The 57,671-nt window shown below is 75.6% G+C and carries 8 protein-coding genes (1 of these 8 running past the window's edge); 6 read left to right on the forward strand and 2 right to left on the reverse strand.

Annotated features, from left to right (window positions below):
• The 4 genes from EV374_RS29695 to EV374_RS29710 form a co-directional block, all read left to right on the forward strand.
• Nucleotides 1-666 (forward strand): acyl carrier protein (locus tag EV374_RS29695; RefSeq protein WP_486486034.1); only part of this gene is annotated, 666 nt, incomplete at its 5' end.
• A gap of 245 nt (nucleotides 667-911) precedes the next feature.
• Entirely contained in the window at nucleotides 912-1,772 is an 861-nt protein-coding gene (locus EV374_RS29700; RefSeq protein WP_132240469.1) for a metallophosphoesterase family protein, read from the forward strand.
• 363 nt (nucleotides 1,773-2,135) lie between these two features.
• Nucleotides 2,136-24,701 (forward strand): type I polyketide synthase, encoded by a 22,566-nt coding sequence (locus EV374_RS29705; RefSeq protein ID WP_486486035.1) that lies wholly within the window; start codon nucleotides 2,136-2,138, stop codon nucleotides 24,699-24,701.
• Nucleotides 24,702-24,727: 26 nt separating this feature from the next.
• Entirely contained in the window at nucleotides 24,728-54,562 is a 29,835-nt protein-coding gene (locus tag EV374_RS29710; RefSeq protein WP_132240471.1) for a type I polyketide synthase, read from the forward strand.
• Nucleotides 54,563-54,719: 157 nt separating this feature from the next.
• Here the strand turns inward: EV374_RS29710 and EV374_RS29715 are convergent, their stop codons facing one another.
• Together EV374_RS29715 and EV374_RS33040 are read right to left on the reverse strand one after the other, a co-directional pair.
• Entirely contained in the window at nucleotides 54,720-55,121 is a 402-nt protein-coding gene (locus EV374_RS29715) for a hypothetical protein (RefSeq protein ID WP_132240472.1), read from the reverse strand.
• The gene (locus EV374_RS33040; RefSeq protein ID WP_207914656.1) at nucleotides 55,114-55,872 is read right to left on the reverse strand and encodes a hypothetical protein; all 759 of its coding nucleotides are present in this window, start codon (nucleotides 55,870-55,872) and stop codon (nucleotides 55,114-55,116) included. Before EV374_RS33040 ends, EV374_RS29715 begins: the two co-directional genes overlap by 8 nt.
• A 184-nt stretch (nucleotides 55,873-56,056) precedes the next feature.
• Here EV374_RS33040 and EV374_RS29725 point away from each other — a divergent pair, with 184 nt between their 5' ends.
• Entirely contained in the window at nucleotides 56,057-56,491 is a 435-nt protein-coding gene (locus EV374_RS29725; protein WP_132240473.1) for a hypothetical protein, read from the forward strand.
• Nucleotides 56,488-57,671: the 5' portion of a PrsW family intramembrane metalloprotease gene (locus EV374_RS29730; protein ID WP_132240474.1), read on the forward strand. 250 nt of this gene lie beyond the right edge of the window; 1,184 of the gene's 1,434 nt are visible here — the first part of the coding sequence; the start codon lies at nucleotides 56,488-56,490; its stop codon lies beyond the right edge, outside the window. The genes EV374_RS29725 and EV374_RS29730 overlap by 4 nt, the downstream gene beginning before the upstream one ends.

Raw genomic sequence — 57,671 nt, forward strand, 5'->3', positions numbered from 1 at the left:
GAGTCGCAGGTGGTGGTGGCGGATGTGCGGTGGGATCGGTTTGTGCCGTCGTTCACGGCGTTGCGTCCGTCGCGCCTGTTCACCGACATCCCCGAAGCGCAGCCCGCACAGGCCGAGGAGACGCCGAAGAGCGAGGACCGCGGCGCCGCGTCGGCGCTGCGCGAGCGCCTCGCCGCCGCTTCCGGGCCGGAGCGCGACCGTATCCTGCTCGACCTGGTCCGCAGCACCGCCGCGGCGGTGCTGGGACACGCCACGCCGAGCGGGATCAGGCCCGCCCGCGGCTTCCTCGAACTGGGCTTCGACTCGCTCACCGCCGTCGAGCTGCGCAACCGGCTGACCGCCGCAACGGGCATCGGACTGCCCGCCACCCTCGTCTTCGACCATCCCACGCCGAACGCGCTCGCCGGTCACCTGCGGGCCGAGTTGGCGCCCGAGCAGCCGGCGTTGCCGATCGTGGCCGAGATCGAACGCCTCGACAAGCTCCTCGGCGGGCTGCCGGGCGACCAGGTCGACGACGCGGTCGTCGGTCGGCTGGAGGACCTGGTGGCCAGGTGGCGGGGCCGACCCGCCGCCACCGCACCGGCGCCGGCCGCCACGCAGGAGTTGGAGTCGGCGAGCCGGGACGAGCTCTTCGACATCATCCAGCGGGAGTTCGGCAAGTCCTGAGCGGACACTGCCCGGCCCCGGGCAGGACGGGCCGGGGGAAGGGACACCCGACATCGCCGGACGCCTGACCGGCGATGTCGGGCAGGCGCGGCTGCCTAGGGGTGCACGGACCCCGTCTAGGGGTGTGCCGGTGCGGGCCGGGCTCCGTAGGGTCGGAGCCCGTCAGGCCGTCTCGCCCTGCCCACCGGCAGCCGAGCGGTACGGATGTGGGTGCGTGCGGTACCCCGGATGGACGGGAGGTCCGCATGGCCGGATCCGGCCTGCCTCAGTTGCTCGCCATCAGTGACCTGCACGTGGTCCACGCGGAGAACAAGGCCATCGTCGAGCGGCTGCGGCCGGAGCGCGACGGCGACTGGCTTATCGTCGCCGGCGACGTCGGGGAGTTCGTCGCCGACATCGAGTGGGCGCTGGGACTGCTCAGCAACCGGTTCGCCAAGGTGATCTGGGCCCCTGGCAACCACGAGCTCTGGACCCCCCGCGAGGACCCGATCCAGCTGCGGGGAGACGCGCGCTACCAGCACCTGGTGGAGCTGTGCCGCAGGCTCGGGGTGGTGACTCCGGAGGACCCGTACCCCGTCTGGGACCCGCAGGGCGACGACCCGGTCCTGATCGCGCCGCTGTTCCTGCTCTACGACTACAGCTTCCGGCCCGCCGGGACGTACACGAAGGAGCAGGCCCTGGCGCGGGCCCACGAGGTCGGCGTGGTCTGCACCGACGAGATCCTGCTGCATCCGGACCCGTACCCGACGCGCGACGCCTGGTGCCGGGCGCGGCTGGCCCTGACCGAGCGCCGGCTCACGGCGGAACGCAACGGGCTGCCCACCGTCCTGGTCAACCACTTCCCGCTCGTCCGCGAACCCACCCGGATCCTGCGGTACCCGGAGTTCGCGCAGTGGTGCGGCACCGAGGCCACCGCTGACTGGCACGTCCGGTTCGACGCCCGCGTCGCCGTCTACGGCCACCTGCACATCCCGCGCACCACCTGGTACGACGGGGTCCGCTTCGAAGAGGTCTCGGTGGGCTACCCACGGGAGTGGCGTCGCCGCTCGACGCCTCCGGGGCGGCTGCGCCGCATCCTGCCGGCGGTCGCCGGACAGCCCGTCTGAGCGCCGTCGCGATGCTGGTCACCGCTTTGTCCGGGACCCGCCGCGACGGCCCTCACGGGCCGGTCGATCAGGGGTTCTCTAGGGGTTGGGCGCGTGATGGGCGCTCAGTACCGTCCAGTCACGGTGGCGGGCATGTGTCGGCGGGACGGCCCGGCGTGGCGGGCGCCTGAGCAGGCACGACAACCGGAATCAGGAGCGGGTGTCGGGATCGTTGGCCGGACGGCCATGTCTCCACCCACCTGTGCACGAAGCCGGTCCGTCGGCGGTGGTGTGGTCAACGAATCGGCAGATTCCGATCGATAGCAAGCTCTGGGCGGGTGGGTCATGGCGGACGAAGACAAGCTCCTCGAACACCTGAAGTGGGTGACCTCCGAGCTCCGCCTGGCGCGCCGGCGCCTGACCGAGCTGGAGAACGAGGACGCCGAGCCGATCGCGATCGTCGGCATGGCCTGCCGGTTCCCCGGCGGGGTCGCCTCGCCGGAGGACCTCTGGGACCTCGTGGCGGGCGGCGTGGACGCCACCGGCACGTTCCCCGACGACCGGGGCTGGGACCTCGACGGGCTCTACGATCCCGACCCGGACCACCCCGGCACCACCTACAGCAACCGGGGCGGCTTCCTGCGCGACGCCGGCCTGTTCGATCCGACCCTGTTCGGCATCTCGCCACGCGAGGCGCTGGCCATGGACCCGCAGCAGCGGCTCCTGCTCGAGGTGACCTGGGAGGTCTTCGAGCGGGCCGGCATCGACGCCGCGTCGGTGCGGGGCAGCCGTACCGGGGTGTTCGTCGGCACCGCCGGGCAGGACTACACCTCGGTGCTGCGGCAACTGCCCGAGGGCACGGAGGGCTACGTCCTCACCGGCACGGCCGCCAGCGTCATGTCCGGCCGGCTGGCGTACTCCTTCGGGCTGGAGGGCCCGGCCGTCACGATCGACACCGCCTGCTCCTCGTCGCTGGTCGCCCTGCACCTCGCCGGTCAGGCCCTACGCGACGGCGAGTGCTCCCTCGCCGTGGCCGGCGGCGTCACCGTGCTCGCCACGCCCGGCGCCTTCGTCGAGTTCTCCCGCCAGCGTGGGCTCGCCTCCGACGGCCGGTGCAAGGCCTTCTCCGCCGACGCCGACGGGACCGGCTGGTCCGAGGGCGTCGCCATGCTGCTCGTCGAGAAGCTCTCCGACGCCCGGCGCAACGGTCACCCCGTCCTGGCGGTGATCCGGGGCAGCGCCGTGAACCAGGACGGCGCCAGCAGCGGCCTGACCGCCCCCAACGGCCCCTCGCAGCAGCGGGTCATCCGGCAGGCGCTGGAGAACGCCCGGCTCAGCCCGTCCGACGTGGACGTGGTCGAGGCGCACGGCACCGGCACCCGGCTCGGCGACCCGATCGAGGCGCAGGCGCTGCTCGCCACGTACGGGCAGGGACGCTCCGCCGACCGGCCGCTGTGGCTGGGGTCGCTGAAGTCGAACATCGGCCACCCGCAGGCCGCCGCCGGCGCCGGCGGCGTCATCAAGATGGTGATGGCGATGCGGCACGGCGTGCTGCCGCCCACCCTGCACGTGGACCGGCCGTCCCCGCACGTCGACTGGTCGACGGGGGCCGTGTCCCTGCTGGACGGGGCGCGCCCCTGGGCGGGCGGCGACCACGTCCGCCGGGCCGCCGTGTCGTCCTTCGGCATGAGCGGCACGAACGCCCACCTGATCCTGGAACAGGCCCCGGCCCCCGACCCGGCTGCCGACGAGGCCACGCCGTCGCGCCGTCCCGTCGTCGCGCCGGTGCTGCTCTCCGCCGCGCAGCCCGCCGCGCTGTCCGCCCAGGCCGACCGGCTGGCCCGCTGGCTGGGCGACGACGAGGAGCCGCGCCCGCTCGACGTGGCCTGGTCGTCGGTGGTGTCCCGCTCGACGCTCGACCGGCGTGCGGTGGTGCTCGCCGAGGACCGCGCGGGCCTGCTGGCGGGCCTGGAGTCCCTGGCGGCGGGAGCGCCGTCGGGCACGGTGGTCACGGGCCAGGCCGGGGACCGGGGTCCGCTGGCGGTGCTCTTCTCCGGCCAGGGCGCGCAGCGCGCCGGCATGGGCCGGGAGCTGTACGCCGAGTTCCCGGTCTTCGCCGCCGCGCTGGACGAGGCGTGCGGGCACCTGGACCGGGTGCTGCCGCGCCCGCTCAAGGAGGTGCTGTTCGCAGCCGAGGGTTCCGCCGAGGCGGAGCTGCTGGACCAGACCGCGTTCACCCAGGCCGGGCTCTTCGCCGTCGAGGTGGCGCTGTTCCGCCTGGTGGAGTCGTTCGGCGTGGTGCCGGACTTCGTGGGCGGGCACTCGATCGGCGAGATCGCCGCGGCGCACGTGGCCGGGGTGCTGTCCCTCCAGGACGCCTGCCTGCTGGTGGCGGCGCGGGGCCGGTTGATGCAGGCGCTGCCCGACGGCGGCGGCATGCTCGCCGTGGCCGCCGACGAGGCGGCGGTGGTCGAGTCGATCGCCGGGCTGACCGACCGGGTCGGCGTCGCGGCGGTGAACGGCCCGACCTCGGTCGTGGTCTCCGGCGCCGTCGACGCCCTCGACGAGCTGGAGCGGGCCTGGCGGGACCGGGGTGTGCGTACCCGCCGGCTGACCGTCAGCCACGCGTTCCACAGCCCGCTGATGGAGCCGGTACTGGAGCGCTTCCGCGGCATCGTCGAGCGGCTGGACTTCGCCGCCCCCGCGCTGCCGATCGTGTCGAACCTGACCGGGGCGCTCGCCGACGCCGACGAGATCCGCACCGCCGACTACTGGGTGCGGCACGTGCGGGAGGCGGTGCGCTACGCCGACGGGATCGTGGCCCTGCGGGACGCGGGGGTCGACACGTTTCTGGAGATCGGCCCGCAGAGCGTGCTGACCGCGATGACGGCGGACGCCCTGCCCGACGACGACGTGCTGACCGTCGCCGCCCAGCGCCGGGACCGGCCACAGGCGCAGGCGCTGCTGGCGGCGCTGGCCGAGCTGCACGTGCACGGTGTGCCGGTGACCTGGCAGGAGTGGTTCGCCGACACCGGGGCGCGGCGGGTGGAGCTGCCCACGTACGCCTTCCAGCGGGAGCGGTTCTGGCCCGAGGTGGTGCCGTGGCGCGTCGGCGACGTGTCGGGTGCCGGCCTGGGCGTGGCGGGGCACCCGCTGCTCGGCGCCGCGGTGCGTCTCGCCGGTGACGACGAGGTGGTGCTGACCGGCCGGCTGTCGGCGTCGACGCACCCGTGGCTGGCGGACCACGTGGTCGGCGGTTCCGTCGTGGTGCCGGGCACCGCGCTGGTCGAGCTGGCGGTGCGCGCCGGCGACGAGGTGGGCGCGTCGCGCGTACGGGAGCTGACCGTGGCGGCACCGCTGGTGCTGCCGGAGTCCGGTGCGGTACGCGTGCAGGTGCGCGTCGGCGCGGCCGACGACTCCGCCGTCCGGTCGGTGTCCGTGTACTCCCAGCCCGAGGACGACGACGACACCGAGTGGACGCGGCACGCCGACGGTGTGCTCGAACCGGTGTCGGCCGACGAGCCGGGCGTCGGCGCGTGGCCGCCGGCGGGCGCGACCGAGGTGGACCTGGCCGGCTGGTATCCGGCGCTGGCGGAGCACGGCCTGTCGTACGGGCCGGTGTTCCAGGGCGTGCGGCGGGCCTGGACGGCCGAGGGTGAGGCGTACGCCGAGGTGGCGCTGCCGGACGGCGCGGCCGGCGACGCGGGCGCGTTCGGGGTGCACCCGGCGCTGCTGGACGCCGCCCTGCACCCGGTGGCGCTGCTGCTGGCGGCGGAGCCGGCGGGCGGGCCCCGCGTGCCGTTCGCGTTCGAGGGCGTGCAGGTGCACGCCTCGGGCGCGAGGATGCTGCGGGTGCGGCTGACCCGGGACGGCTCCGGGGTGCGGCTGGTCGCCTGCGACGGCTCGGGCGCGCCGGTGGTGTCGGTGGACTCCCTGGTGCTGCGGGAGATGACCGCGACGGCGACCCGGGGCGGCGCCGCCCGGTCGCTGTACGAGGTGACCTGGCAGGCCGAGCAGATCGACGGCGTCGACGACCTTCCGGGGTGGGCGGCGCTGGGCCGGCCGGCATCGGACGCGCTGCCGCAGGTGCCGGTCTTCGCGGACGTGGCGGCCCTGGCGGCGGGCGGGGCCACGGCCCGGCAGGTGCTGCTGACGGTGCCCGCCGGCGAACCCGGCGTCGCCGTGCCGGAGGCCGTGCGGACGGTCACCAACGGTGTGCTGGACATGCTGCGGTCCTGGCTCGACGCCGAGCCGCTGGCCGACACGAAGCTCGTGGTGGTGACCCGGGGCGCGGTGGCCGCCGGGGACGACGACCAGGTCACCGACCTGGCCGCCGCCGCCGTCTGGGGCCTGCTGCGCTCGGCGCAGTCGGAGCACCCGGGGCGGATCGTCCTCGCCGACGTCGAGGGCGAGTTGACCCCCGCGACCCTCGCCGTGCTGGCCGGGGCTGCCGTCGACCCGTCGGTCACCGGCGGCCAGCTCGCGGTACGCGGCGAGCGCACCCTCGTGCCGAGGCTGGCGCGGCCGGTGGGCGACGAGCTGACCCCGCCGGCCGGGCCGTGGCACCTCGCCCCCGTCACTCCCGGCACCCTGGACGGGATCGGGCCGGTGCCGGCCACGCCCGGGGCGCTGGACGCGGGCCAGGTGCGCGTCGCGGTGCGCGCGGCCGGCGTGAACTTCCGCGACGTGCTGATCGGCCTGGGCATGTACCCGGATCCGGCGGCCGTGATGGGCAGCGAGGGTGCGGGTGTCGTGGTCGAGGTCGGCCCCGGCGTGACCGACCTGGCGCCCGGCGACCGGGTGATGGGCATGTTCGAACTCGGGTTCAGCCCGCAGGCGGTCGCCCACCGGGAGCGCATCGCCAAGATGCCCGCCGGCTGGTCCTTCACCCAGGCGGCGTCCGTCCCCCTGGTCTTCCTGACCGCGTACTACGCGCTGCGCGATCTGGCCGGGCTGCGGTCCGGCGAGTCGGTGCTGATCCACAACGGCGCCGGTGGCGTCGGGATGGCCGCCATCCAGCTCGCCCACCACCTCGGCGCCACCGTCCACGCGACGGCGAGCCCCGGCAAGTGGGGCGTGCTGCGGGGCCTGGGGGTGGCGGGGGAGCGGATCGCGTCGTCGCGGACCACGGAGTTCGAGCAGGTCTTCGGCGCGGCCACCGGCGGTGCCGGGGTGGACGTGGTGCTCGACGCGTTGGCCGGTGAGTTCGTCGACGCGTCGTTGCGGCTGCTGCCGCGCGGCGGCCGGTTCGTGGAGATGGGCAAGGCCGACGTGCGCGACCCGGAGGGGGTCGCCGCCGACCACCCGGGCGTGACGTACCGGGCGTTCGACCTGAACGAGGCGGGCAGCACCCGCATCGGCGAGATGCTCACCGAGATCCTCGACCTGTTCCAGCAGGGCGCGCTGCGTCCGCTGCCCGTACGGGCGTGGGACGTGCGCCAGGCCCGGCAGGCGCTGCGGCACGTCAGCCAGGCCCGCCACATCGGCAAGGTCGTCCTGCGGGTGCCCGCGCCCGCCGACCCCGACGGCACCGTGCTGCTCACCGGCGCGGCCGGGACCCTGGCCGGCGTACTCGCGCGGCACCTCGTCGCCACCGGCCAGGCCCGCCGCCTGCTGCTGGCCTCCCGCCGCGCACCCGGCCGGGACGACGCGTACGCCACCCTGGTCCGGGAACTGACCGACGCGGGCGCCGACGTCACCGCCGTGGCCGTCGACGTCAGCGACCCCGCGCAGGTCACCGAGCTGGTCGCCGGGATCGACCCGGCGTACCCGTTGACCGCGGTGGTGCACACCGCCGGCGTGATCGCCGATGCGACCATCGGTTCGTTGGGCGAGTCCGCCCTGCGTACGGTGCTGGCGCCGAAGGTGGACGCCGGCTGGGCGCTGCACGAGGCGACGGCGCACCTGGACCTGTCGGCGTTCGTGCTGTTCTCGTCGGTGGCGGCCACCCTCGGTTCCCCGGGGCAGGGCAACTACGCCGCCGCGAACGCGTTCCTCGACGCCCTCGCCCAGCACCGCCGCCAGCAGGGGCTGCCCGCCACCAGCCTCGCCTGGGGCATGTGGGCCACCGACAGCACGATGACCGCGCACCTCGACGGCGACGACCAGCAGCGGCTGCGGCGGGTCGGGATGAGCCGGCTCTCCCCGGCCGAGGGCGCCGAACTCTTCGACGCCGCCCTGCCGGCGGTGCAACCGGTCGTCGTCGCGGCCCGCCTCAACGTCACCGGCGAGGCGAGCGGCGTACCGCCGCTGATGCGGCACCTGCTGCGCGGCGGCGGCCGACGCCGCACCGCCACCGACCGGCCGAGCACCGGGGCGTCGTGGCGAGAGCGGCTCGACGGCCTGTCCGAGGCGGACGCCCGCCAGGCGCTCGTCGACCTCGTCTGCGGCCAGGCCGCCACGGTGCTGGGGCACGCCTCGGCGCAGGCGGTCCCCGCCGCCCGCGCCTTCAAGGACCTGGGCTTCGACTCGCTGACCTCGGTGGAGCTGCGCAACCGGCTGGGCGCCGCCACCGGGCTACGGCTGACCGCCACGCTGGCCTTCGACCACCCCACCCCGGCGCGGCTCGCCGAGCACCTGTACGCGCAGCTCGGCCGGGCCACCGGCGCCGGCACCACCGTCCGTACCGTCGTCACCGCCGACGCCGACGAGCCGATCGCCATCATCGGCATGGCCTGCCGCTACCCGGGCGGCGTCGCCACCCCCGAGCAGCTGTGGCAGCTCGTCACCTCCGGCTCCGACGCGATCGGCGGCTTCCCCACCGACCGCGGCTGGGACCTCGACCGGCTGTACGGCACCGACGGAGACCAGGCCGGCGGCACCGTCACCGACCAGGGCGGCTTCCTCTACGACGCGGCCGACTTCGACGCCGGCTTCTTCAACATCAGTCCCCGCGAGGCCCTCGCCATGGACCCGCAGCAGCGGCTGCTGCTGGAGACCGCCTGGGAGAGCTTCGAGTACGCCCGCATCGACCCCGCCACGCTCGGCGGCACCGCCACCGGTGTCTTCATCGGCGCCGCCTCCTCCGGCTACGCCACCAGCGGACGCGACGACCTGGACGGCCTCGAGGGACACCTGCTCACCGGGACGGCGGGCAGCGTCGCCTCCGGGCGGGTCGCCTACATGTTCGGCCTCGAAGGCCCGGCGGTCACCGTCGACACCGCCTGCTCCTCGTCGCTGGTGGCGCTGCACCTCGCCGCCCAGGCGCTGCGTGGCGGCGAGTGCGACATGGCCCTGGCCGGCGGGGTGGCGCTGATGGCGCAGCCCGGCATGTTCTCCGAGTTCTCCCGGCAGGGCGGGCTGGCCCCGGACGGGCGGTGCAAGGCGTTCGCCGCCGGGGCCGACGGCACCGGCTGGTCCGAGGGCGTGGGCATGCTGCTCGTGGAGCGCCTCTCCGACGCCCGGCGCAACGGGCACCGGGTGCTCGCCGTGCTGCGCGGCTCCGCGGTCAACCAGGACGGCGCGTCCAACGGGTTGACCGCCCCGAACGGCCCGTCGCAGCAGCGGGTGATCCGGCAGGCCCTGGAGAACGCGCGGCTGAACCCGGCCGACGTGGACGCCGTCGAGGCGCACGGCACCGGCACCGTCCTCGGCGACCCCATCGAGGCGCAGGCGGTGCTGGCCACCTACGGGCAGGACCGCGCCGACGCCGAGCCGCTCTGGCTCGGCTCGATCAAGTCGAACATCGGCCACTCCCAGGCCGCGGCCGGGGTGGCCGGTGTGATCAAGATGGTGCTGGCGATGCGGCACGGCATGCTGCCGCCGACCCTGCACGTGGACGAGCCGTCGCCCCACGTCGACTGGAGCGCCGGGGCGGTCGCCCTGCTCACCGAGGCCCGGCCGTGGCCGGCGGTGCAGCGCCCGCGCCGGGCCGCCGTGTCGTCGTTCGGCATCAGCGGCACCAACGCGCACACCATCATCGAACAGGCGCCCGACGAGCCGGCCCCGGCGACGACCTCGCCGGCGGGGGACCTCCCCGGCCTGGTCGGCCCCGCCGCCGTACCCCTGCTGGTCTCCGGCCGCAGCCCCCGCGCGCTCGGGGCGCAGGCCGCCCGGATCGGCGACCGGCTGGCCGGCGACGCCGACCTGGACCTGCGCGACCTCGGGTTCTCTCTGGCCGCCCAGCGGGCGCACCACCCGTACCGGGCGGTCGTCGTGGCCGCCGACCGGGACGACGCCGCCGCCCGACTGGCCGCCCTCGCCTCCGCCGACGGCACGCCGGCCGGCGCGGACACGGCGTCGAAGGTCGTCTTCGTCTTCCCCGGCCAGGGCTCCCAGTGGGCGGGGATGGCGCTGGACCTGCTGGAGACCTCGCCGGTCTTCCGGCAGCGGATGGGGGAGTGCGCCGAGGAGCTGTCCCGGCTGGTGGACTGGTCCCTCACCGACGTGCTCCGGGAGGCGCCCGGCGCGCCGCCCCTGGACCGGGTGGACGTGGTCCAGCCCGTGCTCTTCTCCGTCATGGTGTCCCTCGCCCAGCTCTGGCGCTCGTGCGGCGTCGTGCCGGCCGCCGTCGTCGGGCACTCCCAGGGTGAGATCGCCGCGGCCTGCGCGGCCGGCGCGCTGACCCTCGCCGACGCGGTACGGCTCGTCGTGGCGCGCAGCCGTGGCCTGCTGGCCATCTCGGGCCGGGGCGGCATGGTCTCCGTCCCGCTGCCGGCCGCCGACACCGAGCAGCTCATCGCGCAGTGGCGGGGCACCCTCTCCGTGGCCGCCCTCAACGGCGCCGCCGCGACCGTGGTCTCCGGTGACGCGGCGTCGGTCGCCGAACTGCTCGCGCACTGCGCCGAGCGGGACATCCGGGCCCGCGCGATCGCCGTCGACTACGCCTCACACTGCGACCACGTCGACGCCGTACGCGACGACCTGGTGGCCGCGCTCGGCACGGTCGACTCCCGCTCGACCGGGGTGGCCTTCCACTCGACGGTCACCGGCGAGCCGATCGACACCGCCGAGCTCGACGCGGGCTACTGGTACCGCAACCTGCGGGAACCGGTCCGGCTCGCGCCGGTGCTGGACCAGCTGATCGACCAGGGCTTCCGGGTCTTCGTCGAGGTCAGCCCGCACCCCGTGCTGAAGGTGGTGCTCCAGGACGCGCTGGAGAAGGCCACCGGCGCCGTCGACGCGGGCGTCGTGGTCGGTTCGCTGCGCCGCGACGAGAACGGGCCGCACCAACTCCTGACCGGGCTCGGCGACCTGCACGTCGCCGGGGTGCCCGTCGACTGGGCGGCGGTGTTCGCCGGCTCCGGCGCCACCGGCGTCGACCTGCCGACGTACGCCTTCCAGCGGGAACGGTTCTGGCCGGCGGTGGACCACTCCGCCGGCGGCGACGTGTCGGGCGCGGGCCTCGGGGCGGCGGGACATCCGCTGCTCGGCGCAGCGGTACGCCTCGCCGGTGACGACGAGGTCGTGCTGACCGGCCGGCTGTCGGTGTCGACGCACCCGTGGCTGGCCGACCACGTGGTCGGCGGCGCGGTGCTGGCGCCGGGCACCGCCCTGGTGGAGCTGGTGGTGCGCGCCGGCGACGAGGTGGGCGCCTCGCGGGTACGCGAGCTGACGGTGGCGGCGCCGCTGGTGCTGCCCGCCGCCGGTGCCGTCCGCGTGCAGGTGCGCGTCGGCGCGGCCGACAGCTCCGGCGTCCGGTCGGTGGCGGTCCACTCGCAGCCCGACGGCGACCCGGAGGCCGAGTGGACGCGGCACGCCGACGGTGTGCTGGAGCCTGCCGCCGACGAGCCGGAGGTGGGCACCTGGCCGCCCGCCGGGGTGCCCGAGGTGGACCTCGCCGGCTGGTATCCGGCGCTGGCGGAGCGGGGCCTGACCTACGGCCCGTCGTTCCAGGGGCTGCGCCGGCTGTGGGCCGCCGGCGACCACGCGTACGCCGAGGTGGCGTTGCCGGACGAGGCGATCGCCGACACCGACCGGTTCGCCGTGCACCCGGCGCTGCTGGACGCCGCGCTGCACCCCGTGGGGCTGCTGCTGGCGGACCGCTCCGGCGGGCCGCGGGTGCCCTTCGCCTTCGAGGGCGTGCAGGTGCACGCCTCCGGGGCCCGGGTGCTGCGGGTGCGGTTGACCCGGACGGGTTCCCGGGTGCGGCTGGTGGCCGGCGACGAGTCGGGCGCGCCCGTGGTGTCGGTGGACGCGCTCGCGTTGCGGGAGATGACCGCGTCCACCGGCCAGGACCCCGCCGAGCGGGCGCTGTTCGAGGTGACGTGGCAGCCCGAGCGGGTCACGCCGGCGCGCGACGTCACCGGCTGGATGCTGCTCGGCGACGCCGAGGTACCGGCGGAGCTGTCCACGCCGGCCTTCCCGACCGTCGACGACCTGGTCACGGCGATCTCCGGCGGCGTGGTCGAGGCGCCCCGCGCGCTGGTGCTCCCGGTCCGGGCGGACACACCGGACGCCGGGCTGCCCGACCTGGTGGGCACGGTCACCGCCCAGGTGCTGGACGTGCTGCGGTCCTGGCTGGACGCCGAGGCCCTGGCCGACACCAAGCTGGTGGTCCTGACCCGTGGCGCGGTGCTCGCCGCACCGGCCGACGCGCTGCGGGACCTGGCCGGCGCGACGGTCTGGGGCCTGCTGCGCTCGGCGCAGTCGGAGCACCCCGGACGGATCGTCCTCGCCGACGTCGACGGCGCGCTCACCCCGACGGTCCTCGCGGTGCTGGCCGCGGTGGCCGAGGACCCGTCGGCCACCGGCGGCCAGGTGGCCGTACGCGGCGACGAGGTGCGCACCCCGCGCCTGGGCCGGCCCACCGGCCCGGCCGCCGAGGAACTCGTCGCGCCGGCCGGGCTGTGGCAGGTCGGCGCCGTGAGCCCCGGCACCCTCGACGGGATCGGCATGGTGCCCGCCACGCCCGTCGCCCTGGACGCGGGCCAGGTGCGCGTCGCGGTGCGCGCGGCCGGCGTGAACTTCCGCGACGTGCTGATCGGCCTGGGCATGTACCCGGATCCGGCGGCCGTGATGGGCAGCGAGGGTGCGGGCGTCGTGGTCGAGGTCGGCCCCGGCGTGACCGACCTGGCGCCCGGCGACCGGGTGCTCGGCATGTTCGAGCCGGCCTTCGCCCCCGAGGTGGTCGCCGCCCGCGACCTCGTCGCGAAGATCCCCGACGGCTGGTCCTTCACGCAGGCCGCGTCGGTGCCGGTGGTGTTCCTGACCGCGTACTACGCGCTGCGTGACCTGGCCGGGCTGCGGTCCGGCGAGTCGGTGCTGATCCACAACGGCGCCGGTGGCGTGGGCATGGCCGCCATCCAGCTCGCCCGGCACTGGGGCGCGACGGTCTACGCCACCGCCAGCCCCGGCAAGTGGGGCGTGCTGCGGGGCCTGGGGGTGGCGGGGGAGCGGATCGCGTCGTCGCGGACCACGGAGTTCGAGCAGGTCTTCGGCGCGGCCACCGGCGGTGCCGGGGTGGACGTGGTGCTCGACGCGTTGGCCGGTGAGTTCGTCGACGCGTCGTTGCGGCTGCTGCCGCGCGGCGGCCGGTTCGTGGAGATGGGCAAGGCCGACGTGCGCGACCCGGAGACGGTCGCCACCGACCACCCCGGCGTCAGCTACCGCGCGTTCGACCTCAACGAGGCCGGACACCCGCGGATCGGGGAGATGCTGACCGAGATCCTCGACCTGTTCCAGCAGGGCGCGCTGCGTCCGCTGCCCGTACGGGCGTGGGACGTGCGCCAGGCCCGGCAGGCGCTGCGGCACATCAGCCAGGCCCGCCACATCGGCAAGGTCGTCCTGCGGGTGCCCGCGCCCGCCGACCCCGACGGCACCGTGCTGCTCACCGGCGCGGGCGGCGCCCTCGCCCGGGTGTTCGCCCGGCACCTCGTCGCCACCGGTCAGGCGCGGCACCTGCTGCTGGCCTCGCGCCGTGGCCCCGAGCACTACCAGGACCTGGTCGAGGAGCTCACCCGGGCCGGTGCCCGGGTCACCGCCGGCACCGCCGACGTGACCGACCCCCGGCAGGTGACCCGCCTGCTGGAACTGGTGGACCCGGCGCACCCGCTGACGGCGGTGGTGCACACCGCAGGCGTGATCGCCGATGCGACCATCGGTTCGTTGGACGAGTCCGCCCTGCGTACGGTGCTGGCGCCGAAGGTGGACGCCGGCTGGGCGCTGCACGAGGCGACGGCGCACCTGGACCTGTCGGCGTTCGTGCTGTTCTCGTCGGTGGCGGCCACCCTCGGTTCCCCGGGGCAGGGCAACTACGCCGCCGCGAACGCGTTCCTCGACGCCCTCGCCCAGCACCGCCGCCAGCAGGGGCTGCCCGCCACCAGCCTCGCCTGGGGACTGTGGGCCACCAGCAGCGCGATGACCGCGCACCTGCACGGCAACGACCACCGCAAGGCGATCCGCGCCACCAGTGCCCCGCTGACCGACCAGCAGGGCGTCGCGCTCTTCGAGGCGGCACGGCAGCGCGGCAGCGCCCACCTCGTACTCATGAACCTGCCGCCGGCGACCGCGCGCCCGGCCGGCGGCACCGTGCCCAGCCTGCTGCGTGACCTGGTCCGCGCCTCCGCTCCGGCCCGCCGCGCGGTGGGTCGGGGCACGGCGGACACCGCGTCGGTACGGGACCGCCTGGCGATGCTCAGCCCGGCCGAACGGCGCAACCACCTGCTCGACCTGGTGGCCACGAACGTGGCCAGCGTGCTCGGGCACCGCTCCGCGGAGAACGTCGACCCCCACCGCGCCTTCAAGGAGCTGGGCTTCGACTCGCTCACCTCCGTCGAACTGCGCAACCGGCTCTCCGCCGCGACCGGGCTGCGGCTGCCCGCGACCGTGGCGTTCGACCACCCGGCCCCCGCGGTGCTCGCCGACTTCCTCGACCGGGAACTGGGCGGCGGATCGGACGCCGCCCGCCCGGCCGCGGTCGGCACGGCCGCGGCGCTCGACGAGCCGATCGCCATCATCGGCATGGCCTGCCGCTTCCCCGGCGAGGTGCAGACCCCCGAGCAGCTCTGGCAGGTGGTCACCGCCGGCGCCGACGTCATCTCGCCGTTCCCCACCGACCGGGGCTGGGACCTGGACGACCTGAGGGCCAGCGGCGGGGACGACACGTCCGTGCCCCGCCAGGGCGGCTTCCTGCACGACGCCGCCCAGTTCGACGCCGCCTTCTTCGGGATCTCGCCCCGGGAGGCGCTGGCCATGGACCCGCAGCAGCGGTTGCTGCTGGAGACGTCCTGGGAGGCCTTCGAACGGGCGGGGATCGACCCGCACTCGGCGCGGGGCAGCAGCACCGGCGTCTACGTCGGACTGATCTACCACGACTACGCCTCCCAGGCCGCCGGAACGACCGACGAGGTGGACGGCTACGTCGGCAACGGCAGCGCGGGAAGCGTCGCCTCGGGACGCATCTCGTACCTGTTCGGCCTCGAAGGTCCCGCGGTCACCGTCGACACCGCCTGCTCGTCGTCGCTGGTCGCGCTGCACCTGGCCACCCAGGCGCTGCGGCAGGACGAGTGCCGGCTCGCGCTCGCCGGCGGGGTGAGCGTGATGTCCACCCCCGGCATGCTGACCGAGTTCTCCCGGCAGCGCGGCCTGTCGCCCGACGGCCGGTGCAAGGCCTTCGGCGCGGGCGCCGACGGCACCGGCTTCGCCGAGGGCGTCGGCATGCTCCTGCTGGAGCGCCTCTCCGACGCGCAGCGCAACGGCCACCGCGTCCTCGCCGTCGTGCGGGGCAGCGCGGTGAACCAGGACGGGGCCAGCAGCGGCCTGACCGCGCCGAACGGTCCCGCGCAGCAGCGGGTCATCCGGCAGGCGCTGGCGAACGCCCGGCTGACCCCGGGCGACGTCGACGCCGTCGAGGCGCACGGCACGGGCACCGCGCTGGGCGACCCGATCGAGGCGCAGGCCCTCCTGGCCACGTACGGGCAGGACCGGCCGCAGGACCGGCCGCTGTGGCTCGGTTCGATCAAGTCGAACATCGGTCACGCCCAGGCGGCGGCGGGCGTCGCCGGGGTGATCAAGATGGTGTTGGCGATGCGGCACGGGGTGCTGCCGCCGACCCTGCACGCGGACGAGCCGTCGCCGCACATCGACTGGACCGCCGGCTCGGTGGCCCTGCTCACCGGCGCCCGGTCGTGGCCGGCCGTCGACCGGCCGCGCCGGGCCGCGGTGTCGTCGTTCGGCATCAGCGGCACCAACGCGCACACGATCATCGAACAGGCGCCGGAGTTCGTCCCGCCGCCCGCCGGGGGGCCCGCGACGTCCCCCGTCGACCTCGTGGCGTGCGTCCTCTCGGCCCGCGACGACGCCGCCCTGCGCGAGCAGGCACGCCGGCTGCGGGCCCTGCTGGACGACGAGCCGGACCTGACGCTCGCCGAGGTCGCCCACGCGCTCGCCACCCGCCGCACGGCCTTCGAACACCGCGTGGTGCTGCTGGCCCGGGACCGCGACGACCTGCTCACCGCCCTCGACGCGGTGGCCGACGACCAGCCCTCGGCCGCCGTCGTCCACGGCGTGGCCCGCGGCGGACGCACGGCGATCCTCTTCTCCGGCCAGGGCGCCCAGCGCCCCGGCATGGGGCGCGAGCTGTACGACGCCCACCCGGTCTTCGCCGCCGCCCTCGACGAGGTGTGCGGGCACCTGGACCAGCACCTGCCCCGTCCGCTGCGCGAGGTGCTGTTCGCCGAGGCGGGCACGCCGGAGGCGGAGCTGCTGGACCAGACCGTCTTCACCCAGGCCGGGCTGTTCGCCGTCGAGGTGGCCCTGTTCCGGCTGGTCGAGTCGTTCGGCGTCCGGGCGGACCTGGTGGCCGGGCACTCGATCGGCGAGGTGGCGGCCGCCCACGTCGCCGGGCTGTTCAGCCTCGCCGACGCCTGCGCGCTGGTGGGGGCCCGTGGCCGGCTCATGCAGGCCCTGCCGCAGGGCGGCGGGATGCTCGCGGTCGGCACCGACGAGCAGGCCGTCGTCGAGTCGTTGGCCGGGCTCACCGACCGGCTCGGCGTCGCGGCGGTGAACGCCCCGACCGCCGTGGTGGTCTCCGGCGAGGTCGGGGCCCTCGACGAGGTGGAGCGGACCTGGCAGGACCGGGGCGTACGCACCCGCCGGCTGAACGTCAGCCACGCCTTCCACAGCCCGCTGATGGAGCCGATGCTGCGCGAGTTCCGGCAGGTGCTCGACGCGATGACGTTCCACTGGCCGACCCTGTCGATCGTGTCGAACCTGACGGGCGAGGTCGCCGACCCCGACGAGATCGGCACCCCCGACTACTGGGTCCGGCACGTGCGCGAGACCGTCCGGTTCGCCGACGGGGTCGCCAGCCTGCGTACGCGCAACGTCCGGGTCTTCCTCGAACTGGGCCCCGACGCGGTGCTCGCCGGCATGGTGCGCGGCTGCCTGCCCGACGACGGCGACACCCTCCCGGCGGCCGTCGTGGCGAGCCTGCGCCCGGGCCGCCCGGAACCTGTGTCGCTGATGAACGCGCTGGCGGAGCTGCACGTGCACGGCGTGCCGGTCACCTGGACCGACCTCCTGCCGGGCACCGCGACCCGCCCGGTGGACCTGCCGACGTACCCGTTCCAGCGGCAGCGGTTCTGGCCGGCGGTGGGGCGGCTGCGGGCCGGTGACGTCAGCGGCGCGGGCCTCGGTGTGGCGGGGCACGGCCTGCTCGGCGCGACGGTGGACCTCGCCGGCGACGACGAGGTGGTGCTGACCGGCCGGCTGTCGCTGGCCACCCACCCCTGGCTGGCCGACCACGTGGTCTCGGGCGTGCCGCTGGTCCCCGGCACGGCGCTGGTGGAACTGGCCGTGCGCGCCGGCGACGAGGCGGGCGTGTCCCGGCTGCGTGACCTGGCGGTGCTGACGCCGCTGGTGCTTCCCGACGCGGGCGCCGTGCGGATCCAGGTCCGGGTGTCGGCGGGCGAGGAGTCGCAGCGTCCCGTCGCCGTCTACTCGCGCCCCGACGACGACCCCGAGGCGGGCTGGCTCCAGCACGCCGAGGGTGTGCTGGAGCCGGCGACGGCGGACGAGCCGAGGACGGGCACCTGGCCGCCGGTCGGCGCGACCGAGGTCGACCTGGCGGGCTGGTACCCGGCGCTCGTCGCGCGCGGCCTGGCGTACGGGCCGGTGTTCCAGGGGCTGCGACGCGCGTGGGTGGGCGACGGCGAGGTGTTCGCCGAGGTGGTCCTGCCGGACGACGCGGTGGCGGGCATCGACCGGTTCGGGGTGCACCCGGCGCTGCTGGACGCGGCCCTGCACCCGGTCGCCCTGCTGCTGGGCGAGGAGCCGGGCGGGCCACGGGTTCCGTTCGCGTTCGAGGGCGTGCAGGTGCACGCCGCCGGTGCCAGCGTGCTGCGGGTCCGGTTGTCCCGCAGCGGCGCCGGCGTGCGGCTGATGGCGTGCGACGAGGTGGGCGCACCGGTGGTGTCGGTGGACTCCCTCGTCCTGCGTGAGCTGGCCGGCACGGCCACGGCGGGTGTGGCGTCCCGGTCGATGTTCGAGGTGGTCTGGCAGGCGGAGGAGACCGAACCGGTCGACGACGTGTCGGGTTGGGCGGTGCTGGGCGGTCCGGCCCTGCCGGGCGTTCCCGGCGGTCCCTCCGCCGAGACGATCAGGCAGCTGCTGGCCGCGATCGACACCGGCACCGCGCCGCCGCGCCGACTGCTGTTCACGCCGACCGGGCCGGACGCCGGCGACGCCGACGCGGCGCAGCGGGCCCGGGCCATGACGGCGGACGTGCTGGGCCTCGTGCAGGCGTGGCTGGCCGCCGACGTCCTGGCGGATTCGAAACTGGTGGTGGCCACCCGACGCGCCGTGTCCGTCGCCGACGAGGACCAGGTGACGGATCCGGCCGCCGCGGCGGTGTGGGGTCTGCTGCGCTCGGCGCAGTCGGAGCACCCGGGCCGCATCGTCCTGGCCGACGTGGACCGTGGCGTGAACCCCGGCGTGCTGGGCACGCTGACCCGCTACGCGGCGGACCCGACCGGCGGCCAGGTGGCCGTCCGTGGCGGCGAGGTCTTCGTGCCGCGTCTGGTCCGTGCGGTGGTACCGGCGTCGACGCAGGCGCCGGCCTTCGGTGACGGCGTGGTGCTGGTGACCGGCGGTACGGGTGCGCTCGGGGCGCTGGTCGCGGAGCACCTGGTGTCGGCGCACGGCGTGCGGTCGCTGGTGCTCGTGTCGCGGCGCGGTCCGGAGGCCGAGGGTGCCGGCGAGCTGACCGGGCGGCTGACCGCGCTGGGCGCCGACGTGCGGATCGTCGCCTGTGACGTGACCGACCGGGACCAGGTGTTCGGCCTGGTGGCGGAGATCGGCGCCGAGGGTCGCCTGGCGGGTGTGGTGCACACGGCCGGTGTCCTGGACGACGGTGTCGTGGAGGGGCTGACGGCGGAGCGGCTGGCCGGGGTGTTGGCGCCGAAGGTGTCGGCCGGGTGGTTCCTGCACGAGGCGACGGCGTCCCTCGCGCCGGATCTGGACGTGTTCGTGGTGTTCTCGTCGGTGGCGGGGGTGCTGGGTTCGCCGGGTCAGTCGGCGTACGCGGCGGCCAACGCGTTCCTGGACGGGCTGGCGGTGTGGCGGCGCAAGTCGGGCCTGCCCGCGGTGAGCCTGGCGTGGGGCATGTGGGACACCGCCGGCATGGCCGCCTCGATCGGTGGCGTCGAACGGGCCCGGTCGGCACGTGCCGGCCTCCGGGGCATGAACGCCCGGACCGGTCTGGAGCTGTTCGACGCCGCCCTGGGCGCCGACCGGCCGGCCCTGGTGCCGGCCGTGATCGACGTGCCCGCGCTGCGCGCGGCGGCCTCCGGCGGGATGGTGCCGCCCATGCTGCGGGTCCTCATCGGCACGGCGAACACCCGCCGCCAGGCGGGCAAGGGCGGTGACGGCTGGGCCGACCGGCTCGCCAGGCTCAGCGAGGAGAACGGCCTCACCGAGGTGGACCAGCTGGTGCGGGGTCTCGTCGCGCAGGTGCTGGGGCACGGCGGCGCCGAGGCGGTGCCGGCCGACCGGGCGTTCCGCGAGCTGGGCTTCGACTCGCTGACCGCCGTCGAGCTGCGCAACCGGGTCAACGGCGCGACCGGTCTGCGGCTGGCCTCGACCCTGGTGTTCGACTACCCGACCCCGCAGGCCCTGACCGCCCACGTGTACGCGGAACTGGTCGGCGAACGGCTCGCCGCCGTCGTCTCCGACGAGCCGACCGCCGGCGACGCCGACGAGCCGATCGCGATCGTGGGCATGGCCTGCCGCTACCCCGGCGGCGTCCAGTCACCCGAGCAGCTGTGGAAGCTGGTCAGCACCGGCGGGGAGGGCGTCGGCGAGTTCCCGGCCGACCGCGGCTGGGACCTCGACACGCTCTTCCACCCCGATCCGGACCACCCCGGGACGTCGTACACCCGGCACGGCGGTTTCCTGTACGACGCCGGCGCGTTCGACCCCGCGTTCTTCGGCATCTCGCCGCGCGAGGCCCTCGCGATGGACCCGCAGCAGCGGTTGCTGCTGGAGGCGTCGTGGGAGACGTTCGAGTCCGCGGGGCTGGACCCGTCGCGGCTGCGCGGCAGCCGGACGGGCGTCTTCGCCGGCGTGATGTACCACGACTACGCGAACCGGCTCATAGAGCTGGCCAGCGAGGTCGAGGGCTACGTCGGCACCGGCAACTCGGGCAGCGTGCTGTCGGGTCGGGTGGCGTACACGTTCGGGCTGGAGGGCCCGGCGGTCAGCGTCGACACGGCGTGCTCGTCGAGCCTCGTGGCGCTGCACCTGGCGGTGCAGGCGTTGCGTAGCGGTGAGTGCGATCTGGCGCTGGCCGGTGGTGTGACGGTGATGGCGACGCCGGGGACGTTCATCGAGTTCTCGCGGCAGCGTGGCCTGTCGGCCGATGGCCGGTGCAAGTCGTTCGCGGCGTCGGCCGACGGCACCGGCTGGTCCGAGGGCGTCGGCGTGCTGCTCGTGCAGCGGCTCTCCGACGCCCAGCGGGAGGGTCGGCGCATCTACGCGGTCGTGCGGGGCACGGCGGTGAACCAGGACGGCGCGTCCAACGGGCTGACGGCGCCGAACGGTCCGTCGCAGCAGCGGGTGATCCGGCAGGCCCTGGCGAATGCCCGCCTGTCTCCGGCGGACGTGGACGCCGTGGAGGCGCACGGTACGGGCACGACGTTGGGTGACCCGATCGAGGCGCAGGCGTTGTTGGCGACGTACGGGCAGGAGCGTCCGGGGGATCGGCCGCTGTTGTTGGGGTCGGTGAAGTCGAACATCGGGCACACGCAGGCGGCTGCCGGTGTGGCCGGTGTGATCAAGATGGTGCTGGCGATGCGGCACGGCCTGGTGCCGGCGACGCTGCACGTGGACGAGGCGTCGCCGCACGTGGACTGGACGGCCGGGGCGGTGGCCCTGGCTACGGAGCCCACCCCGTGGCCGGCGGTGGATCGGCCGCGTCGGGCGGCGGTGTCGTCGTTCGGCATCTCCGGCACGAACGCGCACGTGATCATCGAGCAGCCGCCCGCCGAGCTGGTCGAGGGCGAGATCGTCGCCGGGAACGTACCGCCGCTGGTGCCGGTGCTGCTGTCGGCCCGCGACGGCGCGTCGCTGGCCGCGCAGGCTGGCCGCTGGGCGAGCTGGCTGGCGGCCGACGGCGGCGTACGCCCGCTGGACGTGGCGTGGTCGAGCGTGGTGTCCCGGTCGGTGCTGGAACATCGTGCGGTGGTGGCCGGGACGGGCCGCGACGAGTTGCTGGCGGGCCTCGCGGCGTTGGCGGCGGGTGAGCCCTCCGGCGGGGTCTTCGCGGGCCCGGGCGGGCCCCGGGGCCAGTTGGCGCTGGTGTTCTCGGGTCAGGGCGCGCAGCGCGCCGGCATGGGCCGGGAGCTGGCCGAGGCGTTCCCGGTGTTCGCGGCTGCCCTGGACGAGGTGTGCGGACACCTCGACCCCCTGCTGCCGGGTGCGCTGCGGGAGGTGCTGTTCGCCGAGGCGGGTACGGAAGAGGCGGACCTGCTGGACCAGACCGTCTTCACGCAGGCCGGTCTGTTCGCGGTCGAGGTGGCGCTGTTCCGCCTCGTGGAGTCGTTCGGGATCGTGCCCGACATGGTGGCCGGCCACTCGATCGGCGAGGTGACGGCCGCGTACGTGGCCGGGGTGCTGTCCCTGGCCGACGCGTGCGCCCTCGTGGCCGCGCGGGGTCGGTTGATGCAGGCGCTGCCGGCCGGTGGCGGGATGCTGGCCGTGGCCGCCTCGGAGGAGGCGGTGGCGGAGTCGATCGCCGGGCTGGCCGACAGGGTCGGTGTCGCGGCGGTGAACGGGCCGACGTCGATCGTCGTGTCCGGCGCGGCGGAGGCCCTCGACGAGATCGAGCGCGACTGGCGGGACCGGGGCGTGCGCACGCGTCGGCTCGCGGTCAGCCACGCGTTCCACAGCCCGCTGATGGAGCCGATGCTCGACGAGTTCCGGGCGGTCCTGGCCGGGCTGACGTTCGCCGCGCCGGCGCTGCCGGTCGTGTCGAACGTGACCGGCGCGCTCGCCGACGCCGACGAGATCCGCACGGCCAACTACTGGGTGCGTCACGTCCGGCAGGCCGTCCGCTACGCCGACGGGGTCACCGCCCTGCGGGCCGCCGGGGCGGACACGTTCCTGGAGATCGGCCCGCAGAGCGTGCTGACCGCGATGGCGGCGGACATCCTGCCGGACGACGACGACGTCCTGTCGGTCGCCACCCAGCGTCGGGACCGGTCGCAGGCCCAGGCGCTGCTCGGCGCGCTGGCGGAACTGCACGTGCACGGCGTGCCCGTGACCTGGCAGGAGTGGTTCACCGACAGCGGGCCGCGGCGGGTCGACCTGCCGACGTACACCTTCCAGCACCAGCGCTACTGGCCGGAACCGGCGAACAGGCCGCGTACGAGGACGACCGACAGCGTCGACGCCGACTTCTGGGCCGCCGTCGAGCAGGGCGACCTGAGCGCCCTCGCCACGCAGTTCGGCGACGACGGCGCCGCCCTGGACGCCCTCACCCCGGCCCTGCCGGTCCTGTCGACCTGGCACCGCGCGCGTACGCGACGGGCGGTCGTGGACGCGTGGTCGTACCGGGTCGGGTGGAAGCGGGCCGACATCACCGCCGAGCCGGCGCGCCCCGGCGTGTGGCTGCTCGTGACGGCGGAGGACGACCTGACGGACGGCACCCGCGCGGAGGCGGTCACCAAGGCCCTCGCCGAGGTCGGCGCCGACGTGGTCCGGCTGACCGTCGACCCGGTCGGCACCGACCGGGCGGAACTCGCCCGCCGGCTGGCCGACGCGCTGGCCGACGGGCCCGTCACCGGCGTGCTGTCGCTGCTCGGCCTCCGCGACCAGCCGCACCCCGCCCACCCGGCCGTACCGGTCGGGACGGCCGCCACGCTGCTGCTGCTCCAGGCCCTGCACGACACCGGGGCGACGACCCGGCTTTGGTGCCTGACCCAGGGCGCGGTCAGCACCGGCGACGGGGACGCGGTGCACGGCGTCGCCCAGAGCGGGCTGTGGGGCCTCGGGCTCGTGGCGGGCCTGGAACACCCCCAGCTCTGGGGCGGACTGGTGGACCTGCCCGAGCAGGTCGACGCGACGGCGTGGGACCGGCTGGCGCGGGTGGTGACCGGCGCCGGCGACGAGGACCAGCTGGCCGTACGCCCCTCCGGGGTGTTCGTCCGCCGCCTGGTCCGGGCGGCACCCGCCGCCCCCGACACGGCGGAGCGGTGGCGGCCGTTCGGCACGGTGCTGGTCACCGGTGGCACCGGCGCCCTGGGCGCCCACGTCGCCCGGTGGGCGGCGGCCAACGGCGCCGCGCACGTCGTGCTGACCAGCCGCCGGGGCGAGCGCGCCCCGGGGGCGGTGGAGCTGCGCGAGGAGCTGACCGCACAGGGCGTACGGGCGTCGGTCGTGGCCTGCGACGTGGCCGACCGCGACCAGGTGGCGGCACTGCTGGCCCGGCTCGACGAGGACCCCGCGCCGTTGACGGCCGTGGTCCACGCGGCGGGCGCCGGCGAGCCCGGCCTGATCGCCGACACCGACCTGGCCGCGTTCGCCGGGGTGCTCGACGGCAAGGTCGCCGGCGCGGTGCACCTGGACGCGCTGCTCGCCGACCGGACGTTGGACGCCTTCGTGCTCTTCGCCTCCATCGCCGGGGTGTGGGGCAGCGGCGGGCAGTCCGCGTACGCCGCCGGCAACGCCTTCCTGGACGCGCTCGCGGAGCAGCGTCGCGGGCGGGGCCTGCCGGCGACCTCCGTGGCCTGGGGGCCGTGGGCCGACGGCGGCATGGCCACCGGCGAGGCCCAGCAGGCGCTGGCCCGGCGCGGCCTGACCGCCATGGCACCGGCCGACGCCGTGCACGCCATGCGGTACGCCGTCGGCCTGCCCCGGGCGGCGCTGACCGTGGTGGACGTCGACTGGGCGGTCTTCGCCCCGGCGTACGCCCTGGCCCGCCCCCGGCCGCTGCTCGACGACATCGCCGAGGCCCGCGAGGCGCTGCACGCCCAGGCCGGGCAGCAGCAGCCCGGCGGGGCCGTCGACGCCCTGCGGGAGCACCTGCTCACGCTGCCCCGGCCCGAGCGGGTCCGGCACCTGGTCGACCTCGTCCGCACCCACGCCTCCGCCGTGCTCGGCCACTCCGGCACGGACCGGGTCAAGCCGCAGCGCGCCTTCAAGGAGCTCGGGTTCGACTCGCTGACGGCGGTCGAGCTGCGCAACCGGCTGACCGGGGCCACCGGCCTGTCGCTGCCCGCGACCCTCGTCTTCGACTACCCGAACCCGGCCGTGCTCGCCGAGAACCTGCTCGACGGCCTGCTGCCCGAGGGGGCACAGGCGGACGGCGGCGACCCGGCGGAGGCGGCCGTCCGGCAGGCGCTCGCGGCGATCCCGCTGACCCGCCTGCGGGAGGCCGGGCTGCTGGACCTGCTGCTCAACCTCGCCGACGCCGACGGCGGCGACGGTGCCGAGTCCACCGACGAGGACCTGGACCTCGACGACCTCGACACCGACGCCCTCGTCAGGCTGGCGCTTGACGGAACCGATTCCTGACCGTTGTCCCCAGTACGGAGCTCATGATGTCTACGTCCGCAGACAAGGTCGTCGAGGCGCTTCGCGCCTCGCTCAAGGAGACGGGCCGCCTCCGTCAGCTCAACCAGCAGCTGACCGCTGCCGCCCGGGAGCCGATCGCGATCGTCGCGATGTCCTGCCGCTACCCGGGCGGCGTCGCCAGCCCCGAGCAGCTCTGGGACCTGGTGGCCTCCGGCAGCGACGCCATCGGCGGTTTCCCGACCGACCGGGGCTGGGACCTGGCCAACCTGTACGACCCGGACGCCGACCGGGCCGGGCACTCCACCACCCGGGAGGGCGGCTTCCTCTACGACGCGGCCGACTTCGACGCCGAGTTCTTCGGCATCTCACCGCGCGAGGCCGTGGCGATGGACCCGCAGCAGCGGCTGCTGCTGGAGACGTCGTGGGAGGCGTTCGAGCAGGCCCGGATCGCGCCCGCGTCCATGCGCGGGCAGAAGGTCGGCGTCTTCGTCGGGACCGCCGCCAACGGCTACGGCGTGGGCCCGCAGACCGAGGTCGAGGGCACCGACGAGGGCTACCTGCTGACCGGCACGGCCACCAGCATCGTCTCGGGGCGGATCGCGTACGCCCTCGGCCTGGAGGGCCCCGCCGTCACGGTCGACACCGCCTGCTCGTCGTCGCTGGTCGCCCTGCACCTGGCCTGCCAGGCGCTGCGGCAGGGCGACTTCGACCTGGCCCTGGCCGGCGGCGTCTGCGTGATGGCCACCCCCGCCCCGTTCGTGGGCTTCTCCCGGCAGCGGGGGCTCGCCCCCGACGGCCGGTGCAAGTCGTTCGCCGCCGCCGCCGACGGCACCGGCTGGTCCGAGGGCGTCGGCATCCTGCTGGTGGAGCGGCTGTCGGACGCCCAGCGCAAGGGGCACCCCGTCCTCGCCGTGATCGCCGGCAGCGCCGTCAACCAGGACGGCGCGTCCAACGGCCTCACCGCCCCCAACGGGCCCGCCCAGCAGCGGGTGATCCGGCAGGCCCTCGCGAACGCCCGGCTGACCACGGCCGACGTGGACGCCGTCGAGGCGCACGGCACCGGCACCGTCCTCGGCGACCCGATCGAGGCGCAGGCGCTGCTGGCCACGTACGGGCGGGACCGGCCCGCCGACCGGCCGCTGCTGCTCGGCTCGATCAAGTCGAACATCGGTCACAGCCAGTCCGCCGCGGGCGTGGCCGGTGTGATCAAGATGGTGATGGCGATGCGGCACGGGCTCGTGCCGTCTACCCTGCACGTGGACGAGCCGACGCCGAAGGTGGACTGGTCGGCCGGCGAGGTGTCGCTGGTGACCGAGGCGACGCCGTGGCCGGTGACCGACCGTCCCCGCCGGGCGGCCGTCTCGTCGTTCGGCATCTCCGGCACGAACGCGCACACCATCCTGGAGGAGCCGCCCGCCGCCGAGGCCGCGGCCCCCGTCGACGCCGGCCCGGCCCCCGTCCTGCCGGCGGTGCCCGTGCTGCTGTCCGCCCGGTCGGAGGCCGCGCTGAGGGCGCAGGCGGGTCGCTGGGCCCGGTGGCTGGACGACGATGAGACCCTCCGGCCGGTGGACGTCGGCTGGTCGTCGGTGGTGTCGCGCTCCGCGCTGGAGCACCGCGCGGTCCTCACCGCCACCGACCGTAGGGACCTGCTGGCCGGGCTGCGCGCCCTCGCCGCCGGCCAGCCGTCCGGCGCGGTGGTCGCTGCTCAGGCCGCCGACCGGGGCCCGCTGGCGGTGCTCTTCTCCGGCCAGGGCGCGCAGCGCGCCGGCATGGGCCGGGAGTTGTACGCCGAGTTCCCGGTCTTCGCGACCGCGTTGGACGAGGTGTGCGTGTACCTCGACGCGCTGCTGCCGCGCCCGTTGAAGGAGGTGCTGTTCGCTGCCGAGGGTTCGGCCGAGGCGGAGTTGCTGGATCAGACCGTGTTCACCCAGGCCGGGCTGTTCGCCGTCGAGGTGGCGCTGTTCCGGCTCGTGGGGTCGTACGGTGTGGTGCCGGACTTCGTGGGTGGGCACTCGATCGGTGAGGTCGCGGCCGCGCACGTGGCGGGGGTGTTGTCCCTGGCGGATGCGGCGGCGCTGGTGGCGGCGCGGGGCCGGTTGATGCAGGCGCTGCCCACGGGCGGCGGGATGCTGGCCGTCGCGGCCACCGAGGCCGACGTCCTCGCCACTCTCGACGGCCTCGCCGACGTGGGGATCGCGGCCGTCAACGGGCCCACCTCCGTCGTCGTCTCCGGTGCCGTCGACACCCTCGACGAGGTGGAGCGGCTCTGGCGGGAGCGGGGCGCGCGTACGCGTCGGCTGGCGGTCAGTCACGCGTTCCACAGTCCGTTGATGGAGCCGATGCTTGCCGAGTTCCGGGCGGTCCTGGCCGGGTTGACGTTCTCCGCGCCGGCGTTGCCGGTCGTGTCGAACGTGACCGGCGCGCTCGCCGACGCCGACGAGATCCGCACGGCCGACTACTGGGTGCGTCACGTCCGGCAGGCCGTCCGCTACGCCGACGGCGTCGCCGCGCTGCGGGCCGCCGGCGTGGACACGTTCCTGGAGATCGGCCCGCGCAGCGTACTGACCGCGATGACCCGGGACGTGCTGACCGGACGGGAGCCGGCGGACGCCGACGACGACACCCCCGTCATCGCCGTGCCCGTCCTGCGCGCCGACCGCCCCGAGGCGCGGGCCCTGCTCGCCGCCCTCTCCGAGCTGCACGTCAACGGGGCGCCCGTCGACTGGCCGGCCCTCTACGCCGGCGCCGGCGCGACCCCGGTCGCCCTGCCCACGTACGCGTTCCAGCGGCAGCGCTACTGGCCCGAGCAGATGCCGGTCTCGGTCACCGGCCCGGTCAGCCCCGACGTGGTGGACGTCGAGTTCTGGTCGGCGGTGGAACGCTCCGACGTGGCGGCCCTCGCCGCGCAGTTCGGCGACGACGGGGCGAACGTTCTCGCCCCGGCCCTGCCGGTCCTGTCGTCCTGGCGCAAGGCCCGGCTGCGGGACGCGGTCGTCGACGGCTGGTCGTACCGGGTGGTGTGGAAGCGGACCGCGGCCCCCGCGCCGGTCACCCCGTCCGGCCGCTGGCTGCTTGTCGAACCGGCCGGCGACGCCCCCACGACGCAATGGGCCGAGGCGCTCGCGGGGGCGCTGACCGCCGCCGGCGGCGAGGTGTCCCGGCTGGCGGTGGACCCGACGGCGGAGCGCGAGCAGGTGACGGCGCGGGTGGCCGAGGCCGTGGGGGACACCCCGTTCACCGGGATGGTCTCCCTGCTGGGCCTGCTGGACCGACCGCACCCCGGCCAGCCGGCGGTGCCGCTCGGCACGGCCGCCACCATGACGCTGGTGCAGGCACTGCACGCCGCCGACGTCGCCGCGCCCCTGTGGACGGTGACCCGGGGCGCGGTCGGCACCGGGGACGCGGACCCGGTCCGCAGCGTCGCCCAGGGCGGCCTGTGGGGCCTGGCCCGGGTCGCCGGGCTGGAACACCCGCAGCTCTGGGGCGGCCTCGTCGACCTGCCGGACGGGCCCGACCGGAGCGACTGGGACCACCTGGTGGGCGTCCTGACCGGCGGCGGCCCCGAGGACCAGGTCGCCGTACGGCCCTCGGGCGTCTTCGTGCGCCGACTGGTGCGCGCCACGCCGGCGGCCGTGGGCACCGTCGAGCGCTGGCAGCCGTCGGGCACCGTGCTGATCACCGGCGGCACCGGGGCGCTCGGCGCCCACGTGGCCCGCTGGGCGGCGGCCAACGGGGCCGAGCACCTGGTGCTGACCAGCCGCCGGGGCGAGCACGCTCCCGGCGCGGCGGAACTGCGCGACGAGCTGACCGGGCTCGGCGCCCGGGTGACCCTGGTCGCCGCCGACATGGCCGACCGCGCCCGGGTCGAGGCGCTGCTGCGCGACGTCGACGCCGACCCGGCGCCGCTGACGGCGGTGGTGCACGCCGCCGGGGTGGGCCAGCTGAACATGCTCGCCGACACCGACCTCGCTGGGCTGGCCGCGGTGCTGGACGGCAAGATCGCCGGTGCCGTGCACCTGGACGAGCTGCTGGGCGACCGGCCGCTCGACGCGTTCGTGCTCTTCTCCTCCATCGCCGGCATCTGGGGCAGCGGCGGCCAGGCCGCGTACGCCGCCGGCAACGCCTTCCTCGACGCGCTCGCCGAGCGGCGCCGCGCCCGCGGCCTGGCCGCCACCGCCGTGGCCTGGGGACCCTGGGCCGAGGGCGGCATGGCCAGCGGCGAGGGCCAGGAACTGCTGGCCCGGCGCGGCCTCAGCCCCATGTCGCCGGCCCAGGCCGTGTACGCGCTGCGCAGCGCCGTCGGCCGGGCCGTGCCGTCGGTGACCGTGGCGGACGTCGACTGGTCCCTGTTCACCCCGGCGTTCGCCGCCGCCCGCGCCCGCCCCCTGCTCGACGACATCGCCGAGGCACGCGACGCCCTGCGCGTGGTCGACGCCGAACCGGAGGACACCGCCGGCGGCGGGCTGCGGCAGCACCTGCTGACGCTGCCCCGCGCCGAGCAGGACCGCCACCTGACCGACCTCGTACGCACGCACACCGCCGCCGTGCTCGGCCACTCCGGCACCGACCTGGTCAAGGCGAACCGGGCGTTCAAGGAGCTGGGCTTCGACTCGCTGACCGCCGTCGAGCTGCGCAACCGGCTCGGCGCCGCCACCGGGCTCACCCTGCCCACCACCCTGGTCTTCGACTACCCGAACCCGGCCGCCCTCGCCGACCACCTGTCGGCGACGCTGCGCCTGCACGAGGTCGACACCGTCACCACCTGGGGCCCCGCCGGGCCGGTGGACGACGACCCGATCGTCATCGTCGGCATGAGTTGCCGGTACCCGGGCGGCGTGGCCAACCCGGACGACCTGTGGGACCTGGTCGCCACCGGGCGCGACGGGATCAGCGGCTTCCCCGACGACCGGAACTGGGACATGGGCCGGCTGCTGGCCGTCGACGCCGACGGGCGACCCGTGTCGCACACCCGCGAGGGCGGCTTCGTCGGCGGCGCCACCACGTTCGACCCCGGCTTCTTCGGCATCTCGCCGCGCGAGGCGGTCGCCATGGACCCGCAGCAGCGCCTGCTGCTGGAGGCGTCCTGGGAGGCCGTCGAGCAGGCCGGCATCGACCCGGACGAGCTGCGCGGCAGCCGTACCGGCGTCTTCGTCGGCGCCTCCCCGTCGGGCTACGGCACCACCGACACCCCGGCGGAGCTGGCCGGATACCAGCTCACGGGCGGCGCGCACAGCGTCATTTCCGGCCGGGTGTCGTACACCTTCGGGCTGGAGGGCCCGGCGGTGACGGTCGACACCGCCTGCTCGTCGTCGCTGGTGGCGGTGCACCTGGCCGCCCAGGCGCTGCGCGGCGGCGAGTGCGACATGGCGCTGGCCGGCGGCGTCACCGTCATGGTGACCCCGGGCGCCTTCGTCGAGTTCTCCCGCCAGGGCGGCCTCGCCCCGGACGGGCGCTGCAAGTCCTTCGCCGCCGACGCCGACGGCACCGGCTGGTCGGAGGGCGTCGGCGTGCTGCTGGTCCAGCGGCTCTCCGACGCCCGGCGGCAGGGCCGCCAGGTGCTCGCCGTGATCGCCGGCAGCGCCGTCAACCAGGACGGCGCGTCCAACGGCCTCACCGCCCCCAACGGGCCCGCCCAGCAGCGGGTGATCCGGCAGGCCCTCGCGAACGCCCGCCTGACCACAGCCGACGTGGACGCCGTCGAGGCGCACGGCACGGGTACGACCCTGGGTGACCCCATCGAGGCGCAGGCCCTGCTGGCGACCTACGGCCAGGGCCGCCCCGCCGACCGGCCGTTGCTGCTCGGCTCGATCAAGTCGAACATCGGCCACAGCCAGGCCGCCGCCGGTGTCGCCGGCATGATCAAGATGGTGCAGGCGATGCGGTACGGCCTGCTCCCGCAGACCCTGCACCTCGACGAGCCGACCCCCCACGTGGACTGGACCGCCGGCGCGGTGTCCCTGCTGGCCGAGGCGCGTCCCTGGCCGGCGGTGGACCGGCCGCGCCGGGCCGCCGTGTCGTCGTTCGGCATCAGCGGTACGAACGTCCACCTGATCCTGGAGCAGCCGCCCGCGCCGACCGGCGGGGACGAGCCGGAGGTCGAGGGCGCGCCGTCGCGGACGCCGTCCGTGCTGCCGGTGCTGCTCTCGGCCCGGGACGCGGCCGGGCTGTCGGCGCAGGCCGACCGCTGGGCGCAGTGGCTCGGCGGCACCCGGACCTCGCGCCCGCTCGACGTGGCCTGGTCGTCGGTGGCGTCGCGGTCCGTGCTGGAGCACCGGGCGGTCGTGTCCGGGGCGACCCGCGACGAGCTGCTGGCGGGCCTCGAAGCCGTGGCGGCGGGCGAGCCCTCGGCCGGCGTGCTCACCGGCCCGGGCACTCAGCGCGGCCAGCTCGCCCTGCTCTTCTCCGGTCAGGGCGCGCAGCGCGCCGGGATGGGTCGGGAGTTGTCGGCGGAGTTCCCGGTGTTCGCGGCCGCGTTGGACGAGGTGTGTGCGCAGCTCGATCCGTTGTTGCCGCGTCCGTTGCGGGAGGTGTTGTTCGCTGAGGCGGGCAGCCCCGAGGCGGGGTTGTTGGATCAGACGGTGTTCACGCAGGCCGGGTTGTTCGCGGTCGAGGTGGCGCTGTTCCGTCTGGTGGAGTCGTTCGGGGTCGTGCCGGACATGCTGGCCGGTCATTCGATCGGCGAGGTGACGGCCGCGTACGTGGCCGGGGTGTTGTCCCTGGTCGACGCGTGCGCTCTCGTGGCCGCGCGGGGTCGGTTGATGCAGGCGCTGCCCACGGGTGGCGGGATGCTGGCGGTGGCCGCCGACGAGACTGCGGTGGTGGAGTCTCTCGCGGGCCTGGGCGACCGGGTGGGTATCGCCGCGGTCAACGGCCCTACCGCCGTGGTGGTGTCGGGTGCCGTCGAGGTCCTGGACGAGGTGGAGCGGGTCTGGCGGGAGCGGGGTGCGCGTACGCGTCGGCTGGCGGTGAGCCACGCGTTCCACAGCCCGTTGATGGAGCCGATGCTGGCCGAGTTCCGCACGGTCCTGGACGGGTTGACGTTTGCCGCGCCGTTGCTGCCGGTCGTGTCGAACGTGACCGGTGCCCTCGCTGGCGACGAGATCCGCACCCCGGAGTACTGGGTGCGGCATGTGCGGGAGGCGGTGCGCTTTGCCGACGGGATCACCGCCCTGCGCAATGCAGGGGTCGACACGTTCCTGGAGGTCGGGTCGCAGAGTGTGCTGACCGCGATGGCCGCCGACGTGCTGCCCGCCGACGACGCCGTGCTGGCGGTCGCCGTGCAGCGCCGGGACCGTCCGGAGGCGCAGGCGCTGCTGCACGCCTTGGCGGAGCTGCATGTGCACGGGATGCCGGTGACCTGGCAGTCGTGGTTCGCCGACACCGGCGCGCGCCGGGTCGACCTGCCCACGTACGCCTTCCACCGCGAGCGGTACTGGCTGCCGCCGGCCGGTCAGTCGGCCGACGTCTCCGGGGCCGGCCTCGGCGTGGCGCGGCACCCGCTGCTCGGCGCGGCGGTCTCGGTCGCCGGCGAGGACATGGTCGTGCTGACCGGCCGGCTGTCGGTGTCGACCCACCCGTGGCTCGCCGACCACGTCATCTCCGGCGCCGTGATCGTGCCCGGCACCGCCCTGGTGGACCTCGTCGTCCGGGCGGGCGACGAGGTCGGTGCCTCCCGCGTCCGCGAGCTGACCGTGCTCGCCCCGCTCGTGCTGCCCGCCACCGGCGGCGGAGTACGGGTACAGGTCCGGGTCGGTCCCGTCGACGGGACCGGCAGCCGGTCGGTGACCGTGCACTCCCAGCCCGAGGACGACCCCGAGTCGGGCTGGACCCGGCACGTCGACGGCCTCGTCAACGCCCCCACGGCCGATGAGCCCACGGTGGGCGCGTGGCCGCCGCCCGGCGCGTCCGAGGTGGACGTCACCGGCTGGTACCCGGCGGTGGCCGAGCACGGGCTCTCCTACGGGCCGGTCTTCCGGGGCCTGCGGCGGGCGTGGACCGCCGAGGGCGAGGTGTTCGCCGAGGTCGCCCTCCCCGACGAGGTGCTCGGGGACCCGGCGGGGTTCGGGGTGCACCCGGCACTGCTGGACGCCGCCCTGCACCCCGTCGGGCTGCTGCCCGCCGACGGGGCCGGCGGCGGGGCCCGCGTGCCGTTCGCGTTCGAAGGCGTGCAGGTCCACGCGGTCGGGGCCCGGACGCTCCGGGTCCGCCTCACCGCCACCGGCAACTCCGTGCGGCTGGTCGCCGTCGACGAGACCGGTGTGCCGGTGGTGTCGGTGGACTCGCTGACGCTGCGCGAGCTGACCGGCATGGCGGCGCCGGCCGACGAGGCACACCGGTCCCTGTTCGAGGTGTCCTGGCAACCCGAGCAGATCACCGCGCCCGACGGCGCGTACGGCTGGGCCGTGCTCGGTGACCGGCCGCTCGACGGCGCGCCGCAGCTCCCGGCGTACGCCGAGGTCGCGGCCGTGGCCACGGCGGTGACGGACGGAACGGCCCCCGCCCCCGCGGCGCTGCTGCTGCCCGTCTCCGCGACGGCGCCCGGGGCGGACCTGCCCGACGCGGCGCGGTCGGTCACGGCGGACGTCCTCGGCACGGTGCAGGCCTGGCTGGCCGCCGATGCCCTGGCGGACTCGCGGCTGGTCGTGGTGACCCGTGGCGCGGTGGCCACCGGCCCGACCGACCGCGTCACCGACCTGGCGGGCGCCGCGGTCTGGGGCCTGCTGCGCTCGGCCCAGTCCGAACACCCCGGCCGGATCGTGCTGGCCGACCTCGAACCCGGCGTCGACCTGGACGCCGACCTGCTGGCCCTGCTCGCCGCCGCCACCGACGACCCCGCCCTCGGTGGGCAGCTCGCGGTGCGGACGGGCACGGCGTACCTGCCGCGGCTGGTCCGCGCCACCGGCGACGCGCGCACCCCGGCGACCCTCGGCCGGGGGACCGTCCTCGTCACCGGCGGCACCGGCTCGCTCGGCGCCCTGGTGTCCGAACACCTCGTCACCGCGTACGGCGTGCGCTCGCTGGTGCTGGCGTCCCGCCAGGGCCCGGCGGCCCCCGGCGCCGACGACCTGGTGCAGCGGCTGGCCGCGCTGGGCGCGACCGCCCGGGTGGTCGCCACGGACGTGACCGACCGCGAGCGCGTCGGCGAGCTGGTCCGGGCGATCACCGCCGAGGACCGCCTGGCCGGGGTGGTGCACACCGCCGGCGTCCTCGACGACGGCGTCGTCAGCGGCATCACCGCCGAGCGGCTGGCGGACGTGCTGGCCCCGAAGGTCACGGCCGGCTGGTGGCTGCACGAGGCGACCGCCGAGCTGGACCTCGACCTGTTCGTGCTCTTCTCCTCCGTCGCCGGGGTGCTCGGCTCTCCCGGCCAGGCCGCCTACGCGGCCGGCAACGCCTTCCTGGACGCCCTCGCCGTGCTGCGGGCGCAGCGCGGGCTGCCCGCGGTCAGCCTCGCGTGGGGCATGTGGGACACGGACGGCATGGCCGCGTCGATCAACGACACCGACCGGGCGCGGGTGACCCGGGCCGGTCTGGTCCCGATGACCGCCCCGGTCGGGCTCGGGCTGTGGGACGCCGCCCTGGCCCACGGCGGCGCGGCGCTCGTACCGGCGGTGGTCGACCTGCCCGCCATGCGGGCGCAGACCGCCGCCGGCCGGGTGCCGGTGATGCTGCGGGCCCTGGTGGGACCGGGCACGAAGCGCCGCCGCTCCGGCTCCGGCGCCTGGGTCGACCGGCTGGCCGGGCTCGACCCGCAGGAGGCGCGCACGCAGGTGGCCCTGCTGGTCCGGGGGATGATCGCGCAGGTCCTCGGTCACGGCGGTGCTGAGGCGGTGCCGGCGGACCGGGCATTCCGGGAACTGGGCTTCGACTCGCTTACCGCCGTCGAGCTGCGCAACCGGATCAACGGGGCGACCGGGCTGCGGCTCACGTCGACGCTCGTCTTCGACTACCCGACCCCCGGCGCCCTGTCGGAGCACCTGTACGAGCAGCTGTCCGGCCAGGTCGCCGACCAGCAGCAGGCCGTGCGGGCGACCACCGTCGACGAGCCGATCGCGATCGTGGGCATGGCCTGCCGCTACCCGGGTGGCGTGACGAACCCGCAGCAGTTGTGGGACCTGGTCGCCGCCGGGGCCGACGGCATCGGCGAGTTCCCCACCGACCGGGGCTGGGAACTCGACCGGCTCTTCCACCCCGACCCGGACAACCCCGGCACGTCGTACACCCGGCACGGTGGCTTCCTGTACGGGGCCGCCGAGTTCGACCCGGACTTCTTCGGCATCTCGCCGCGCGAGGCGATTGCGATGGACCCGCAGCAGCGGCTGCTGCTGGAGACCTCGTGGGAGACGTTCGAGTCGGCCGGTCTCGACCCGCAGCGGTTGCGCGGCAGCCGGACCGGCGTGTTCGCCGGCCTGATGTACCACGACTATGCCTCCGGCGTGCAGGACCTGCCCGAGGGCGTGGGCGGTTACCTCGGCACCGGCACCTCCGGCAGCGTGCTGTCCGGTCGGGTGGCGTACACCTTCGGGCTGGAGGGCCCGGCGGTCACCGTGGACACGGCGTGCTCGTCGTCGCTGGTGGCGCTGCACCTCGCGGTGCAGGCGTTGCGCAGCGGCGAGTGCGATCTGGCGCTGGCCGGTGGTGTGACGGTGATGGCGACGCCCGGGACGTTCATCGAGTTCTCGCGGCAGCGTGGCCTGTCGGCCGATGGCCGGTGCAAGTCGTTCGCGGCGTCGGCCGACGGCACCGGCTGGTCCGAGGGCGTCGGCGTGCTGCTCGTGCAGCGCCTCTCCGACGCCCGGCGCGAGGGCCGGCGGGTCCTGGCGGTGGTACGCGGATCGGCGATCAACCAGGACGGCGCGTCCAACGGCCTGACGGCCCCGAACGGTCCCTCACAGCAGCGGGTGATCCGGCAGGCGCTGGCGAACGCGCGGCTCACCACCGCCGACGTGGACGCCGTCGAGGCGCACGGCACCGGCACCACCCTCGGCGACCCGATCGAGGCGCAGGCCCTGCTGGCGACGTACGGGCAGGACCGTCCGGAGGACCGGCCGCTGTGGCTGGGCTCGATCAAGTCGAACATCGGCCACACCCAGGCCGCCGCCGGGGTGGCCGGCATCATCAAGATGATCATGGCGATGCGTCACGGGCTGCTGCCGTCCACGCTGCACGTCGACGAGCCGTCCCCGCACATCGAGTGGAACGCCGGGGCGGTCTCCCTGCTCAGCGAGGCACGCGACTGGCCCGTGGCGGGCCGGCCGCGCCGCGCGGCGGTCTCGTCGTTCGGCGTCAGCGGCACCAACGCGCACGTCATCATCGAGCAGCCCCCCGCCGAGGCGGAGCCCACCCGGGGCGCGGGCGCGCCGACGCCCGCCGCCGAGCGGCTGCCGGCCCCCGTGCTGCTGTCGGCCCGATCCGAGGCCGCCGTCGCGGCCCAGGCGGAGCGCTGGGCCCGCTGGATCGCCGGCGACGAGGAACTGCGCCCCGTCGACATCGGCTGGTCGTCGACCGTCAGCCGGGCCGTGCTGGAGCACCGCGCGGTGGTCACCGCGACGGACCGGGACGAACTGCTGACCGGGCTGCGCGCCCTCGCCGCCGGCGGGTCGGCCGCCACCGTGGTCACCGGCACGGGCGCGACGCGTACGCAGCTGGCGGTGCTCTTCTCCGGCCAGGGCGCGCAGCGCGCCGGGATGGGCCGGGAGTTGTCCGCCCTGTTCCCGGTGTTCGCCGCCGCGCTGGATGAGGTGTGCGCGCAGCTCGACCCCCTGCTGCCGGGTGCGCTGCGGGAGGTGCTGTTCGCCGAGGCGGGCAGCCCCGAGGCGGAGCTGCTGGACCAGACCGTCTTCACGCAGGCCGGTCTGTTCGCGGTCGAGGTGGCGCTGTTCCGCCTCGTGGAGTCGTTCGGGATCGTGCCCGACATGGTGGCCGGCCACTCGATCGGCGAGGTGACGGCCGCGTACGTGGCCGGGGTGCTGTCCCTGGCCGACGCGTGCGCCCTCGTGGCCGCGCGGGGTCGGTTGATGCAGGCGCTGCCGGCCGGTGGCGGGATGCTGGCCGTGGCCGCCGCCGAGGACGCCGTGGCGGAGTCGATCGCCGGGCTGACCGACCGCCTCGGTATCGCGGCCGTCAACGGGCCCACCGCCGTGGTGGTGTCGGGTGCCGTCGAGGCCCTGGACGAGGTGGAGCAGGCCTGGCGGGACCGGGGCGTGCGTACCCGCCGGCTCACCGTCAGCCATGCGTTCCACAGCCCGCTGATGGCGCCGATGCTCGACGAGTTCCGCGCCGTCCTGGCGGGGCTGACGTTCCGGGCGCCGCTGCTGCCGGTGGTGTCGAACCTGACCGGCGCGCTCGCCGACCCGCAGGAGATCACCCGCGCCGAGTACTGGGTGCGGCACGTGCGGGAGGCCGTCCGCTACGCCGACGGCATCGCCGCCCTGCGGGCCACCGGGGTCGACACCTTCCTGGAGATCGGCCCGCAGAGCGTCCTGACCGCGATGAACGCCGACCTGCTCGCCGAGGACGCGCTCGCGGTGGCCGTCCAACGCCGGGACCGGCCCGCCCCGCAGGCACTGCTGCACGCCCTCGCCGACCTGCACGTCCACGGCGTCCCGGTGACCTGGACGCAGTGGTTCACCGACGCCGGCGCCGCGCGGGTCGACCTGCCGACGTACGCCTTCCAGCATCAGCGGTACTGGCTCGGCGCGGGCCAGGCGCGTACCGCCGACGTGTCCGGCGCGGGCCTCGGCGTGGCCGGGCACCCGCTGCTCGGCGCGGCGGTCACCGTCGCCGGCGCGGACATGGTGGTGCTGACCGGCCGGCTGTCCCTCGCCACCCACGCGTGGCTTGCCGACCACGTCGTCTCCGGCGCGGTCATCGTGCCCGGCACCGCCCTGGTGGAGCTGGCCGTCCGGGCCGGCGACGAAGTGGGCGCGTCCCGGGTGCGGGAGCTGACCGTGGCCGCGCCGCTGGTGCTGCCGGAGGCCGGCGCGGTGCGGGTGCAGGTGCGCGTCGGCGCGGCCGACGAGACCGGCACCCGGGTCGTGGCGGTGCACTCGCAGGCCGAGGGCGACCCGGAGGCCGACTGGGTCCACCACGCGGAGGGCGTGCTGGAGCCGGCGACGGCCGACGAGCCGAGCCTGGGGGAGTGGCCCCCGACCGGCGCGTCCGAGCTGGACGTGGCGGGCTGGTACCCGACGCTGGCGGAGCACGGCCTGACGTACGGGCCGGTGTTCCAGGGGCTGCGCCGGGTGTGGACCGCCGGCGACGACGTGTACGCCGAGGTGGCGCTGCCGGACGAGGCGGCGACGGAGGCGGCGCGCTTCGGGGTGCACCCGGCCCTGCTGGACGCCGCCCTGCACCCGATCGGGCTGCTGCCGGGTACGGAGGGTTCGGGCGGGGCGCGGGTGCCGTTCGCGTTCGAGGGTGTGCAGGTGCACGCCTCGGGCGCGCGGGTGCTGCGGGTGCGGCTGTCGCGTACGGGCTCGGCGGTGCGGCTGGTCGCGTGCGACGAGTCGGGCGCGGCCGTGGTCTCGGTCGACTCTCTCGCCCTGCGCGAGCTGACCGGCGTGACCGCGGCGGGCGCGGCGGCCCGCGCGATGTTCGAACTCACCTGGCAGGCCGAGGAGATCGCCGCCACCGGGGACCTCTCCGGGTGGGCGCTGGTCGGCTCGCCGGCAACCGCCGACCTGCCGGCGTACGGCGACGTCGAGGCGCTCGTCGCGGCGGTCGACGCCGGCCGGACGGTCGCACCGAAGGCGCTGCTGCTGCCGCTCGACGCGCCGGAGACGGCCGTCCCCGACGCGGTACGCGCGGCGACCACGGCGGTGCTGGCGGCCGTGCGGTCCTGGCTGGCGGCGGACGTGTTGGCGGAGTCGCGGCTGGTGGTGGTGACCCGGGGTGCGGTGTCGGTTGCTGTGGACGACCGGGTGTCGGACCTGGGCGGTGCGGCGGTGTGGGGTCTGCTGCGTTCGGCGCAGTCGGAGCATCCGGGTCGCATCGTGCTGGCGGACGTCGACGGCGACGTGGACGCCGGGCTGCTGGGTGTGCTGGCCACGGTGGCCGACGAGCCGGTGGCCTTCGGTGGTCAGGTTGCGGTGCGTGCGGGTGGGGTGTTCGTGCCGCGTCTGGTGCGCGCGGTCGCCCCGGCGTCGGTGGAGACGCCGGCGGTCGGTGCCGGTGCGGTGCTGGTTACCGGTGGTACGGGTGCGCTCGGGGCGCTGGTGGCGGAGCACCTGGTGTCGGTGCACGGGGTGCGGTCGCTGGTGCTGGTGTCGCGGCGCGGTCCGGAGGCTGCGGGCGCGGGCGAGTTGTCGGAGCGGTTGTCGGCGCTGGGTGCGTCGGTGCGGGTGGTCGCGTGTGACGTGACGGACCGGGATCAGGTCGGCGCGCTGGTGGCCGAGGTCGCCGCCGGGGGTCGGCTGGCGGGTGTGGTGCACACGGCCGGTGTCCTGGACGACGGGATCGTGGAGGGGCTGACGGCGGAGCGCCTTGCCGGGGTCCTGGCGCCGAAGGTGTCGGCGGGTTGGTTCCTGCACGAGGCGACGTCGTCTCTCGCGCTGGATCTGTTCGTGGTGTTCTCGTCGGTGGCGGGTGTGTTGGGTTCGCCGGGTCAGTCGGCGTATGCGGCGGGTAACGCGTTCCTGGACGGGTTGGCGGTGTACCGGCGGCAGCTCGGCCTGCCGGCGGTCAGCCTGGCGTGGGGCATGTGGGACACCGCCGGTATGGCGGCGTCGATCGAGGAGGCGGACCGGGCGCGCTCCGCGCGGGCCGGCCTGACGCCGATGAGCGCCGAGGTCGGGCTGGAGCTGTTCGACGCCGCCCTGGTGGCGGAGCGGCCGGCGTTGGTGCCGGCCGTGATCGACGTACCGGCGATGCGCGCAGCGCTCGGCGCCGGCCCGGTGCCGGCCATGCTGCGTACCCTGATCGGGTCGACGGCGGCCCGGCGACGGGCCGCGCGGGGCGGCGACTGGGCCAACCAGCTCGCGGGCCTGGCGCCCGACGAGGCGCGGGCCCAGATCGACGTGCTGGTGCGGGGCCTGGTGGCGCAGGTGTTGGGGCACGGTGGTGCGGAGTCGGTGCCGGCGGACCGGGCGTTCCGGGAGCTGGGCTTCGACTCGCTGACGGCGGTGGACCTGCGTAACCGGTTGAACGCGGCCACCGGGCTGCGGCTGGCCTCGACGCTGGTCTTCGACTACCCGACCCCGGCCGTGCTCGTCGACCATCTGCACGAGCAGGTCTCCGGGCAGATCACCGCCCGCCAGACGGCGGTGCGCACCGCCAGCACCGACGAGCCGATCGCGATCGTCGGGATGGCCTGCCGCTACCCCGGTGGCGTCGAGAGCCCGGACCAGCTGTGGGCGTTGCTGGCCGGCGGCGGCGACGGGATCTCGGAGTTCCCCACCGATCGCGGCTGGGACCTGGAGAGCCTGTTCGACCCGGACCCGGAGCACAGCGGCACCTCGTACACGCGCCACGGTGGCTTCCTCTACGGGGCCGCCGACTTCGACCCCGGCTTCTTCGGCATCTCGCCGCGCGAGGCCCTGGCGATGGATCCGCAGCAGCGGTTGCTGCTGGAGGCGTCGTGGGAGTCGTTCGAGTCCGCGGGTCTCGATCCGCAGCGGCTGCGGGGGAGCCGGACGGGTGTCTTCGCCGGCGTCATGTACCACGACTACGCCTCCCGCCTGATGGACCTGCCGCCGGACGCCGAGGGCTTCGTCGGCACGGGCACCTCGGGCAGCGTGCTCTCCGGCCGGGTGGCGTACACGTTCGGCCTCGAAGGCCCGGCGGTCACCGTCGACACCGCCTGTTCCTCCAGCCTCGTCGCGCTGCACCTCGCGGCGCAGGCGTTGCGTTCCGGTGAGTGTGATCTGGCGTTGGCCGGTGGCGTGACGGTGATGGCGACGCCGGGGACGTTCATCGAGTTCTCGCGGCAGCGTGGTCTGTCGCAGGACGGTCGCTGCAAGTCGTTCGCGGCGTCGGCCGACGGCACCGGCTGGTCCGAGGGCGTCGGCGTGCTGCTCGTGGAGCGGCTGTCGGACGCGCGGCGCAACGGGCACCGCGTGCTGGCGGTGGTACGCGGCACGGCCGTGAACCAGGACGGCGCGTCCAACGGTCTGACCGCGCCGAACGGTCCGTCGCAGCAGCGGGTGATCCGGCAGGCCCTCGCGAACGCCCGCCTGACCCCGGCGGACGTGGACGCCGTGGAGGCGCACGGCACGGGCACGACGCTGGGTGACCCGATCGAGGCGCAGGCTCTGCTGGCGACGTACGGGCAGGAGCGCCCGGGGGACCGGCCGCTGTTGTTGGGGTCGGTGAAGTCGAACATCGGGCACACGCAGGCGGCTGCCGGTGTGGCCGGTGTGATCAAGATGGTGCTGGCGATGCGGCACGGCCTGGTGCCGGCGACGCTGCATGTGGACGAGGCGTCGCCGCACGTGGACTGGTCGGCCGGGGCGGTGGCCCTCGCGACCGAGGCGACGCCGTGGCCGGCGGTGGACCGGCCGCGTCGGGCGGCGGTGTCGTCGTTCGGCATCTCCGGCACGAACGCGCACGTGATCATCGAGCAGCCGCCCGCCGAGACGATCGAGGGCGAGATCGTCGCCCGCGACGTGCCGCCGGTCGTACCGGTGCTGCTGTCGGCCCGCGACGCCGCCGCGCTGTCGGCGCAGGCGGGCCGGTGGGCGCGCTGGCTCGCCGCCGAGGAGGCCCCGCGTCCGCTGGACGTGGCCTGGTCCTCCATCACCACCCGGCCCGCGCTGGAGCACCGGGCGGTCGTCACCGTCGCCGACCGGGACGACCTGGTCGCGGCACTGACCGCCCTCGCCGACGGCGACCCCACCGGTACGGTCGTCTCCGGCGCCACCGGCCAACGCGGCCAGCTCGCCCTGCTCTTCTCCGGCCAGGGTGCGCAGCGCGCCGGCATGGGTCGGGAGTTGTCGGCGAAGTTCCCGGTGTTCGCCGCCGCGCTGGACGAGGTGTGTGCGCAGCTCGATCCGCTGCTGCCGCGTCCGCTGCGGGAGGTGTTGTTCGCTGAGGCGGGCAGCCCCGAGGCGGGGTTGTTGGATCAGACGGTGTTCACGCAGGCCGGTCTGTTCGCGGTCGAGGTGGCGCTGTTCCGGTTGGTGGAGTCGTTCGGGATCGTGCCCGACATGCTCGCGGGGCATTCGATCGGCGAGGTGACCGCCGCGCATGTCGCGGGGGTGTTGTCCCTGTCTGACGCGTGCCAGCTCGTGGCCGCGCGGGGTCGGTTGATGCAGGCGCTGCCCACGGGCGGCGGGATGCTGGCCGTGGCCGCCAACGAGACTGCGGTGGCGGAGTCTCTCGCTGGGCTGACCGACCGCGTCGGCATCGCCGCGGTCAACGGCCCTACCGCCGTGGTGGTGTCGGGTGCCGTCGAGGTCCTGGACGAGGTGGAGCGGGTCTGGCGGGACCGGGGCGTGCGCACGCGTCGGCTGGCGGTGAGCCATGCGTTCCACAGCCCGTTGATGGAGCCGATGCTGGCCGAGTTCCGGGCGGTCCTGGACGGGTTGACGTTTGCCGCGCCGTTGCTGCCGGTCGTGTCGAACGTGACCGGGGCGCTGGCTGGCGACGAGATCCGTATCCCGGAGTACTGGGTGCGGCACGTGCGGGAGGCGGTGCGTTTCGCCGACGGGGTGACCGCGCTGCGCGGGGCGGGTGTGGACACGTTCCTGGAGGTCGGGCCGCAGAGTGTGCTGACCGCGATGGCCGCCGACGTGCTGCCCGCCGACGACGCCGTGCTGGCCGTGGCCGTGCAGCGCCGGGACCGTCCGGAGGCGCACGCGCTGCTGCATGCCCTGGCGGAGCTGCACGTGCACGGGATGCCGGTGACCTGGCAGTCGTGGTTCGCCGACACCGGCGCGCGCCGGGTCGACCTGCCCACGTACGCCTTCCAGCACCAGCGCTACTGGCCCGCCGCCAACCGGGCGCGTACGGGCGACGTGTCCGGGGCCGGGCTCGGCCGCACCGGGCATCCGCTGCTCGGCGCGACCGTGGACCTGGCCGGCGACGACGAGATGGTACTGATGGGCCGGCTCTCCCTGGCCACGCACCCGTGGCTGGCCGACCACACGGTCTCCGGGCTGACGCTGGTGCCGGGCACCGCCCTGGTCGAGCTGGCCGTGCGGGCCGGCGACGAGGTGGGCCTCTCCCGGCTGCGGGAGCTGACCATGGCCGCCCCGCTGGCCCTCCCCGGAACGGGCGGCGTGCGGATCCAGGTGCGGGTGTCCACGTCGGAGTCGCCGCAGCGTTCCGTCGCCGTCTACTCCCGCCCCGACGACGACCCCGAGGCGGGCTGGACCCGGCACGCGGAGGGCGTGCTGGAGCCCGCCACCGCCGACGAGCCGGACGCCGTCGCCTGGCCCCCCGCCGGCGCGGCGGAGGTGGACCTGGCGAGCTGGTACCCGACGCTGGCGGAACACGGCCTGACGTACGGGCCGGCCTTCCAGGGGCTCCGGCGTGCCTGGACCAGCGGCGCCGAGGTGTACGCCGAGGTGGTCCTGCCGGACGACGCCGCGACGGAGGCCGCCGGGTTCGGCGTGCACCCGGCGCTGCTGGACGCCGCCCTGCACCCGATCGGGCTGCTGCTCGGTGGCGAGGAGTCGGGCGGGCCACGGGTGCCGTTCGCGTTCGAGGGCGTGCAGGTGCACGCCTCGGGGGCGGGGACCCTGCGGGTGCGCCTGACTCGCGACGGCTCCGGGCTGCGGCTGGCCGCGTACGACGAGGCGGGCGCCCCGGTCGTGTCGGTGGACTCCCTCGTCCTGCGGGAGCTGACCGGCGTGGCCGCGCCGGGCGTGGCCTCGCGGTCGCTGTTCGAGCTGCGGTGGCCGGCCGTGGAGGCCGCGCCCGCCGGGGAGTTTTCCGGATGGGCGCTGGTGACCGGCGGCCGGGAGCTGGTGGCACCCGTCGGAGTGCCCACGTACCCCGATGTGGCGACGGTCGCGGGGGAGGAGTCCGTCCCCCGGACGTTGCTGCTGCCGGTGTTCCCCGCGCCCGGGTCGGCGACGGCGACGCCGGAGTCGGTCCGGGCGGTGACCTCGGACGTGCTGGCGACGGTGCGGTCCTGGCTCGCGGCGGACGCCCTGGCGGACGCCCGGCTCGTGGTGGTGACCCGGGGCGCGGTGTCCGTCGGCGACGACGACCGGGTGACCGACCTGGCCGGTGCGGCGGTGTGGGGTCTGCTGCGGTCGGCGCAGTCGGAGCATCCGGGCCGCATCGTCCTCGCCGACGTCGACGGTGACCCGGATGCCGCGCTGGTGGCCCTGCTGGACGGCGTCCTGCGGGAGCCGGCCGCGACCGGCGGCCAGCTGGCCGTACGCGAGGGCGCGGTCTACTCGCCGCGCCTGGTCCGGGCCGGCATCACGCCCGCGCAGACGCCCAGCCTGGGGGACGGCGCGGTGCTGGTGACCGGTGGTACGGGTGCGCTCGGGGCGCTGGTCGCTGAGCACCTGGTGTCGGTGCACGGGGTGCGGTCGCTGGTGCTGGTGTCGCGGCGCGGTCCGGAGGCCGTAGGCGCTGGTGAGCTGTCGGAGCGGTTGTCGGCGCTGGGTGCGTCGGTGCGGGTGGTCGCGTGTGACGTGACGGACCGGGACCAGGTGTTCGCGCTGGTGGCCGAGGTCGCCGCCGGGGGCCGGCTGGCGGGTGTGGTGCACACGGCCGGTGTCCTGGACGACGGTGTCGTGGAGGGGCTGACGGCGGAGCGCCTTGCCGGGGTCCTGGCGCCGAAGGTGTCGGCGGGTTGGTTCCTGCACGAGGCGACGTCGTCTCTCGCGCTGGATCTGTTCGTGGTGTTCTCGTCGGTGGCGGGTGTGTTGGGTTCGCCGGGTCAGTCGGCGTATGCGGCGGGTAACGCGTTCCTGGACGGGTTGGCGGTGTATCGGCGGCAGCTCGGCCTGCCGGCGGTCAGCCTGGCGTGGGGCATGTGGGACACGCCCGGCATGGGCGCGTCCCTCGACGAGGCGGACCGGGCGCGGTCCGCGCGGGCTGGTCTGACGCCGATGAGCGCCGAGGTCGGGCTGGAGCTGTTCGACGCCGCCCTGGGCGCCGACCGGGCGGCCCTCGTACCGGCCGTGATCGACGTGCCCGCGCTGCGGGCGGCGACCTCCGGCGGCCCCGTGCCGGCCGTGCTGCGCACCCTCATCGGCGTGACCAGCACCCGCCGCCAGGCGGGGCAGGGCGGTGGCGGCTGGGCCGACCGGCTCGCCGGGCTGACCGAGGACGAGGGTCGCGCCCAGGTCGACGTGCTGGTGCGGGGCCTGGTCGCGCAGGTGTTGGGGCACGGCGGTGCGGAGGCGGTGCCGGCGGACCGGGCGTTCCGGGAGTTGGGCTTCGACTCGCTGACGGCGGTGGACCTGCGTAACCGGTTGAACGCGGCCACCGGGCTGCGGCTGGCCTCGACGCTGGTCTTCGACTACCCGACCCCGGCCGTGCTCGCCGACCACCTGTGGTCGGAGTTGGCCGGGGTGCGTCAGTCGACCGCAGGCCCGGTCGCCGGCACGGTCGTCGGCACCGACGAACCGATCGCGATCGTGGGCATGGCCTGCCGCTACCCGGGCGGGGTGGAATCGCCCGACGAACTGTGGGAGCTGCTGGCCGGCGGCGGCGACGGGATCTCCGAGTTCCCGGCGGACCGCGGCTGGGACCTGGAGTCGCTGTTCGACCCGGACCCGAACCGCAGCGGTACGTCGTACACGCGCCACGGTGGTTTCCTGTACGGGGCCGCCGAGTTCGACCCCGCGTTCTTCGGGATCTCGCCGCGTGAGGCCCTGGCGATGGACCCGCAGCAGCGGTTGCTGCTGGAGGCGTCGTGGGAGTCGTTCGAGTCGGCCGGTCTCGATCCGCAGCGGTTGCGGGGCAGCCGGACGGGCGTCTTCGCCGGCGTCATGTACCACGACTACGCCTCCCGGCTCATGGACCTGCCGACCGAGGTGGAGGGCTACGTCGGGACCGGCACCTCCGGCAGCGTGCTGTCCGGTCGGGTCGCCTACACCTTCGGGCTGGAGGGCCCGGCAGTCACCGTGGACACGGCGTGCTCGTCGTCGCTGGTGGCGCTGCACCTCGCCGCGCAGGCGTTGCGTTCCGGTGAGTGCGATCTGGCGCTGGCCGGTGGTGTGACGGTGATGGCGACGCCGGGGACGTTCATCGAGTTCTCGCGGCAGCGCGGGTTGTCGCAGGACGGCCGGTGCAAGTCGTTCGCCGCGTCGGCCGACGGCACCGGCTGGTCGGAGGGCGTCGGCGTGCTGCTCGTGCAGCGCCTCTCCGACGCCCAGCGCGAGGGCCGGCGCATCTACGCGGTCGTGCGGGGCACGGCGGTGAACCAGGACGGCGCGTCGAACGGTCTGACGGCGCCGAACGGTCCGTCGCAGCAGCGGGTGATCCGCCAGGCCCTGGCGAACGCGCGGTTGACCACTGCGGACGTGGACGCCGTGGAGGCGCACGGCACGGGCACGACCCTCGGTGACCCGATCGAGGCGCAGGCTCTTCTGGCGACGTACGGGCAGGAGCGTCCGGGGGATCGGCCGCTGTTGTTGGGGTCGGTGAAGTCGAACATCGGGCACACGCAGGCGGCTGCCGGTGTGGCTGGTGTGATCAAGATGGTCATGGCGATGCGCCACGGCCTGATGCCGCCGACCCTGCACGTGGACGAGCCGTCCCCCCACATCGACTGGACGGCCGGGGCCGTGGCCCTCGCTACCGAGCCCACCCCGTGGCCGGCCGTGGACCGGCCGCGTCGGGCGGCGGTGTCGTCCTTCGGCATCTCCGGCACGAACGCGCACGTGATCATCGAGCAACCGCCCGCCGAGACGATCGAGGGCGAGATCGTCGCCCGCGACGTCCCGCCGGTCGTACCGGTGCTGCTCTCCGCGCGCTCCGACGCGGCCCTGGCCGGCCAGGCCGGCCGGTGGGCGCGCTGGCTCGCCGCCGACGAGGCCCCGCGTCCGCTGGACGTGGCCTGGTCCTCCATCACCACCCGGCCCGCGCTGGAGCAGCGCGCCGTCGCCGTGGTGGCCGACCGGGACGACCTGCTCGCCGCGCTGCGGGCCCTCGACGCGGGTGAGCCCTCCGGGGCCGTCGTGACCGGCTCCACCGCCGTACGCGGCCAGCTCGCGCTGCTCTTCTCCGGCCAGGGTGCGCAGCGCGCCGGCATGGGTCGGGAGTTGTCGGCGAAGTTCCCGGTGTTCGCGGCCGCGTTGGACGAGGTGTGTGCGCAGCTCGATCCGCTGCTGCCGCGTCCGCTGCGGGAGGTGCTGTTCGCGTCGGCGGGTTCCGCCGAGGCGGAGTTGCTGGACCAAACGGTGTTCACGCAGGCCGGTCTGTTCGCGGTCGAGGTGGCGCTGTTCCGCCTCGTCGAGTCGTTGGGGATCGTGCCCGACATGCTCGCTGGGCATTCGATCGGCGAGGTGACCGCCGCGCATGTCGCGGGGGTGTTGTCCCTGGTCGACGCGTGCGCTCTCGTGGCCGCGCGGGGTCGGTTGATGCAGGCGCTGCCCACCGGTGGCGGGATGCTGGCCGTGGCCGCCAACGAGGCCGCGGTGGTGGAGTCTCTCGCGGGCCTGGGCGACCGGGTGGGCATCGCCGCGGTCAACGGCCCTACCGCCGTGGTGGTGTCGGGTGCCGTCGAGGTCCTGGACGAGGTGGAGCGGGTCTGGCGGGAGCGGGGTGCGCGTACGCGTCGGCTGGCGGTGAGCCATGCGTTCCACAGCCCGTTGATGGAGCCGATGCTGGCCGAGTTCCGGGCGGTCCTGGACGGGTTGACGTTTGCCGCGCCGTTGCTGCCGGTCGTGTCAAACGTGACCGGTGCCCTGGCCGGCGACGAGATCCGTACGGCTGACTACTGGGTGCGGCACGTCCGCGAGGCCGTCCGCTTCGCCGACGGGATCACCGGGCTGCGGGCCGCCGGTGTGGACACGTTCCTGGAGGTCGGGCCGCAGAGTGTGCTGACCGCGATGGCCGCCGACGTGCTGCCCGCCGACGACGGTGTGCTGGCCGTGGCCGTGCAGCGCCGGGACCGTCCGGAGGCGCACGCGCTGCTGCACGCCTTGGCGGAGCTGCACGTGCACGGGATGCCGGTGACCTGGCAGTCGTGGTTCGCCGACACCGGCGCGCGCCGGGTGGACCTGCCCACGTACGCCTTCCAGCACCAGCGCTACTGGCCGGAGGGCACGCCGACGAAGCAGGCCGCCCCGGAGGGCGGCGACATCGAGTTCTGGGCCGCCGTCGAGCGTGGCGACCTGGCCGCCCTCGCCGCCGAACTCGGCGACGACACCGAGGACCTGGACGCGCTCGGCCCGGCCCTGCCGCTCCTGGCGCGCTGGCGGCAGCACCGGTCGCGGGACACCGCTCTCGACGGGTGGTCGTACCGGGTCGGGTGGGAGCCGGTGCGGCCGGCCCCGGCGACCCGGTTGTCCGGGCGGTGGCTGGTCGTCACCGTCGACAGCGGCGCCGACGCGGGCGTCGCGAAGACCCTCACCCAGGCGGGCGCCCGGGTGGACACGCTCACCGTGTCGTCCACCCTCGCCCGCGCCGAACTGGGCCTGCGGCTGAGCCGGATCAGCGGGGACGGCTGGGCCGGGGTGCTCTGCGTGCTGCCCCGGCAGGACCGGCCCCTGGCGCACATCCCGGCGGTGCCCGCCGGCGCGGCCGCCCTGCTCACCCTCACCCGGGCGCTCACCGACACCGGCCTGCCGGGACGGGTGTGGGCGCTCAGCCGTACCGCGATGCCGGTCACGGCCGGGGAGCGGGTCGGCGACATCTGGGCGGCCCTGGCCTGGGGCCTGGGCCGGGTCGTCGCCCTCGAACAGCCGGACCGCTGGGGCGGCCTGGTCGACCTGCCCGACCGCGCCGACCGCGGCGCCCGCGCCGGGCTCGTCGCGGTCCTCGCCGACGGCACCCTGGACCAGGTGGCCGTCCGCCGCAACGGCCTCTTCGGCCGGCGGCTGGTGCCGGCCGCGCCGCCCGCCGGGTCGGGTTGGCGCCCCGCCGGGACGGTGCTGGTCACCGGCGGTACGGGTGCGCTGGGTCGGCACGTGGCCCGCTGGTTGCTGGCCAACGGGGCCGGTGAGGTGGTGCTGGCCTCGCGGCGGGGTCCGGCGGCGCCGGGCGCGGCCGAGCTGGTGGCCGAGTTGGGCGCGGTGCGGGTGGTGGCGTGTGACGTCACCGACCGGGCCGCGGTCGACGCGCTCGTGGCGGACCTGCCCGGGCTGACCGCCGTCGTGCACACCGCCGGGGCGTCCGGCGGCACCACCGGGGCGTACGAGGTGACCGACGGCGAGCTGTCGGAGACCCTGGCCGGCAAGGTGCTCGGCGCCGTCAACCTCGACGCCGCCTGCCGGGGCCGGGACCTCGACGCGTTCGTGGTCTTCTCCTCCGTCGCCGGCGTCTGGGGCGGCGGCGGGCAGGCCGGCTACGCGGCCGGCAACGCCCTGCTCGACGCGCTCGTCGCCGCCCGCCGGGCGGCCGGCCTGCCCGCCACCGCCCTGGCCTACGGCCCGTGGGCGGAGGACGGCATGGCCTCCGGCGAGACGGCCGACGGCCTGCGCCGCCGCGGGTTCAGCCCGCTCGCGCCCGACGCCGCCGTCGCGGCGCTCGGCCGCTGGGTGAACGCCCCCGAGGCGGCCCCGGTGATCGTGGACGTCGACTGGTCCCGGTTCGTCACGGCGTTCACCGCCGCGCGGCCGAGCCACCTCTTCGACCGGGTCGCCCCCGTCGTCGCCGAGGAGCCGGAGCGGCCGGAGAGCGCCGCCGCCACCGACGGGCTGCGGGCCAGGCTCGCCACGCTGCCGGCGACCGGCCAGGAGGCGCTGCTCGTCGACCTCGTCCGCGCGGAGGCGGCGGCCGTCCTCGGCCACCCCACCACCGACCAGGTGCCGGCCGGCCGGGCGTTCCGGGAGCTGGGCTTCGACTCCCTCGCCGCCGTGCAGCTGCGCGACCGGCTGGGCCGGGTCACCGGCCTGACCCTGCCGTCGACAGTGGTCTTCGACCACCCGTCGGCGGCGGAACTGGCCCGCTTCCTGCGTACCGAAATCGTCATCGGCGCGGACGGCGGACCGGCCACCGGCGGCGTGGCCTCGGCCCGGCCGCCGGCGGACGAGCCGATCGCGATCGTCTCCATGGCCTGCCGCTTCCCCGGCGGGGTGTCCTCGCCGCAGGAACTGTGGCGGCTGCTGGCCGACGGCGTGGACGCCGTGACGCCGATGCCCACCGACCGGGGCTGGGACCTCGACGCCCTGTTCGACAGCGACCCGGAGCGGGTCGGCACCAGCTACACGCGCAGCGGCGGCTTCCTGCGGGACGTGGCCGGCTTCGACGCCGCGTTCTTCGGGATCAACCCGCGCGAGGCCCTCGCCATGGACCCGCAGCAGCGGCTGCTGCTGCACACCACCTGGGAGGTCTTCGAACGCGCCGGCATCGACCCGCACCGGGTGCGCGGCTCCGCCACCGGCGTCTTCATGGGCACCAACGGGCAGGACTACGCCACGCTGCTGCTGGGCGCCCGCTCGCAGGTGGAGGGCTACCAGGCGACCGGCAACGGCGCGTCGGTGGTCTCCGGCCGCCTGGCCTACTCGTTCGGGCTGCACGGCCCGGCGGTCACCGTCGACACGGCCTGCTCGTCGTCGCTGGTGGCGCTGCACCTGGCCGCGCAGGCCCTGCGCAGCGGCGAGTGCGACCTCGCCCTCGCCGGCGGCGTGACGGTGATGTCGACCCCGGGCGCGTTCCTGGAGTTCTCCCGGCAGCGCGGCCTCGCCGCCGACGGGCGGGTCAAGGCGTTCGCCGAGGCCGCCGACGGCACCGGCTGGGGCGAGGGCGTCGGCGTCCTGCTGCTCCAGCGGCTTTCCGACGCCCAGCGCGACGGCAACCGGATCCTCGCCGTCGTACGGGGCAGCGCCGTCAACCAGGACGGCGCGAGCAACGGCCTCACCGCGCCGAACGGGCCCGCGCAGCAGCGGGTCATCCGGCACGCGCTGGACAACGCCGGCCTCACCCCGGGCGACGTGGACGTCGTCGAGGCGCACGGCACCGGCACCACCCTCGGCGACCCGATCGAGGCGCAGGCGCTGCTGGCGACGTACGGCAGGGACCGCTCCGCCGAGCGGCCGCTGTGGCTCGGGTCGGTGAAGTCGAACATCGGTCACACCCAGGCGGCGGCGGGCGCCGCCAGCCTGATCAAGATGGTGCTGGCCCTGCAACACGGGGTGCTGCCGGCGACCCTGCACGTCGACGCGCCGACCCCGCACGTCGACTGGTCCTCCGGCACGCTGGCGCTGCTCACCGAGGCACGACCGTGGACCACCACGGACGGGCCGCGCCGGGCCGGCGTCTCCTCGTTCGGGATCAGCGGCACCAACGCGCACGTGATCATCGAAGAGGCCCCGCAGCGGCCGGAACCGGTCGCCGCCGACGGGGAAGGGCCCGAGGCGACCGTCGGGCACGGCGACGCGCGACGCGACCACCGCGCCGTGGCCCTGCCGTGGCCGGTCTCCGCCGCCGACCTGCCCGCGCTGCGCGAGCAGGCCGGCCGGCTGGCCGACCGGGTGGCGACGGACGACGACCCCGCCGACCTGGTCGCCTGGGCGCTGGCCGACGGCCGGGCCCACCTCGGCCGGCGGGCCACCGTGGTCGCCGCCGACCGGGAGACCCGGCTGGCCGCGCTGCGGGCGCTGGCCGGCGGCGAGGACCACCCCGCCCTGGTCACCGCCCGACGGCGCGGTGGTGGTCTCGCCGTCCAGTTCTCCGGCCAGGGCGCCCAGCGCCCCGGCGCCGGCCGGCAGCTGTACGACACGTTCGGTGTCTTCGCGGCGGCCCTCGACGAGGTCTGCGCGGCGCTGGACCACCAGCTGCCGCAGCCGCTGAAGCCGGTGCTGTTCGCGGCCGAGGGCAGCGTCGAGGCCGCGCTGCTCGACGAGACGGTGTTCACCCAGGCGGGGCTCTTCGCGCTGGAGGTGGCCCTGTTCCGGCTGGTCGAGTCGTTCGGGGTGGTGCCCGGGCATGTCGCCGGGCACTCCATCGGCGAGATCACCGCCGCGCACGTCGCCGGGGTGCTGTCCCTCGCCGACGCCGCCACGCTGGTGGCCGCCCGGGGCCGGCTCATGCAGGCCCTGCCCGCCGGGGGCGGGATGCTCGCCGTCGCCGCCGACGAGGCGGCCGTGGTCGAGTCCCTCGCCGGGCTGACCGACCGGGTCGGCGTCGCCGCCGTCAACGGTCCCACCGCCGTGGTGCTCGCCGGGGCCCTCGACGCCCTCGACGGGCTGGAGCGGACCTGGCGGGAGCGCGGCGTACGCACCCGCCGGCTGCGGGTCAGCCACGCCTTCCACAGCCCGTTGATGGAGCCGATGCTGGCCGAGTTCCGCGCCGTCCTCGACGGGCTGACGTTCGCCGCGCCGCTGCTGCCGATCGTGTCGAACCTGACCGGACGGCTCGCCGAGCCCGACGAGATCCGTACGCCCGACTACTGGGTGCGCCACGTCCGGGAGGCCGTCCGGTACGCCGACGGGATCACCGCGCTACGCGACGCGGGCGTCGACACCTTCCTGGAGCTCGGCCCGCAGGCGGTGCTGACCGCGATGACCGCCGGCCTGCTGCCCGGCGACGACGACGGGACGGCCGTGGCGGCGCTGCGCGCCGGCGTCGACGAGCCGGCCGCCCTGCTCGCCGCGCTGGCCGTCGTGGACGGCACCGGTCGGGACGTCGACTGGGCGGCGGTGCTCGCCGTGCTGGCCGGCCCCCGTCCGGATCCCCGCCGGCTGCCCGAGCTGCCCACGTACGCGTTCCGGCCGCAGCGCTACTGGCCGACCCTCGACGCGGCGCCGACGCCGGCCGCCGACCCGGTCGACGACGCGTTCTGGCGGGCCGTCACCGACGGCGACCTCAGCCGCCTCGGCCTCGACCCGGACCAGCCGATGCGCGAGCTGCTGCCGGAACTCGAGTCGTGGCGGCGCCGCCAGCACCTCGACGGCACCCTGGCCGGCTGGCGGTACCGGGTCACCTGGGAGCGCCGGGCGCTGACCGGCGCCGACCCCGGCACGTGGCTGGTGGTGGCCCCGCCGCACCAGGTCACCGACCGGGTGCTCGCCGCCCTCACGGCCGGCGCCGCCACGGTGCACCTGCTGACCGTCGACCCGGCCACGGCCACCCGCGACGGCCTGGCCGCCGACCTCGACCGGCTCGCCGCCGCGCACCAGCCGACGGCGCTGCTCTCCCTGCTGGCGCTGGACGAGGCGCCGCACCCGGAGCAGACCGCGCTGCCGACCGGCCTGGCGGCGAACCTGCTGCTCGTGCAGGCGCACACCCGCCGTTCCGGCCCGCCCGTGCCGCTGTGGCTGGCCACCACCGGCGCCGTCGCCGTGGACGACGAACCGGTCGCGCACCCGACGCAGGCCACCACGTGGGGCCTCGGCCTCGTCGCCGCGCTGGAGCACCCCCGGCACGTCGGCGGAGTCGTCGACCTGCCGGCGGGCCCGGCCGAGGCGGCGTACGCGGCCCTGGCCGCAGCCCTGGTCAACGTCGACGGGGAGGACCAGCTCGCCGTCCGGGAGGCCGGCGTGCACGCCCGACGCCTGGTCCGCGACACCGGGCGGCCGGCGACGGGCGGCGGGTACCGGCCGAACGGCACCGTCCTGCTCACCGGCGGGGCCGGGGCGCTCGCCCGGCACACCACGGACTGGCTGGGCCGCCAGGGCGCGGAGGTGCTCCCGCTGGCGGAGCCGGCGACGGGCAAGCTCGGTGACCTGATGGAGCAGCTCGCCACCGAGAGCCGGCCGGTGACGGCGCTCGTGCACGTGCCGGCGGAGACCGGGTCGGTGCCGCTGGCCGAGCTGACCCTCGCCGGCCTGGCCGCCGACCTGGCCGCGACCGTCGGCGACGTCCCGAGGTACGCCGACGAGCTGGCGCACCGGCCGCTCGACGCGTTCGTGCTCTGCACCTCCACCACGGGGGTGTGGGGCGCGGGCGGCCGGGCCGGCCAGTCCGCCGGCGACGCGCTGCTGCACGCGCTCGCGGCGAACCGGCGGCACGGCGGACTGGCCGCGACCGCCGTGGCGTGGGGCCCGTGGAGCGACGACCCCGAGTCGCCCGAGCTGGCGCAGCTGCGCCGGCGGGGCCTGCCGGGCCTGCCCCCGGAGCTGGCCGTCGAGGCGTTCGGGCAGGCGCTGCGCGCGGAGACGGAACTCGTGGTCGCCGACGTGCGCTGGGACCGGTTCGTGCCGACGTTCGCGTCGATGCGGCCGTGCCCGCTGCTGACCGGCGTCCCCGAGGCGGGCGCGGCGATGCCCGCCGACGACGACCGCCAGCCGGCGGACGACGAGGCGGCGACCGCGCTGCGGGAGCGGCTGCGCCCGCTGAGCCCCGGCGAGCGGGAGGGCGTCCTCGTCGAACTCGTGGGCAACCTGGCGGCGGCCGTGCTCGGCCACCCCGGGGGCGGGGGGCTGGAGCCCGACCGGGCGTTCCGTGAGGTCGGCTTCGACTCGATGACGGCCGTGGAGCTGCGCAACCGGCTCCGCGCCGCCACCGGCGTCCAGCTGCCAGCGGGCGTGGTGTTCGACTACCCGACGCCGGCGGCGCTCGCCCGGCACCTGCGCGACCAGCTCGTCGAGGACGGCGCCGCCGCGGCGGCCCCGCTGCTCGCCGAGCTGGAGCGGCTCGACGGCGTCTTCGCGGCCGACGCACCGGACCGGCTGACCCGGCAGAAGCTGCTGGTGCAGTTGCAGGCGTTCGTCGCCCGGTGGGGCGACGAACGTGGTCCCGTCGAGGAGAAGCCGGCCACGCACACCCTCGACGACGCCACCGACGCCGAGATCTTCGATTTCATCCACCGCGAGCTGGGCGGCCCCGGCGGCAGCCTGCCGGGGCTGTAGGAACGGGTCGGCGCGACCGTCGTCGGCGGTCGCGCCGACCCGTGCTGGTCGGTCGGGGCGCCGCACCCGCCCGGCCACGGCCCGCGAGGACGGTGCGCCGGAGCGTTTCAGCAGGGCGCCAGCGCTGACGCCGCGGACCTCGACCAGGGTGTGGTGGTCAGAACACGAGTTCCTCGGCCACCAGTGAGCTCTCGCGGAGCAGTTCCTCGTCCCGGTGCGGCACGGCGTAGCGGCGTTCGCGGATCAGCGCCAGGAACTCGTCGGGCAGGGCCACCCGGTGCCGGTGGACGTGGTACGCCAGGTCGTCGCGCCACAGCCAGTCACCGTCGGTGCGGATCGTCGACCCGTTCATGACCTGTCGCGTCGAGTCGAACGGGTCGTCGGCCAGGTCCATCATGTCGATGAGGACGTAGCCGCCCTTGAGGTAGCGGACGACCTCGTCGACATCCGGCAGCTCCTCGGCGGAGACGTTGTCGAAGATGCTCTCCTGGACCAGGCCCAGGCCGACGGGTCCCAGCTCGCGGAACATCCCGGCGAACCGCAACGCCGGCTTACCCATCGGTCCCCCCGCCGGGATAGAAGGTCACCCACTGGCCGCCGTTCCTGATCCGAGGAACCTGCCCCGCTGGACCATACCGGTTCACACCGACCGCGTCGGTGGGTGCCATGACGGTCACCCCCAGCGCGTCCGCGACCTGCTGGGCCGGCGGCGCGACCCCCGCGTCGGGCGCCACGGTGCCCGAGTGGCAGGACACCAGGCGCACCGGGCCGCCGCCGTAGTGCGGATTGCCGCGGATCGCCTCGGCGATCTGCGCCGGGTGGGTGTAGTTCGACGGATGGGCGGCGCCGTCCGCCCCGACGACGCCCGGCCGGAAGAGCCCGTTGCGCTCACCATGCACCACGACGTCGTGGTGGCCGGGCTCGGGTGCGACGGCGTCGAAGTTCCGTAGGGTCGACTCGTCGTAGCCGATCGCCGTGGCGCCGGGGCGGTGGTAGACCGGGTCGCCGCCGGCGAGGTGCGAGTCCGGCGGCCGGATCGGCGACTGCGGGTGCGCGCGGGCATCGGCCCAGTCCGACCTGCGGCCCATCGGATCCGTCGTCGCCGGTATTCCCATGAGGGCGTTGAGCACCTGTGGGAAGAACACGGCGAACGCCGTGTAAGCGGCGAGGGCGGCGGCACCGAGCACCGCAGCCGCGGCGATGCCGACGGCGGGGACCGCTCCGTAGCAGCCGGCGAGGCTGTCGGCCATCCCGCCACAGTCGATGGGTACGCCCTCGGCCAGCACCTCGACCGACACCGCCGCAGACATGGCCTCCCCATCCGAACGTCGGAATCGAGCCACGTGACGGCGCGAGCGCGTGCACCTGGGGGACCGTCGCTTCGGGTTAGGCTAGGTTAACCCACCACCGTGGACGGAGGAAGCCGTGTCAGACGGGGCCGCGCCCACGGGAGACGGGGCCGCGCCCACGGAAGACGACCTTCCGGTGCGCGTGATGACGGTCCTCGGCCTGATCGCGGTGATCGTCGTCCTCGCCTCGGCCGGCGTCCTGGCCGTGTCCTGGCCGGGCACCCCACAACGTTCTCCAGCCTTGGCGATCCGGCTGCACGCGTACGACCTGGCGACCGCGCGCATCGTCGATCGACCGCAGCAGAGATTCCGACAGGGGCAGATTCCGGCCGCCACCATCGACGAGGGTGCGGCCGGGTCAGCAGCCACGCGACCCGCGCGGGCGAGCTGGTACGACGCCTTCGGCCACCGGACCAACAGCGTGGACCTGCCGGATCTCGACGACCTGCGGGCCAGGCCGGTGCCGTTGAGCGCCACCTCCGCCGTGCCCGCGGGGACCTACCAGTTCGTGTTGGCCACCGTCCGGAGGGACCGGGCGGAGGAGGTGCTCGCCTGGGTGCACGTGGAGATCGAGCGATGACGGAGACGACCACGCAGCCGAGCGGTGCCCCGCCGCCCCGGCCGGTGGTACCGGACCCGGTGGTGGCGGACCCGGCAGCGCCGGCTGCGTACCGGCTCGACCGGCTCGGCGCCGCGCTCACCACCGGTGAGGCGCTGCTGGTGATGATCGCCGTGGCGTCGCTGGTCGCCGTCATCCGCGACGACGGCACGGGGGTACGCGTCCTCGGCATGGTCAGCCTCGGGGCCGCCGGCGTCTCGCTCTTCGTCGCCTGCATCGCCGCCGTCGTCGTCGCCACGACCTCCGCCACGGGTGGCTCGCCGCGTAGCCGCTTCAGGACCTGGGCCGTCGGCGGTGCACTGGCGTTCGCCGCGCCGGCCCTGCTGATCCTGCTTCTCACCCTCCTACAGGTGGGAATCGCCTGGCGGGGCGCGCTGCTGAGCATCCCGACGACCCTCTTCGCGCTGTGGACGTTCCGCCGGATGCAGCGCAACCGCAAGCCACCGTGGCGACTGGTCGTGGCCGCCTTCGCCTGGGGCCTGTTCGTCGCCGCCTACTTCGCCCAGATGGTCGAGGGCGTCCTGCACGTCGTCATCACGGCGGAGCTCATGCCGGGCACCGCGTCGATCGTCAGTCACGCGGCCGCCGCCGCGGTCCCCGAGGAGTTGGGCAAGGGCGCGGGGGTCCTCGTGGTCGTCCTGCTCGCCTGGCGGCGCGTCGACGGCATGCTCGGTGGCATCGTCATCGGCGCCTGCGTCGGAATCGGCTTCCAGTTCGCCGAGTCCATGTCCTACATGACCGGGGATTTCGGCACCGTGCTCTACCAGCACTGGTACCGGCAGGTCACCGGGCTCCTGGTCAGCCATGCCACCTACACGGGGATCATCGGCGCCGGCATCGGACTCGCCATGCAGTTCCGCGACTGGCGACGGCGGGCAGTCTGCGTTGGCAGCGGCTTCGTCGTCGCCATCGCGGCCCACCTGATCTGGGACGTCTTTGCAATGGGCCGCCTGTACTGGGAGTCCGACAATTCCACGCTCCAGTTGTTCGTTGTGCAGCCGCTGAACCTCATCGTTCTCAAGGGGCCGGCGTTCGCCATCCTGCTGTTTCTCGTCGTCATCGCCCTGCGTCAGGAAACCAGGTCGCTGCATCGGCAGCTCCGGGGTGAGGCGTCCGACCCGCGCGGCGCGATCACCCGGGC

It is taken from the genome of Micromonospora sp. CNZ303, from assembly GCF_004345505.1.

What these genes read in the sequence shown, in the direction of transcription:
- EV374_RS29710 (WP_132240471.1), top strand. Translation starts at nt 24,728, where the DNA reads ATGTCTACGTCCGCAGACAAGGTCGTCGAGGCGCTTCGCGCCTCGCTC.
- EV374_RS29725 (WP_132240473.1), top strand. Translation starts at nt 56,057, where the DNA reads ATGACGGTCCTCGGCCTGATCGCGGTGATCGTCGTCCTCGCCTCGGCC.
- EV374_RS29715 (WP_132240472.1), bottom strand. Translation starts at nt 55,121, where the DNA reads ATGGGTAAGCCGGCGTTGCGGTTCGCCGGGATGTTCCGCGAGCTGGGA.
- EV374_RS29700 (WP_132240469.1), top strand. Translation starts at nt 912, where the DNA reads ATGGCCGGATCCGGCCTGCCTCAGTTGCTCGCCATCAGTGACCTGCAC.
- EV374_RS33040 (WP_207914656.1), bottom strand. Translation starts at nt 55,872, where the DNA reads ATGTCTGCGGCGGTGTCGGTCGAGGTGCTGGCCGAGGGCGTACCCATC.